Source organism: Pseudomonas chaetocerotis, assembly GCF_015712105.2.
GTDB classification, from domain to species: domain Bacteria; phylum Pseudomonadota; class Gammaproteobacteria; order Pseudomonadales; family Pseudomonadaceae; genus Aquipseudomonas; species Aquipseudomonas chaetocerotis.
This window is the reverse complement of record NZ_JACFYX020000010.1, coordinates 55,640-112,352: the sequence shown is the minus strand read 5'-3', so window position 1 is coordinate 112,352 and position 56,713 is coordinate 55,640. Positions and strand designations below refer to the sequence as shown.

Genomic DNA, 56,713 nt, shown 5'->3' with positions numbered 1-56,713 from the left:
CGGAAGGTCAGCAGGCACATGATGCTCACTGCCGCGTACACCGCGATCAGCATGGTGGTCTCGGACGCCGCGATCACTTCGTTGGTAGCTGCCTCGATACCGGCATTACCGGCAGCCAGCACGACCTGCAGCTCGTCAGTGGTGTGCTGCGCGGCGAACGCTTCGGCAGCAGCCACGGCGCGCGACAGCGTCTCGGCCTTGTGGTCCTCGAGGAACACCAGCACCGGTGCCACCGAGCAGTCGGCGTTGTACAGGCCGTCGGCGCGGGCGATCGAGTTGTTCAGTACGTCCTGGTTGCGCGACAGGGTTTCCCATTTCAGGTTGCCCTCGTTCATGCCCTTGATCACCTGCTTGGACACGGTGACCATGGAAATCGCCGACTGCACACCCTCGGTGTTCTCCATCTTCCACATCAGCTCGTCCATGGCGGCCAGGCTGTCATAGGTAGAGCAGCCTTCAGGGCCGGTCTTGATCATGACTACCAGTACGTCGGAACTGGTCGAGTAGTTACGGATGACGAAGTCGTTGTCCAGGTTGTAGCGCGAATCCGGGTGCAACTCCGGTGCGCCCTGGTCGAGGTCGCCAATCTTCAGATTCTGGCCGTACCAGACACCACCAGCCAACGCCACCACGGCAACGACAACGGAAATCGGTGCCACCATCGGGTGAGCGAAGTTGGAAATGGCGCGCCAGAATGGATGATCCTTGGCAGCCTCCTCGCGACTCTTCTTCACCGCACGATTGCCGATACCGATATAGGAAATCACCACCGGCAGCAGAATCAGGTTGGTGAGAATGATCACCGCCACGCCCATCGAGGCGCCAATGGCCAACTCGCGGATCACGCCGATGTCGATCAGCAGCAAGGTCACGAAACCAACCGCGTCGGACAGCAACGCCACCAGCCCCGGGATGAACAGCTGACGGAAGGCCATGCGCGCGGCAGACAGGGCGTCGGTCGCTTCACCCGATGCCATGGCGATCCCGTTGATCTTCTGCACACCGTGGGAGATACCGATGGCAAACACCAGGAAAGGCACCAGCATCGAGTAGGGGTCGAGACCGAAGCCCAGCGTGTGCAACAAACCGAGCTGCCAGATCACCGCGATCAGCGTGGTGATCACAACCGCCATGGTGCTCTTGAAGCAGTGGGTGAACCACAGCAGCAGCACGAAGGTAATGCCGATGGCCACGGCGAAGAACAGCGCCACACCGATCAGACCATCGATGAGATCACCGACCTTCTTGGCGAAGCCGATGATGTGCACCTTGACCTTGGGATTCTGCGCTTCGTATTTCTCGCGAATTTTCTCTTCCAGCTCGTGAGAGAACTTCTGGTAGTCCAGCTTGATCAGCTTGCTCTGATCATTCGGGTCCGGGTAGGACTCGAGCAGCGGAATATCGACGATGCTGGACTTGAAGTTGTTCGCCACCAGGCGCCCGATCTGACCCGACTTGAGGATGTTGCTGCGCAGATCCTCGAGACTGTCGGTGGAACCGTCGTAGGTCTGCGGGATCACTTCACCGCCGGCGAAACCTTCTTCGGTCACTTCGGTCCAGCGCACGCTCGGACTCCACAGCGACTTCAGACCGGAACGGTCGACGCCTGGAATGTAGAACGCCTCGTCATGGATCTGCCGCAGCGTTTCCATGTATTCCTTGCTGAAGATGTCACCGTCGGTGGCTTCCACCGAGATGCGCACCGTATTGCCCAGGTTGGCCAGGTCGTTACGGTGTTCGAGCATTTTCTGAATATAGGGGTGCCCCAGCGGAATCATCTTCTCGAAGCTGGTCTGCGGGCGTACCTGAGCAGCCTGATAGAACAGGAAGATGCTGATCAGCAGGCAGATCAGGATAACCGCCGGGCGATTGTTGAAAATCAGCCGTTCGAGGAAGGAGGCAGGCTGTTGTTGATGCTTGGTCATGCAAAGGCTCCCGGCTTGTTATTGTTGGCCCAGATCGGCGCCAGTCGAGGCGGCGAGGTGAACGCCGCCCTGCCCCACCAGGATCAGGTTGCCGTTATCCAGTGCAGCTACCCCGGCCAGAGAGAGGCGGTCGGGACGGTTGATCAGGCTGAAGGTCTGGCCGTGATCCTTGCTGCGCAGCACAGTGCCACCGTGCCCGACGACCGCGACGCTGCCATCGTTGAGCAGCGCGCCATCGGCCAGACCGAATTCCAGCGGGCCATTGTTCGGGGTATTGAGCGTGATCTGCTGCCAACTGTCACCGAAATCGGTGGAGCGGAACAGGTGGCCGCGCAGACCGTAGGCCAGCAGTGTGGCTGGCTGATCGGTACCGATCACGCCGAACAGCGAACCCTCGTAGGGTAGATCCTCGATACGCTCCCAGGTCTGCCCCCAGTCTGCGGAGCGGAACATCAGACCCAGCTCACCGACGACGAACAGACCGGAGTCCTTCACGGCGGCAATGGCGTTGAGGTGATAGGCGTCTTCGTTGTCGAGACGGTCGCTGACGTCTTCCCAGTTCTGGCCACCATCGGTGGTCTCCAGAAGCGCGCCATAAGCGCCCACGGCGTAACCGGTCTGAAGATCCTTGAACCAGATATCCAGCAGCGGCGCTTCGAGTTCGAGGTCCTCGTACTGCTTGGTCCAGGTCAGGCCGCCATCGGTGGTGGCGAGAATCTGCGCATCGTGACCGACCACCCAGCCATGCTGGGCATCGACGAAGAACAGCGACGTCATCATCTGGCGGGTCGGCACCTTGGCCTGCTGCCAGCTCTGCCCCTGGTCGTTGGAATAGAGAATGTGGCCACGGTCGCCAACGGCAACCAGGCGCTCACCGGTATTGGCCACATCGAGCAACAGGCTGTGCACGGCCTTCGGAGACTCGATGGCGTAGCCAGCATCAGCCGCAGCCGAGGTCTCGGCCTGCAAGGGTGCGGCAGCGAAAGCCAGAATGGAAAGCACACTGCACAGCGAGAGCGCTTTAGCCAGCGGCGAATGGACACGGAGCGCCGATTTGCGCGCCAGGATGGGCGCCAGACCGGACTGGGTGCGCCGCATGACGGGCTCACTCATATACCTTCCCCCTTTCTTGTTATAGGCGGTGCTGCTGATTAGCAGGCCGCTCATCCTAGCGAGCTTCGGAAAGCCCTGACAATTGGCGCGACGTTATGTTTTGTTAAGGCAAAAACCGCGTGATAGAAGCCTATTCGCCAAGCTGATACGAAAAGGCCGCTACTACTGTAGCGGCCTTCGCATGAGACTACACGACTATTATCGCGTGCCGCGGCGACGCAGGGCGGCCGGTTTGAAATAACCGTCGTCGGGAGTGGCCTGGGTGAAGTCGATGGTATTGCTCTCTTCGTTGTCCAGATTCTGCACGTGGTAACGACGCGCCTGCAGGTCATGGAACACATCGAGCGCGGACCAGGTGGTCGGCAGGTCGTAGTAGTTCTTCAGGTAGGCGATGGAAACGCGCCACAGCTCGCCACGGCCGTCGTACTGATCCACCACCGCAGCCTGCCAGCTGTCCTCGTCGAGGAACAGGGTACGCTTGGAGTAGATATGGCGGGCGCCGGACTTCAGCGTGCCCTCGACGACCCACACACGGTGCAGCTCGTTACGAGTCAGAGCCGGGTTGAGGTGACCGACCTGCAGCAGATCCTTGTACTTAACGTCAGGGCTGGTGACCTTGTAGTTGTTGTACGGGATGTAGATTTCCTTCTTGCCCACCAGTTTCCAGTCATAGCGATCCGGGGCACCGTTGAACATGTCGGTGTCGTCGGCGGTACGCAGACCGTCAGCCGCAGCGATCGGGGTGTCGTAGGCCAGGTTCGGTGCACGACGCACACGGCGCTGACCAGCGTTGTAGCCCCAGGCCTGACGAGGTTCCTTGACCTGATCCAGAGTCTCGTGAACCAGTACTGCACCACCGGCAAGGCGCGCCGGGCTGGTGGTGAAGGACAGGTAGTAGAACATGATGTTGTTCAGGTCGGCGAAGGAGCCGTTCTGCAGGTAGTACTTGAACAGCGCTTCCTGCTGGGAAGTGACCAGCGAGTAGGCGCCATTGCGCTGTACTGCCACTTCCGAGGCACGACGCACGATGTAGGTACCGCGGTAGCGGGCGATGTGGTTCCACAGCGCCTCGACACCATTTTGCGGAATCGGGAACGGGATACCGCCGTAGGCATCGGAGAAGCCGTTGCCGCCATCGACCAGCTTGGCGCTGGTGGCGTTCTTCACGGTGTTGTCATAGACCCACTGCGGCGCGGAGCCGGAGCGGCGGGTCTGGTACACCGGCATCTGATAGGTTTCCGGGTAAGCCTTGAACATGGCGATCTGACCCGGCGTCAGATTGGCCTCGTACTGGCTCAGGTTGGCCGCAGTGATGGTGAACAGCGGTTTGTCTTCCGGGAACGGATTGACGTGGTGCTGGCCCGAGCGCGTGTAGCCAGCCGGCGCCTGAGTGATGCCACCGGTCCAGGCCGGAATGGTGCCGGCAGCGTTACCAGCCTTCTCGGCGCCGAAGGGAGTCAGGGTATCGCCGAGCTTGGCGGCTTCCTGCGGGGAAACGGCAGCCAGCGCGGAACCGGCAGAAAACGCCAGCGCAACGGCTACGGCCATCAGCCTGTGCTTGTTCAGCATGGGTAATTCTCCGTGAAGAGTATTGTCGGGCGCCCGAGGGCGCCCGGCGTGTTTCTGGTTATAGGTATTAGAAGGAGTACTTGACGTTCAGGCCGATGTTGTCGCGATCACGCGCACCGTTGTTCTGACCAGCGCCATAGAACTCGGTGTACTGGATCTCGGCTTCCAGGCTGTTCAGGTAGCTGGCGCGCATACCGAGGGTGTACGCCTTGCGACCTTCGATGAAGTTGCCGGTCTGGTGCGAGTTGCCTTCGAAGTCATGCTTGAACACGGCGAACGGCGACAGGTTCACGCCAGCGTAAACGTCGTTCCAGGTGCCGGAGAGCACCAGGGTGTAGCCGTAGGCGTTCTTGTTGATCTGATCGTCGCGGTCATAGCCAGAGACGTAGGAACCATTCGCACGGCCAGAGTAGTAACGCGTATTACCTTGATAATCGACATACTTCAGGCTGCTGCCATGAATATGTTCCGATGCTAGCTCTGCCACACCAAACAGCGAATCAAAGCTCAGGACATTACCAAAATTATGTATGGCACCCAACGAGGTGTTGAATGCTTCGACACGCTCGTAGTTGTGCAGCGCCCGCTCACTATTGGCGCCCAGACCAACTCGCTTTCCACCAACTACTACTTCTTGGCCCAAAGCGATTTGAGTAGCCTGGCCCAGCACCTGCCCGAGAAGGTCGTTGGTCGTGGCGATACCAATTGGCATGTTCGGACGATAAGCCAACTCACCGAAAACAGACGTCTCGGCAATCGTAGTATTGAAACTCATGCCGTACATGCGAATGTCTTCAACGTATTCACGGCTAGCGTTGATCTGGTTAGCCAAGTCAACAGTCACCAAGGCTCCAGCATTGGTGACCCCCCCGACTCCACCGGCAAGAGCACCAAACTGGGCTGCAGTCAGGCCTGCATAGTCCTCATTGATGTCAGCGTAGATATAAGGCTCTTTGGAGTGGTAATTAATGAAGTAGAAACCGAACTCGGTAGAATTAAGCTCCTCAGCAATATAGCGAAACGCCACCCCAAATTGTCCATCGTTCTTCGCATTCAGGTCAGAGCCGATTCGCGCAACTTTAAAAGCATCGGGGCCTGCGTATTCACTACCCTTCAGCCCGTAGGCAGGGTTGAGCAAGGCAGCTTGGTACAGCGACAACCCACCAAGCCCTGGGTTGGGAGTCAAAGCTCCAGCCAGCGCTCCACTCTGGTTGTAAGCGGTATGGCCACCATCGGCAAACAAATCGGTCTCAGAGAAGTATGTGCCGACCGGATCGATAGCAGTCTCTTTCCAGTTGAACTGGTAGAAGGTTTCCATCGAGAGATTATCGGTCAAGCCGATGTTGAAACTCAGTGCCTCGACCGGCACCAGAACTTCCTTCACTTCCGCGCCGGGGAGGCGGAACTTGGCAGCATCGACCGGGTTGGTGGTGTTGATACCGCCGCGGTAGAACAGACCCTCGCCCCAGTTGAATACCTGCTTACCGAAACGACCAGAGACCGGCATATCGGCCACGTCCCAGTTGCCATAGACATAGGCGTCGAGAATCTGCGCATCGCGGCCGGCCTTGTGGCGGGTTTCACGAGTGAAGGTGTTGTCGCGCGGATAGCTTTGGCTGGGCTGAGCCGGAGTATTTGCGTCGTAGTAGTCGTTGCGCTTGTCCATGATCTGGGTGTCATAGAAAGCGGTGCCACGCACGAAAACACCGTAGTTCTGGTAGGAAGCTTCCAGATCGGTGGTGATCTTGAACACTTCGGAAACCAGGCCGGTATCGAAATTGCGATTGCCGTCGTTGGTGTTGATGTCGTTGTTGGTCTTGTCCTGACCCTGTACGCGCCACAGCTGGCCGTAGGAGACGGTGGTGTCGATGGAACCGGTGATTTCGTTGTCGGCGAAGCTGAACTCCACCGCTTGAGCCTGCGCGGCGACCAGCAAAGGCAGAACGCCAGCGAACGCAAAGCCGGCCTTGGCCGGGGCAAAACGTAGAACGGGCTTGCGGGACTTAATTTCCATCGAGACTCACTCCGTGGACAGATCATTCTTTTGGGCGATCCCGTATCCGGGTCGCGATTGCCGTACTGACGACGGCTTCTGTTTTTATTTGCAGCGACATGTTCCAGCGACCAGCGCGCGCTCGCACGCGGTCAGATCCAGCTCGGTACTGCAACCATGGTGCCAATTCAAACAGGTGTATCAGCGCAAACCGGCTTGGAAGAGCTGTTGACCAGTTTCTTTTCGTGACTGATCAGCCACTGACCAACGCGTCAGAAAAACTGGCGCACTTTGTCCTACGATCCGACGCTTTATGCCACTTACCACGTGCCTTGCGGCGTAGCAGGACGACGAAGATCGCCTCGCTGTCAAGCGACGAACCCCGAACTTAAGTGTGCAAAGGCATAACGAATTGCATGCATATTTCATTGGGTAACAAAAAAGTGTTACCAACCAGAGGTCGGTAACACTTTTTGTAGAGCCAAACCCGTCTTGGACCTATTGCCGCCCAAACCCGAATGTGTGGGAGCGGCGCCCCGCCGCGAACCAGAGCGAGACGTATTGAAAAGCTTCGCCCCGAGGCAGGGCTCCTGCGAAAGATCGCTTCGGGAGCCCTATCCAAGCAGCATCAGTCTTAGGCCAGGCTTTTACTCACCACTTCATAGACATCGCTGGACAGCTCACCCGAGGCGAGGATGCGCTCAAGCTCGGCCTTCATCAGTGCCTGGCGCGCACTGCCGTACTTGCGCCAGCGGGTCAGCGGCGCCAGCAGGCGCGAAGCGATCTGCGGGTTGAGGGTGTTGAGGGTGATCACCTGATCGGCGAGAAAGCGATAACCCGCCCCGTCCGCCTGGTGAAAGTTGATCAGGTTCTGGTTGGCGAAGGCACCGATCAGCGCACGCACCTTGTTCGGATTCTTCAGGGTGAAGGCTTCGTGCTGCATCAGCGCATGCACACGCTCCAGACCACCGGGCAGCGGGCAGCCGGCCTGCACGCTGAACCACTGATCCATCACCAGCGGATTGTCCTTGAAGAAGTCGGCGAACATGGCCAGGGCCTTGCTCTGCTCCTCCTGGAACGGTGAGTTGACCAGCACGGCCAAGGCCGCCAGGCGCTCGGTCATGTTGTCGGCATTCTCGAACTGGTCAACGCAGGCCGCCAGCACTTCAGGCTTCTCGCTGAGCATCAGGTAGGACAATGCGATGTTCTGCAGGCTGCGGCGGGCGAAGTGCGCCGCCTCGGCCACATAAGGCGTGCCCTTGGAGACTTCGCGATTGGCCTGGTAGCGCGCCCACAACGGAGCGAACAGCGCGTCAGCCAGCGCCTTGCGGGCGAACTCACGGGCGGCGTGAATGGCCTCAACATCGGCCACCTCGCTGATCTCGGTGAGATAGGCCTCGCCTGGCAGCGAAAGCATCTCGGCAACCATGGCCTGATCCAGCGACTCGTCCTCGAGCAGGGTGCGCAGCGCGGCGACCAGGCGCTGATCCAGCACCAGGGCTTCGCCACGCTGGTGCTGGCCGATCAGTTCCTGCAGGACCTGCACGGACAGCTGCTGGCCGGCTTCCCAGCGGTTGAAGCCATCCGAATCGTGCTGCATGAGGAACATCAACTGGTCACGGCTGTAGGGGAAGCTGAGCTTGACCGGTGCACTGAAGCCACGCAGCAGCGACGGCAGCGGCTTCTCGGCAATAGCCTCGAAGGTGAAGGTCTGCTCGGCTTCGGTCACCGACAAAACGCGACTGGTGCCCTGCGCCGCGCTTTCGCCCTGCAGGCGCAGCGGCAGCTCGTTGCCTTGGGCATCGAGCAGGCCGAGCGCCACCGGAATCACGAACGGCAGCTTCTCGCTCTGCCCCGGCGTGGCCGGGCAGCTCTGCCGGAAGGTCAGGCTGTAGCGCTGCGCAGCGGAGTCATAGGCCTCGCTGACCTCCAGACGCGGCGTGCCGGCCTGGGTATACCAGCGCTTGAACTGGGTCAGATCGATACCGCTGGCATCCTCCATGGCCTTGACGAAATCGTCGCAGGTCACGGCCTGGCCGTCGTGGCGCTCGAAGTACAGGTCCGAGCCTTTGCGGAACAGCTCCGGCCCGAGCAGGGTGTGAATCATGCGCAGCACTTCCGCACCCTTCTCGTAGATGGTCAGGGTGTAGAAGTTGGAGATTTCCATGTACGCGTCCGGACGCACCGGGTGAGCCATGGGGCCGGCATCCTCGGCGAACTGGTGGGTACGCAGGTAGGCGACGTCCTCGATGCGCTTGACGGTGCGCGAGTGGGTGTCTGCGGAGAACTCGCTGTCGCGGAATACGGTGAAGCCTTCCTTGAGTGACAGCTGGAACCAGTCGCGGCAGGTCACGCGGTTGCCCGACCAGTTGTGGAAGTATTCGTGTGCCACCACGGCTTCGACGCGCTGATGCGCAGCGTCGGTGGCAGTCTCGGCCTTGGCCAGCACACAGCTGGAGTTGAAGATGTTGAGGCCCTTGTTCTCCATGGCGCCCATGTTGAAGTCGTTGACCGCGACGATCATGAAGATGTCCAGGTCGTACTCGCGGCCGTAGACCTCCTCGTCCCACTTCATCGAGCGCTTGAGGCTGTCCATGGCGTGCTGCACCTTGTCGATGTTCTCCGGCTCGACGTAGATACGCAGCGCCACCTCGCGGCTGCTCATGGTGGTGAAGCTGTCTTCCACGCACCAGAGGTCGCCGGCGACCAGGGCGAACAGGTAGGCCGGCTTCTTGAACGGGTCTTCCCAGGTTGCCCAATGACGACCGCCCTCCTCGCTGCCGCTGGCAATCGGGTTGCCGTTGGACAGCAGCACCGGGTAGGCATGCTGCTCGGCGCTGACCGTGGTGGTGAATGTGCTCATCACATCCGGGCGGTCGAGGTAGAAGGTGATCTTGCGAAAGCCCTCGGCCTCGCACTGGGTGCAGAACATCGTGCCGGACTTGTACAGGCCTTCCAGCGCGGTGTTGCTCTCCGGGTGAATGCGCACGCTGCTGTCGACCACGAAACGTTCCTGGGTCGGCTGCAGGGTCAGGTGGCTGTCGGTCAGCGTGTAGTCGCCCTCGCCCAGTTCGCGGTCATCGAGCTTGAGCTCCAGTAGCTCCAGTTGCTGGCCATCCAGCACCAGCTTGGGCAAGCCGGCACCCGCCTCGGGGTTGCGTCGCATGACGAGCTGCGCGTGCACCAGGCTGTGGTCCTCGAACAGCTCGAAGGTCAGGTGGGTTTCATCGATCAGGTAATCGGGAACCTGATAATCCTTGAGATAGATGGTCTTGGATTGTTCGGTGCGCATGGCTCTTGGCCTCTCGTCTGCGGCGCGCCGGGCGCCGGTGGCAATCAGGTATCAGGCGGCGATCTCGTGGACGGCCAGCTGATAGGCGGTGTACTTGCGGATATTGATCACGCCGGTGTCGAACATCAGGTACTGGCCCTTGATGCCGAGCAGAGTACCTTCGGCCAGGGGCTGCTTGTCCAGATTGAAACTGGTGATCTTGGCCGGATAGGCCTCGATGGGATAACGAATCTCCAGCACGTCGGCTGCGCTCAGCGGCTGGATGGCTTGCAGGCCGAAGCGCTGCTGCAGCTCGGTGATGCCCGAACCGCAGCTATCGAACAACTGCTCGCGAATGGCCAGCAGATCGACCGGCACGGCGTCGCCCTTGAGCAGCGCGCGCCAGTTGGTTTTGTCCGCCACCTGGCTACGCAGCAGATCCTCGACGAAACCGGACTGCTGCCGGGTGGCCACGCGCAGGATGGGCAACGCCTGGGTCGCACCCTGGTCGATCCAGCGCGTCGGCACCTGGCTGGCACGGGTGATGCCGACCTTCACGCCACTGGAGTTGGCCAGGTAGACGATGTGATCGGTCATGCAGAACTGCTCGCCCCAGCTCGGTTCGCGGCAGGTACCGGCGTCGTAATGACACTTCTCCGGACTCATGATGCAGACGTCGCATTGCGCCAGTTTCTGCATGCAGGGGTAACAATAACCCTGGCTGAAGCTGGTCTTGGTCTTGCGCCCGCAGTGCGTGCAATGGATGGCACCGAGGTATTCCAGGCGCAGATGCTTGCCCACCAGCGGGTTGACCGGCACCTCTTCGTCGCCAAGACGGAAGGCGTACTGCACCGGCGCATCCAGATGCGCCCTCATCTTGCTCAGCGAGCCACGTCCCAACTCGCTCATCAGTGCAGGGTATCCGAGGATTTGAACAACAGGTTGGGTACCGGCTCGGATTTGCTGCTGCACTCCTGCGGGCCCATGTAACCGGTGCGCTCTTCTTCCGGCAGGTTCTGCATTTCCCAGGCGATCATCGCCTGCAGGCTGAGTTCTTTCTGTTCCTGAGTCAGCTTGCGGCCATCCGGCCACTTGCCGATTTCCACGGCCAGCTTGAGGCTTTCGTAGATTTCCGGGGTGATGTTTTCAATCGCATCGAGAAAGGACAACATACAGGTCTCCAAATAAATCACTGGGCGGGTGAAACCCGCCGAAACGCTGAAGTGGCGGGTTTCACCCGCCCTACAGGCCAAGATAGTCAGTTCAAGCACCTCGTCTGGCCAGCATACCGCCAAGCAGCCCGGTCAGGCAGCCGGTGAGCAAGCCGCCGACATGCGCGGCATTGGCGATGGCGCCGAACTGCAATAACTCGAAGATGCCGGTCATGCAGATCAGCAGCCAGGCCAGCATCATCACCAGCACGCCAGGCGGCAGCCGATAGGCAGCGTTCGGTTCCAGCCGCTGGTAGATCCAGCAATGCCCAAGCAGGCCGTAAAGCACGCCGGACAAGCCACCGAACAACGACGGCCCGGCCCACCAGTATTGGGCGAAGTTCGATGCCAGGCCGAACAGCAGGGTCAGCCCCAGCAGGCCGATGGCGCCCTGGCGAAACTCGATGCGCCGCCCCAGCTCCCAGTACCACAGGCTGTTCATCGCCAGATGCAGCCAGCCGAAGTGGATCAGCATCGGCGTGATCAGACGCCACCATTGACCGCTGCCCAAGGTGGCATCCAGATAGGTCAGGTAGATGTGCTCACCGTCGAGACGAAAATCGACGAAACTCAGCCAGCGAATGGTGGAAAAGTTCTCGCCCGCTAGGGTCACCGCGAAGACGATGAAGGTGGTGAGCAACACCAGCGCCGTGACCGGGCTGCGCCGTAGCTGAGTAGTGAAACTCTCGCGTACAGGGGCGACGTTTGGTGGCAGTTCTCCACTGGCGTCGCCCTGCGGGTGACGCGCGTACAGTTCACGCACCTGCTCCGCAAGCTCCTGCCCCGGCACCCACAGCACCTGCTCGCCGCCCTCTTCCGCCACCCGGTGCGGCACGTTCAAGCGCTGCAGCAGAGCGACGAAACCACTCAAATCGCTATCCAGCGGCACGCGCAACACAACCACTGCCGTCATCGCGGCGCCTCCAGCGGGTCGACATCGACCCAGACGAATTTACCCGCATCCAGACGTGCTTCCTGATCCAGACGATATGCCACCAGGCGGCCACCGACCACCGCGCTGTAATCCAGGCAGGCCAGGTTGGGCCTGATCGGCGCCGGTTTGCCACGCCGCCAGTAATGACCGACGAACAGCAGCGGTTCGTGCGCGCCATACCTGAGCAGCTCATCCTTCTGCAGTTCGGTTAGCGGCGTCTGCGCAGCCATCTCTGGCAATGCATCGGGCTGGAAGACGATATCGCCGTAGGTCTGCGGATCCTCTTCCCAGAATTTGGTGCGAAAGTACGAGCGAGTGAAGCCGTCACCGCTGGTGAGCGTCAAACCATGAGGCAACCGCATGTCGGTCCCGCGCAACAGGCGATCGAGCGACATGTTGGCGAAGCTGCCGGGCACGGCAGAGGCCTGCAGGAAGTGTTCGTCGATGCAGCCATCGGGAAATTGCGCCTTGAGCGGAGTGATCAGCTCGTCATCCCAGCAGGCGTGAACGACGCGAAAGCGTCCGGCATCGATGAACAGAGGCATCTCGTAGAACCAGCGCAGGAATTCACGCCACTCCTGCGAATGATCCTCGAACTGCGCCAATGTCTCGCGCATCAGGCGCTGGTGCCGTGGGTTGTGCTCGCGCACGTACTGACGGCCACTGCCCGGCGGGGCAGGCGTGCTCCAACCCAACGCATTGAACTCGTGGTTGCCCATGATGCACAGCGCCTGGCCGGCGCGAACCATGTCGTGCACCAGATGCAGGGTTTCGCGGATGCCCGGGCCACGGTCGACCAAGTCACCCAGGAAGATCACCATGCGCGTCGGATGGCGCCACACGCCACCCTGGCGGCTGTAACCCAGCCGCTCGAGGAGACGTTCGAGGGTTTGTGCACAACCGTGGATATCACCGATCAGGTCATAGCCACGATGGGGGTCGAGGGACATTCAGTCCTGCCCTCCCAGGCGGCTGCCCCATCCGAGCTTGGTGCGGCAGACCTCATAGTAGTTGTGATCCAGCGGATGGATCAGGCGCAACTTCTGCGCCTTCTTGGCCACATGCAAGGTATCGCCCGGTGCACAGGTGAAGTGGTTCTGGCCGTCACAGGAGACTTGCGGATAAATGGTCATGTCCGAGGACACCACCACCTTCAGCTCACTGTTGCCGTCGACCACGATGGGGCGGCTGGACAGCGTATGCGGGTACATCGGCACCACCACGATGGCATCGAGCTTGGGATGCATGATCGGCCCGCCAGCGGACAGCGCATAGGCGGTCGAGCCCGTGGGCGTGGCGACGATCAGGCCGTCGGCCTTCTGGCTGCAGACGAACTGGCCGTCGATATACAGCTCGAACTCGATCATTCGCGTCGACTTGCCGGGGTGCAGTACCACGTCGTTGAGCGCGTCGCCCTGGCCGATGGCTTCGCCCTGGCGGCGCACCTCGGCTTCGAGCAAAAAGCGATTCTCGGTCAGGTACTGGCCTTCGAGCACCTGCGCCACCTTGAGCTCCAGCTCGTCAGGGCGAATATCGGTGAGAAAGCCCAGGCTGCCACGGTTGATTCCCAGCACCGGCACCTTGTGCCGCGCCAGGGCGCGGGCGGCACCGAGCATGCTGCCGTCGCCACCGACGACGATCACCAGGTCGCAGACCTCGCCAAGCATCTTGCGCGAGGAGGTTTGCAGGCCGTGCCCCGGCAGCACGTCGGCGATGGTGTCCTCGAGGATCACATGCAGGTGGCGGTCTATCAGAAAGCGCTTGAGTCGCCGCACGGTTTCCAGCACCCGCGTACTACCCAGGCGCCCGATGATGCCGACATTGCGAAATTGCTCCATGGGACTCCCGCCAGACAGATAAGAAACGAAGAGGGATTATCGGCCAAAGGCCAGGGCGGCAGCAAACCAGCACTGTTACTGGGCTATGCTCGGGTCATGACTGCTCCCGACTCGCTGCACGATCTGCTGCTGGGCTTGCGTACCCCGGCCGTGCGTGACCTGGCCTGGGCGCTGTTCTCCCCCCCTATGCTGGGTGAGACCACGAAAGTCCAGCGCCATCCGCTGCAGGCCAGTTGCTGGACGCGGCAACCGCAGCGGCTGGCTGACTGGCTCGTTCAGCAGGACAACGACGCCGGCGGCCTGCACGCCTGGCTGGCCGCAAAACCGGTACGCCGCCTCGGCCTCTACTATGAACGCCTGTGGCAGTTCGCCCTGCATGCTGCGCCAGATGTCGAGGTAATCGCCGCCAACCTGCCGATCCGCCAGAACGGCCAGACCCTGGGCGAACTGGATCTGCTGCTGCGTGACGACGAAGGTGAACACCATCTTGAATTGGCGGTGAAGTTCTATCTCGGCACGGACGGCAGCAATGCCGCTGACTGGCTCGGCCCGGGCAGTCATGATCGGCTCGATCTGAAGCTGAGTCATCTCGCACAGCATCAACTACCCCTAGCTTCGCGCCGCGAGGCACGGGGAGCGCTGAACGACCTGCAACTGGGCGAAACCCGATCCGCCTTCTGGCTCGGCGGCTACCTGTTCTATCCCTGGCCCGACGACTCCTCCCCGCCTCGCGGCGCCACGCCCGAACACTGCCGGGGGCGCTGGCTGCATCAGCGCGACTGGAATGACTTCGCCGCGACGAAGCCAGGCGCGCACTGGCAGCCGCTACCGAGATTGGCCTGGCTGGCGCCGGCGCTGGTGAATGCCGATGAGGTCTGGTCCGATGAAATGCTGAAACAGTGGTTGAGCACGTTGCGCCCGGATGCTCAGGCGCAACTGCTGGTGCGACTGGAGGAGGATCATGCCGGAGATTGGCGAGAGGTCGAGCGGATCTTTCTGGTCAACGATCAGTGGCCGAGACAGTCGTAGCCCGGACTTCATCCGGGCTGGGCTTGCCCCAAAGCCTGCGCCGATCAACGGCTGCGTTCGGTACGCCCGCCGGAACGTGCCAGATACCCTGCACCGCTTTCACAGAGCAGCGCATCGCGTTGCACCGCCGGCAGGGCATCCAGACCACCGCGCAAGGCGTAAACGCTGTACCCCAGTTGCGAGAGCAGAAACACCGCGCCGCTACTGCGCTTGCCGCTGTCGCAGTAGCACAGGTAGGTGCGTGACCGGTCCAGCAGGCGTGCCTTCAGACGCAACAGCTGCAGCGGCATATGGAGCGCTTGCGGTGCATGCGCCTTCTCATACTCTTCCAGCAGCCGCACATCCAGCCATTGCGCGCCCTGCGTCAGCAGCCTGGCGCCCTCACCCAGCGATACCTCAGCTACCACCGGTGCCTTGAGCAGGGCAAAGAAATCCTGACGATCCAGACGCAGCACACTGCCGGCCTCGACCATGGTCACCGTGGCATTTCGCGGCCGATCGGCAAGCAGTGCCTCCTCGCCGAAGCAGGCGCCAACCTCCAGCTCCGCCAGTACCTGGTGCTCGCTACCAGCGCCCCGGATCACCTCGGCGCGGCCGCTTTCCAGGAAATAGCAGCAATCGCCAGTGGCACCCTCTTCGATGATCTGGCTGCCAGCCGCCAGTTCGACTTTCTGCAGGCGAGCGAGCATGTTCTGCATGTTGGCCGGCGGCACCTTGGCAAACAGGGGGTTTTCCAACAGCCGCTCAAGCCACTCGACATCGGTGCCACTCTGCTGCAGCGCCAGCAACAGGTCCTGATGTGCAAGACGCCAGGTCAGCAGACGATCGAGCGTGGCACTGTCGATCATCAACACGCTGACATCACTCAAGGCACGGGCGTCATGCAATCTGGGCAGGCCGGGTGACAGGGGATGGCAACTGATCTCGCTGCCGGCCTGCACCGTCTGCGTCCTGTCCTCGGCATCCTGCAGCTGCAACTCGCCGGCCAGCAGATAACAGGTCAGACGCGCCTGATCGCCCTGGCGAAACAGCAGTTGCCCGGCCAGCAGGGGCTGCGGCACCAACTGGCTACGCAACTCGCGCCACTGCTGCTCGGAGAGCGCGTTGAGCGGCGTCAGGCTGCGCAGTTGTTCGGGGGTAAGGGGTTCGCTCATGAGGATTTCCAGGCTCCGCTGGTCAGACCTGAGTGTAGTCGGCGCTGGCGCCCATCAACACCCGCCGCCCTTGCAAGCCGCCAGTATGAATGAATATCAGCCTACTGCCGCGCGCAAGTTGACCACTCTTGCAGAAATCGCGCAGTGCCATGAGCGCCTTGCCGGTATACACAGGATCCAGCGGTACACCGCTGGCCTGCTCGGTTTCCAGAATGAACTTGCGCAGTGGCTCGTCGAGGCGCGCAAAACCGCCGCGCGCGGCGTCGATCAGTTGGTAGCGACGCTCCGGCGCCCCGGCCTCGTTCAGCAATCTGGCGACCTGAGTGGCGACACCATGGTCGCCCGGTACCGCCTGTGCGCCGAATATGCTGCGCCGCACCTCACCGAGCAACAAACCGGCCAGGGTGGTGCCGGTCCCCGTAGCCAGCCACCAGGCATCGAAATCAGACCAGCCGATATCCGCCAGCTGCGCTTCGGCCATCGTCACCAGGCAGCTGCAACCTCTGGCGCCTTGAAGACCCAGACCACCCTCGTCGACCGCCTGAAATCCCGCATAGCGAGCGAGCCAGGGCGCCCAGAAATCTGGCTGATGGCGCGCACGGTAACCGCCATAACCCAGCCAGTGCAGCGCCATGCCCATGCGCTGCAGATCATCGACGGTCGGGGTCTGCTGCGGTTCACCACGCAACAGACCAACCGTGGCGAAGCCGAAACGCCGGCCAGCCGCTGCCAGCGCATGCAGATGATTGGAGTGTGCACCACCCAGGCTGATCACCCCCTGCGCGCCGGCCGCAGCGGCCTGTTCAAGATAGGGCGCGAGCTTGAACCACTTGTTGCCAGACACCTGTGGATCGACAAGATCCAGGCGCAGACAGGCGAGCTCGATGCCAGCGGCCTCGAGCCAGCCCAGTTGCAGAGGTTGTAGTGGCGCCTGAGGGCGCCAAGGGGGAATGCGTATGGGCAAGATCAGCCGACAGTACGCAGACGGCTACTGGCCTTGTGCCGCGCGCAGCAGTTCGAATCACCCAGATTGAAACGGCTGGGCGTATCGACACGGTCGATGGGAATGGCGCAGCGCTCGCCACTGGACAAGGATGCGTCGCAGCTGGGCTGCTGATAATGCGCCAACCAGTGACGATACTGCTCTTCGGAAACGAAGCATTTGCCCGCGGCGTAAGCCATGGGGTTGTCCTGATAGCGGGCGACATCCTGCAGAGGAATGGTCAAGTGCCCGGCGCCGGGGTGGTACACCACGAACACCACGCCAAGCTTGGCCAGACGATCCAGCACCTGGTCAGCGCCCTGACTGGCGAATGCATCGCGCTCTCGCTTGAGGCGTTCGATTTCCGCTTGCAACTGGGCATCCAGCTCGTTGCGATAGGCCAGTTCGACGTCGCGTATGGCGATCTGCTCCTTATACTCCGCCACAGCCGCAACGACCTTGGCGCGCATTTCTCCCTCGAACTGCGCGCGCAGGATATCGCCCTCGGTACGACCGTGACGCTCGAGCGCACGCAGTTGTTGAGTCATGTCCTCACGGCTGCTCTGGAAGCTTTCGGCCTGGGCGGCCAGTTGCGCCTTGAGGTTGGCGTTGAGTTCCTCCTGCTGGCGCAGCGCCTGATGCAACCCATGGATCTGCGCCTGCAGATGCTTGCTCTGCTCCTCGCTGGCCAGTTTGAACTTGGCCAGTTCGTCTTCATGCTGCTGGGCCAGGCTGGTGATACGCAGGCGCTGCTGCTGAATCAGCTGCGCGGTCTTGGCACGATGTTCATGATCCATCTTCTGCGCCAGTTGCTCGGCCACTTCCTTGGCCGGATCGGGCGCATACCATTTGTCTTCGGAAGCTACCTGCAAACGCTCCGCAACCACCGACTGGGCACTGTCGTCTTCGATCAAGAGCCCGAGTTGATTGCGTTTGACTGCATCGCGCAGCAATACCAGATCATTCTGAGCGGGTGCCAGGCTGGGGTCCCACAGATGCATCTGGTGCCAGGAAACCGGACACTGGCTGCGACAGGCCAGGCGAATCGGCCCGGCGCCCAGGTCCGGGCCACGGCCGGCACGTTCGGCCAGGTGTTGCAGGGGAATGTTCCAACCCTTGTCGGGGCGACCGTCCTCGTCGAAATCCAGAAAAAAGAATACCGCCGCCCTGACCAGCAGGCGCGGGTTGATCACCACGAATACCGCGCGCATCTGTTCGTCGGCGAACTCGGGCATGTTCACTACACCATCGAGCAATGCTTCGAACTCAGGGAACATCATCTGTTTGCAGATACCGCGTTCACTGAAGAACATCACGGCTTCCACCATCTGCGGCTTGTTCTGCATGCTCATTGAGGACCCTCTGGACCAACCGGGAATACGCGCGCGCATAGTCGCGTGCCAGAGCAGCGCATACTCTGGCACTGATATCGTCCTTGATATCTGAGGCAAGTCTAGGGGAAAACCCGACCACAGCAATGTGACTGGGTTGGCACTCACTCTGCGATCCAGGCCGAATAGACCACCGCTTAGCGCAAAAATGTGACAAGGCCGAAAAGTACGAAAGCGGCCAGCGACCCGATCCGGCGGGATGAGCCCTCGCCTGCCAAGCACGGCAAGACCGGCGGATTCTTGCTTTTTACCCCCCCACCACATAAGCGGATTTTCGCCTACTGCAGTCAGCATGAGTGGATCCGCCCGCTCTAGACCGGTGGTCCGACAACCTGGCACGTCACCTGCTCTGAGACATGCAAGCCCGCGCGCCTGTCGCGTGGTCGGACTGATAAAAAAGACAAGAGGTCAGCCATGTTCCGTCACTACTTCACTGCCAACCCTCATCCCTCAATCCGCTTCGCGGGTGCCTCTCCCGGCACCAGAAAACTGCCTGCGCACCACTGACGCAGCCTTAGCCAAAAAATAACAATAACGGAGAATCCCCATGCACTTAGCCAAGCGCCTTGGCCTGCTTGCCGCTGCCGCGATTTTGGCCAATAGCCCCAACGCTCACGCCGATCCGACCTCGATCAACATCCTCACCGGCGGCACCAGCGGCGTTTACTACCCACTGGGCATGAGCCTGTCCGACCTTTACAGCGAGCGCATCGCAGACTCGACCACCAGTGTGCGGGCCACCAAGGCATCGGTGGAGAACCTCAACCTGCTGCAGATCGCCCGCGGCCAACTGGCCTTCGCCCTGGGCGACTCCGTTGCCGATGCCTGGAAAGGCGATGAAGAAGCCGGCTTCAGGGCCCCGCGTGACCGCCTGCGCGCCATCGCCGGGATCTACCCGAACTACATCCAGATCGTCGCCAGCAAGGCATCGGGGATCACCAGCCTGGAGGATCTGCGCGGCAAACGTATTTCCGTCGGGGCGCCGCGCTCGGGCACCGAGCTCAACGCCAGGGCCATCTTCAAGGCTGCGGGTCTCAGCTACGCGGATATGGGCCACGTCGAATTCAAGCCCTACGCCGAATCGGTCGAGCTGATCGAGAAAGACCAACTGGACGCCACCCTGCAGTCGGCCGGCCTGGGCATGGCGGCGATTCGCGACCTGGCCGAACGCGTGCCAATCACCTTCGTCGCCATTCCAGAGCAAGTGGTGTCACGTATCGGCAGCAGCGCTTATCAGTCAGGCACCATTCCTGCTGGCACTTACAAGGGCCAGGCCAACGACGTGACGACGGCGACCATCACCAACGTTCTGGTCAGCCAGACCAGCGTTTCCGACGCCGTGGCCTATCAGATGACCCAGTTGCTCTTCGAGAACCTCGACAGACTGGCCGAAGCGCATCCAGCCGCCAGGGACATCAGACTGGAACGGGCGACCAGTGGTCTGCCGATTCCGCTGCATCCTGGCGCGGAGCGCTTCTATCGTGAGGTGGGCGTTCTCAAGTAGAGCGCCCCTCAGCCCTTGGCGGCTGCGAGAAAGGGCGCCAGGCGCTGCGCCATTTCCGCGCCGAGCGCCTGCAGCCCGCTCATCGGGCGCACCATCACCTCGAACTCGACGATTCGTCCCGAGTCGTCGAAGCGAATCATGTCGATGCCCTTCAATTCGCGCCCGCCTACCTTCGCGGAAAACTCCAGCACCACGCTGAGGCCATCGGCAGTAGCCAGTTCGCGGTGATAGGCGAAATCCTCGAACACCTTGAGCACGGTATTGAGGATCAGATTGACCACCTGCGCGCCCGGATACGGCGTGTGCGCCATGGGCGAACGGAACACCGCCTGAGGGTGCAGCAACTCGGGCAAGGCGCTCAGGTCCTTGGCGGCGACGAACTGATGCCAGCGTTCGAGGCTGGCTGCAGCGGCAGGTTGTAGCTGGACATCGAGAGCCATCGGCTTCTCCTTGTTGTTGTCAGGCCAGAAATAAAAAGCCCCGCACTAAGCGGGGCGTTGCATCGATCAGAGTTCGGCCGCCAGGCGCGAACCCTGGTTGATCGCCCGCTTGGCATCGAGCTCGGCGGCGACATCCGCACCGCCGACCAGATGCACACGCTGGCCGGCGCTTTCCAGACCTTCCTGCAGCTCGCGCAGCGGGTCCTGACCTGCGCAGACGATCACGGTATCGACCGGCAGCACCTGCTCTTCACCACCGGCGATGCGGATATGCAGGCCGGCATCGTCGATCTGCACGTACTCGACGCTGTTGAGCATCTGCACGTTCTTGTTCTTCAGACCGGTGCGGTGAATCCAGCCAGTGGTCTTGCCCAGGCCATCGCCGACCTTGGATTTCTTGCGCTGCAACAGGAACACTTCACGCGCTGCCGGGTGCGGATGCGCCTCGACGCCCGCCACACCACCACGCGCCTCAAGCGCGGTATCGATGCCCCACTCCTTCCAGAACTCATCACGGTCGAGGCTGGTGGCCTTGCCCTGGTGCGTGATGAACTCGGACACGTCGAAACCGATACCGCCGGCCCCGATCACTGCGACCTTCTGTCCGACCGGCTTGCGCTCGAGAATCGCATCCAGGTAGCTGATCACCTTGGCATGCTCGATACCCGGAATATCTGGCGTACGCGGGGCAATGCCGGTGGCCAGGATGATTTCGTCGAAGCCGCTCTTGAGTAGATCGCCCACCGACACACGGGTGTTCAGGCGCACGTCGACGCCCGTGGTTTCCAGCTTGCGCTTGAAGTAGCGCAGGGTCTCGAAGAACTCTTCCTTGCCCGGCACGCGCTTGGCCACGTTGAACTGGCCACCGATCTCGCCGGCGGCGTCGAACAGGGTCACGTTGTGGCCGCGCTCGGCGGCGACGGTGGAGGCTGCCAGGCCGGCCGGACCGGCGCCGACCACAGCGATTTTCTTCACCGTGGTGGTGGGGATGTAGTTCAGCTCGGTCTCGTGACAGGCGCGCGGGTTGACCAGGCAACTGGTCAGCTTGCCGCCGAAGGTGTGATCCAGGCAGGCCTGGTTGCAGCCGATGCAGGTGTTGATCTCGTCCGCGCGGCCTTCTGCCGCCTTGTTGACGAAGTCCGGGTCGGCGAGGAATGGGCGCGCCATCGACACCATGTCGGCATCGCCCTCGGCCAGTACCTGCTCGGCGACTTCCGGGGTATTGATGCGGTTGGTGGTGATCAGCGGGATCGACACCTCGCCCTTGAGCTTGGCGGTGACCTTGGTGAAGGCCGCGCGCGGCACCTTGGTGGCGATGGTCGGGATGCGCGCCTCGTGCCAGCCGATACCGGTATTGATCAGGGTGGCGCCCGCCTTTTCGATGGCCTTGGCCAGCAGCACGATCTCGTCCCAGGTGCTGCCACCTTCCACCAGATCGAGCATCGACAGGCGGTAGATGATGATGAAGTTCGGCCCGACCGCCTCGCGCACGCGACGCACGATCTCCACCGGCAGGCGCATGCGGTTCTCGTAGCTGCCGCCCCAGCGGTCGGTACGCTGGTTGGTGTGGGCGACCAGGAACTGATTGATGAAATAGCCTTCCGAACCCATGATCTCGACGCCGTCATAACCAGCCTGCTGGGCAAGCGCGGCGCAGTTGACGAAGTCCTGGATCTGCTTCTCGATGCCCTCCTCGTCCAACTCACGCGGTTTGAACGGGTTGATCGGCGCCTGAATGGCGCTCGGTGCAACGGACTTGGGGCTGTAGGCATAACGCCCGGCGTGCAGGATCTGCATGCAAATCTTGCCGCCGGCCTCGTGCACGGCCTGGGTGACGACCTTGTGCTTCTCGGCCTCTTCCACCGTGCTCAGCTTGGCCGCGCCGGAATACACGCCGCCCTCTTCGTTCGGGCCGATACCGCCGGTGACCATCAGACCGACGCCACCACGGGCGCGCTCGGCGAAATAAGCCGCCATGCGCTCGAAGCCACCCGGCTTCTCTTCCAGGCCAGTGTGCATGGAGCCCATCAGCGTGCGGTTGCTAAGCGTGGTGAAGCCGAGGTCGAGCGGGGCCAGCAGGTGCGGGTAACGAGCAGTCATGGAATTCTCCACATCGCGGTGCAGTTCACGGATTGCCGCGGTCTCATGGTCACGCGGTCGGTTATGGAGCCAGACGATAAAGAGGCTTCCAGCCATGCTCAATGATCAAAACTAACAAGATAATGACCAAAACTAGCAACAGATATTGGCAACGCGGCTCGACCGACCTAACCTGCACCGCAATCAAGCCGAAAAAACCAATGCGCCTACTGATCACCCTCCTACTCGCGCTCGCACTGCTGACCGGTCTCGGCAGCTACGCCCACTGGATCGAGCAGCGCCCCAGCAGCCATTACCTGTCCGACCTGCGCAGCCAGGTCGCGCTGGATATCGGCGAGCCCGGCACACGCGGCAACCTGCTGGGCATCCAGCCAGAACTGTTCGCCGCCGACTACCAGAGCCTCGCGCGCCTGCGCCTGAAGCTGGCTGCCTACCTGGACCACGCCCGTGACCTGGGCATGCTCAACGAACGCACCGTCGTCGTGCTGCCCGAACATATCGGCACCTGGCTACTCGCCGTCGGCGAGAAGCAAGAGCTCTACCGCGCCGCCGAGCGCCGCCAGGCCATGCGCTGGCTGGCGGCGAGCAATCCGCTGGACTTTCTCGGCGCACTGTTCAGTGCCGAGGGCGACGCACGCCTGGACGACGCCATGCTGCGCACCAAGGCCAAGGCCATGGCGCGCGACTATCAGCAGCTGTTTGGCGATCTGGCCCGCGATTACCAGATCACCCTTGTTGCAGGCTCCATCGTCCTGCCCGAGCCTCGCATAGAACGGGGCCACCTCGAAGTCGGTCGGGGGCCGCTTTACAATGTCAGCCTGGTATTCGATCGGGCCGGCAGCCCGCAGGGCCAGCCACAACGCCACGCCTTCAGTGCCGGCGCACTCGCCACCGAAGCACCGGAAGCACTGCAGGTACTGGAAACCCCAGCAGGCCGGCTTGGCGTACTGCTAGACGGCACTCTCGACCAGTTCCAGGCAAAGGCAATCGATGGCAAGGCGGTAGAGCTGCTGGCCATGCCCAGCGACCTGGATGGCCTGAAGGACGACGCCGACTTCACCGAACAACTGCAGGCCCACGGCATTCGCGCGGCAGTGAAAGTCCACCTGCGCGGCCGATTGTGGGAGCGTAGCGGTCAGCCCCAGGCAATGGTGTTCGATGCAGGACGCAGCGAACGAGCCGCTAGCGAGCGCGGCGCGCAATTGATCAATCTATGGCTATAAAAGCATCGCGTGTTCGCCTCGGCGATCTCTCCGTCGGCTTCACTCAAGCGCTGGCCGACGCACTGCGCGAACAGGGACAGCGCCCCGAACCCCTGTTCGAGCAGTTCGGTCTGGATGCCGCACGCCTGAGCGAGCCGCGCGCACGCCTGTCGATTCCACGCTTCATGCGCCTTGGTCATAGCGCCATTGCCCTGTGCAGCAATCCCGCGCTGGGGCTGGAAATGGGGCGGCACAGCCGCCTCAGCCAGGTTGGTCTGGCCGGCATCTGCGCCGCGCAGGCGCCCGATCTACGCGAAGCGGCACGCACCCTGACCCGCTTCGAGCCGCTGTACGCCGCCAACTATCGCGGCCGCTCGGGCTTACGCGAAGATGCCCGCGGCGCCTGGCTGCATTTCTATTCCATCAGCCCGTACAACGCCTACAACCGTTTCGTGGTGGATTCGGTGCTGGCCGGTTGGCAGACCAACCTGAGCCAGGTGGTCGACCGCTCCATCACCCCGGAGAAAGTCGAGATCGAATTTCCCGCACCGGACTATGGCGAACGCTACGAAGCGCTGTTCGACTGCCCCGTGGAGTTCGCCTCCAGCGCCAATCGCCTGCGCCTGAGCAACGACATCCTGGCCTTGCGCAACCCACAGCATTGCCCAGGCACCTGGCAGCACCTGCTGGAGCTGTGCGAACGCGAACTGGAGCAGCTGACCCGCACGCGCAGCCTGCGCGAAAGGGTCATACAACTGCTCGGCCCGCTGCTGCACGGCCACGAGCCGGATCTGCAGGAAGTGGCGCGCAGCCTGCAGCTGCCGAGCTGGACACTGCGGCGCAAGCTGGCCGAGGAAGGCACGCAGTTTCGCACCATCCTCAATGACACCCGCCGCGACCTGGCCATGGCCTATATCCGCGATACCGAACTGGCCTTCGGCGAGATTGCCTACCTGCTCGGCTTCGCCTCGGCCGAAGCCTTCCAGCGTGCCTTCAAGCGCTGGCTCGGGCAAACACCTGGCGACTACCGCCGCGCACAACGCAGAGCGAACTGATTGCACGGCAACCTTGATCGCCAAGCGATCGCAACTTAGAATCCTTTTCATCCGCGTTTGCGGTCGCTTCTTACTCCTTTCATTCCGCGCCGGCCTTGCCGTGCACGCCAACGACCCCGCGAACATGTCCAAGAAATCCCGCTCCAGACTCTGGTTTCTCGTCCACAGCTGGCTGGCCCTACCGGTCTGGTTCTTCCTGCTGATCATCTGTGTCACCGGCACCCTGGCCACGGTCAGCCAGGAGATCGTCTGGCTGGCTAACCCGGACGTGCGCGCCAGCAAGCCGTCCGATGATGCACAGCGCCTCAGCTTCGGCCAGGTACTGGAAGCGATCAATCGTGCCGAGCCGGAGCTGATCGTGCAGTCCATCGGCCGCCCGGACGAAGATCACTTCGCCCTCACCGCGCGCGTCAGTTATCCCGACGGCAGCTCGCCGTTGCTCTACGTCAACCCCTATAGCGGCGCGATCCAGGGCGTCAGCCCGGAGTTTGACTTCCGCCAGTTCACCCGGGCCCTGCATGGCTGGTGGCTGGTGCCATTCACCAACGGCTACAGCTGGGGCTGGTACCTGGTGTCGCTGATGGGGCTGCCGATGCTGCTGTCGTTGATCACCGGCCTGGTGGTCTACAAGAAGTTCTGGAAAGGCTTCTTCAGCCCACGCCTGCGCGTGGGCCAGGGCGCACGCATCTTCTGGGGCGACTTCCATCGCCTTTCCGGCATCTGGTCGATATGGTTCATCGCGGTCATTTCCATCACTGGCATCTGGTTCCTGATCCAGGCAATTCTCGGCGATACCCACGTGTCGATCTCCACCGAAGGCGTACCTCCAGTAGTGGCGCGCGAGGAAGTGCCGCTGGCGCCGAGCGCCGCCGAAGTGCCGCGTATCAGCCTGGACGCCGCCGTGCTCAGGGCCACCGACGTCATCCCGGGCCTGGAGCCAAGTTTCGTCAGCCTGCCGGGCTATGCCTATGGCCATTATTCAGTCTGGGGCCGCGGCTGGTATCCGCTGATGTTCCAGTCTGCCTCGATCAACCCCTACAACGGCGATATCGACTCCACCCGCCTGCTCAGCGACCGCTCAGGTCTGGAGTTCGTCACCGAGTCCATGCGGCCGCTGCACACCGGCGACTTCGGCGGCCTGTGGGTCAAGCTGCTGTGGTTCGTCTTCGGCCTGCTGCTTAGCATGATGGTGCTCAGCGGCCTGCTGATCTGGACCAAGCGCACTGCCCTGGCCACGGTCGCTGCGGTCAAGCGGCCGGCACGCGCCGCCAAGCCGGCCCCGATCCTCGCCACCCGTGAAATCTCGGAGAGCCGCCCATGAGCAAGGCCGCAATCGCCCCCGCCCCATCCGCTCTGGGCCGTTTCTGGTACAGGTGGCGCTTCCACCTGAACGTGCTGCTGGTGCTGATCCCCCTGGGTTTCATGCCCAAGTACTTTCAGGATGTCGCGCTGTTTCGTGGCGCCAGCGGCCTCGGCGAGCGTGAGTTCGGCGAAGTCCAGGTCGGCCCCTGGAGCCTGCGCCTGGCCGAGTTCCGCAATCAGCCGCCGCAACTGGAAGGTCCGGCCGGCTATATGAAGAGTTTCAACGCCGCGCTGTGCCAGGCGTGCATCAGCGAGGTCAAGGTGGTCTACCTGCGCATCGGCAAGCCACGCAGCCTGCGCGCTGCCGGCGGGCTGTTCTTCGGCAGCCCCTATCGCATGGGCACGAGCATTCCCATACCGCCACGCACCAAGCCAGACGCCGAGTTGTGGATCACCGCCGAGGGCTGGGACGGCACAGTACATCAGGCATCCATCCCGCTGGCCGAGGCTTCGCCCGCCACCCTCGCCTGGCTGAAACAACAAGGAGACAAACCATGATCCATAGCGCCCGCATCGGTCTGCTGATGCTCTGTACCGGCCTGTCCCCTCTGGCTCTCGCGCACAACCCGATCTGCGAATGCGAGGAGCACGGCACCGGCGATATCGTCTGCACCGGCGGCTTCTCCGACGGCAGTGGCGCCCCCGGCGTGACCCTCGACGTGATCAGCTACGAAGAAGAGGTGCTGGTGCCCGGCAAACTCGGCGAGGACTCAAGGCTCAGCTTCAAGCGTCCGGATGGCGAGTTCTACGTACTGTTCGACGCCGGCCCCGGACACGTCGTGGAAATCGACCACACGGAAATCGCCAGCCAATGACCACCCAAGTGGTACGCCCGGCCGGCGCCGGGCATGAAAGCCTGTGGGTGGCCGTCCTCAGTCTGTCGATCATCCTGCTGGCCGCAACAGTCATCAGCCTGCGCAGCGAGAGTCACGAGGAAGAAAGCGTCGCCGCGCACCAGATCGATGCCCGCCGCGACCTCAACGCTGCCGAGCAAGGTATCCATACCGAATTGGTCGTGGCCCTCGACGAGATCCTGATGCTGCGGGACGAACTGCAGACCTTGCCCGAGCCGCAGCAACTGGCCGAAGAAGGCATTCCGCCCTTCACCAATGACTCCAGCACCGCCACCCGTGGCCACCACGTCTGGCAGCTGCTGCATATCGGCGATGACTACGCCTACCAGGGTCTGAGCGGCGACAGCGCCGTCGCCGGCTCCTTCCTTTTGCTGGCAAGCCCAGCGGATGCCGACATCTGGCTCAACCGCTCCAGCGATGTCGTTGCCCCACAGAACCTGCATGCCGATGCCCTGATCGCCGCCGGCTGGCGCCAGGTCGCCAGCCAATACGACGCTGGCGTCACCCGCCAGCATCGCCACTGAATATCGGGACCCCCTCCATGCCCTCTCGCTTCGTCTCCCGCCGCCTGCTGGCCAGCCTGCTGCTGAGCCTGGGTGCCGCCCTCGCCCCCGTGCTCGCCAGTGCCGACAACCACCGCCTGCGTATCGGCATTACCTTGCACCCCTACTACAGCTACGTCAGCAATATCGTCGGCGACCGCGCCGACGTGGTGCCGCTGATCCCGGCCGGTTTCAACCCGCACGCCTACGAGCCGCGCGCCGAGGACATCAAGCGCATCGGCGACCTTGACGTGGTGGTGCTCAACGGCGTCGGCCATGACGACTTCGCCGACCGCATGATCGCCGTCAGCGAGAAGCCGGACGTCCCTGTGATCGAGGCCAACGCCCGCGTGCCCCTGCTCGCCGCCACCGGCCAGGCCGCGCGCGGCGCCGGCAAGGTGGTCAACCCGCACACCTTCCTCTCCATCACCGCCTCCATCGCGCAGATCAACAACATCGCTCGCGAACTCGGCAAGCTCGACCCGGACAACGCCAAGTTCTACAGCCAGAACGCCCGTGCCTATGGCAAGCGCCTGCGCGGCCTGCGCGCCGAAGCGCTGGGCAAGCTGACCGACGCCAAGGGCAGCGAGCTGCGCGTAGCCACCATCCATGCCGCCTACGACTACCTGCTGCGCGAGTTCGGCCTGGAAGTCACCGCAGTGGTCGAACCAGCCCACGGCATCGAGCCGAGCCCCAGCCAATTGAAGAAGACCATCGACCAGCTCAAGGAACTGGACGTGCAGGTGATCTTTTCCGAGATGGATTTCCCCTCCAGCTACGTCGACACCATCCATCGTGAGTCCGGGGTGAAGATCTACCCGCTGACGCATATTTCCTATGGCGAGTACACCGCCGGAAAATACGAAGAGGAAATGGCCCGCAATCTCGACACCGTGGTACGCGCCATTCAGGACGAAGGCGTATGACCGCCCTCGAAACAGCGCCGCCGCGCCTGCAGGGCCCCGGCATCGAATTCACGGGCGTCGATCTCAACCTCGGCCGCACGCGGATTCTCGACAAGGTCAGCTTTCAGGTGCGCGCCGGCAGCGTGCACGCCCTGGTCGGCCCCAACGGCGGTGGCAAGAGCTCGCTGATCAAGACCCTGCTCGGGCAGATGCCGCACCAGGGCGAGCTACGCCTGAACTGGCCAGCCAGCCCCGGGACCATCGGCTATGTACCGCAGGCGCTGGAATTCGATCGCGGCCTACCGATGACAGTGGACGATTTCATGGCCGCCATGTGCCAGCGTCGCCCGGCCTTCCTCGGCCTGTCGCGACGCCACGCGCCGGCCATCGAACAGGCGCTGGCACGGGTCGGCATGCTGGACAAGCGCAAGCGGCGCATGGGCGCGCTGTCCGGCGGAGAGCGCCAGCGCGTGCTGCTGGCCCAGGGCCTGGTGCCCGAGGCGCAGCTGCTGGTGCTCGACGAGCCGATGTCGGCGCTGGACGAGCCCGGTGTCCAGGTCTTCGAGCAATTGCTGCGCGACTGGCGCCAGGCCGGCACCACGGTGCTGTGGATCGAGCACGACCTGCAGGCCGTCGGTCGCCTCGCCGACCGCGTCACCGGGCTCAACCGCCGCGTGCTGTTCGACGATACGCCACCGCAGGTGCTGACCCCTGAGCGCCTGCTCGACCTGTTCTCCAGTCATCCGCGCCAGCAAGAGGCCTCGTCATGAGTTTCGAAGACATCCGCCTGGCGATCCAGGCCTGGGCCAGCGCCGGCTATTTGCCCGAGGCTCTGGCCTACGGTTTCGTGGTCAACGCCCTGCTCGCCGGCCTGCTGATCGGCCCGGTGCTCGGCGGCCTCGGCACGCTGGTGGTGGTCAAGCGCTTCGCCTTCTTCTCCGAAGCGGTCGGCCACGCCGCGCTGACCGGCGTGGCCATCGGCATCCTGCTCGGCGAGCCCTACACCGGCCCCTACGGCAGCCTGTTCGGCTACTGCCTGCTGTTCGGTATCCTGCTCAACTACCTGCGCAACCGCACCGGCCTGGCGCCGGATACGCTGATCGGCGTGTTCCTCTCGGTGTCGCTGGCAGTCGGCGCCAGCCTGCTGCTGGTGCTCGCCGGCAAGATCAACATCCATATCCTGGAGAACGTACTGTTCGGCTCGGTGCTGACGGTCAACGCCCAGGACCTGGCAGTGTTGGCGCTGGTCTCGCTGCTGGTGCTGGGCCTGGCACTGCCGCTTTACAACCGCATCATGCTGGCCAGTTTCAACCCGCAACTGGCCAGCGTGCGTGGCGTCGCGGTGAAGCCGCTGGACTACCTGTTCGTGATGTTGGTGTCGCTGGTCACCGTGGCTGCAGTCAAGGTCATCGGCGCCATCCTGGTCGGCGCTCTGCTGGTGATCCCAGCGGCCGCGGCACGACTGCTCAGCCAATCACTGAAGGGCTTCTTCTGGCTATCGGTACTGATCGCCACCTGCAGCACACTGGCCGGTATCTTTCTGCCGATCGCCCTGGAGCTGCCGGTCCCCTCCGGCGCCGCGATCATCATGGTCGCCGGCCTCGCCTTCGCCATCGCCGCCATCGCCCGCGGCACACTGCCTAGCCTGAAAGGGAACCTGGGATGACCCTGCAACGCCTGAGCCTTGCCCTCGCCGCCTGCGCCCTGCTCGCCGGCCCGCTGCACGCCGAAACACAGCCCGTGCGCATTCTCGCCAGCCTGCCGATCACCTACGGTCTCGGCGCCAGCCTGCTCGACGGCAGCGCCGTGCAGTTGCAACGCGCCGCCCCGGCCAACTTGCCGGCCAGCCGCCAACCCTCGTACTTCGCCGGCCGTGGCGCGGGCGCACTGGACAAGGCCGCGCGCGACGCCGACGCCGTGATCGGCCTGCGCTCGCTATGGCCGGACGACCCGCTCTACCCGCTGGCGCGGCGCAGCAATATCCGCATCGTCGAAGTTGACGGCGCACGTCCGGTGGACGGCGCCCTGCCCGGCATCGCCCTGCGCAGCGACGGCGGTGACGCCCTGGCCAGCCAGCCCTGGCTCAACATCAACAACCTGGGACGCATGGCCGATGTGATCGCCGCCGACCTGAACCGCCTGGCACCTGAGGCCAAACCGCAGATCGAGGCCAACCTGGCGACGCTCAAGCAGCGCCTGCTCAAACTCAGCGCCGCCAGCGAAAGCCGCCTGGCAGAGCTGGATAACCTGAGTGTGGCCAGCCTGTCGGATCACTTCGACTACCTGATCGACGGCCTCAACCTTGACCTTGTCGAGCTGAGCGTGGCGAAAGACGCCGAATGGACGACTGAAACCCTGGCGCAACTGAGCGCCGAGTTGCGCGGCAACGACGTCGCTGCCGTGCTTGTCCAGCGCCAGCCGCCAGCCGATCTGGCCAAGGCGATCAGCGACGGCGGCAGCCGCCTGGTACTGATCGAAGACAATCAGCAAGAACCCGTGGCCAGGCTGGAAACGGCCATCAGCCAGGTGCTGGACGCCCTGTCGCCCTGAGCAAAACTCAACGTCTCTGCCCGGAGCCTGAGTAGCCCGGATGAAATCCGGGAATGCCGCGCACCGGATTGCATCCCGGCCATTAGAGCGAGCGGCAGCCGCTTGAGCAGCGCCTCATCCGGATCGGCCCCGCACACGAGCCTGTTTCAACGCAGCAGTGCTGACGCGAGCAGGGCCTGGACAGGCCCTTACAGCTCGGTAGCGTCCTCGACGCCATCCACTGCGCCCTGCTCAAGGGCGCTCAGCTCCAGCAGTTCTTCCTGATAATCATCCACTACTCGACCCTCCTGCATGATCCGTTCAACGACGACACAAGGTGCATGCCCATCAGGCTAGAGCGGCGGTATGAAGGCAATATGACGAAAAGTCGCGGGCAGGAGAAATGGCCATCGACACTGGCCGGGAGCTGTCTGCGTGGGAGCGGCTTTAGCCGATGACAAGCACGCAAAGCTTGCCGCTTGAACGCCTGCCACAGAGAAGCAGCCGCACAAACGGCGGCCAATAAAAAACCCGCTGATCTCGCGATCAGCGGGTTTCGTATATGGCGCAGCGGACGGGACTCGAACCCGCGACCCCCGGCGTGACAGGCCGGTATTCTAACCGACTGAACTACCGCTGCGTGTCGGTTGGACTTTCGTCCAGAGAACTCTTGAAGCTTTATTGCATCTGATGGCGCCCTTGCGGACTCTGCCATCTCAAACCGATGAAGCACCGATCTGGGAAATAATGGCGCAGCGGACGGGACTCGAACCCGCGACCCCCGGCGTGACAGGCCGGTATTCTAACCGACTGAACTACCGCTGCGCGTCGGTGGACTTTCGTCCTTCTCTCTAAGGCTATGGTGGGTGATGACGGGATCGAACCGCCGACCCTCTGCTTGTAAGGCAGATGCTCTCCCGGCTGAGCTAATCACCCATGTGCCTTAGCGAGGCGCGCACTTTATGCAGGCGGCGATGCTAAGTCAACACCCTGCTTGAATTTTTTCTGAAAAAGGCGGGTTCAGTGCCCCCTCATTCCATCTCTCCACACAACTCGGCCGCTCTCAATAGCGCTGCTGCCAGGCTATGGCGCTCCCAATCGGCCAGCGCGGCGAAACGCTGGTTGAATTCTGGCGGCATCAACGACGGCGCCTGCTGGATCAGCTCGCGTCCGGCCGTGCTGATCAGCAGCCACTGCCGGCGACGATCCTGATCATCGCGCTGGCGCTGCAGCAGGCCGTGCTCCTCGAGACGATCGAGCAGGCCGGAAAGCGTCGCGGCGGTCAGGCTGACGCGACTGCTCAGCACGCTGGCCGTCATGCGTGTCTCGCTGGCCAGCACCTGCAGCACCATCAACTGCATGGGCGTCAGCCCGCCGAAGCGAGCCAGACGCTTGGCATGCACCTCACCCGCCTGCTGCAAGCGCCGCAGCGCCTGGAACAGGGGCATCTCGAAGGCCATGACAGATGACAAATCTATTTCAACAGGAACTTTTTTATCGGTCATAAGCACCAATTCATAACAACCAAAACTTTGACATGAAAGCATTTTTTTGTTTTGGTGTAAAAGGCTCGACCACGAGCCACTCCCCAACGGCAACACCGGTAAGGAACTATGTGCGGAATAGCTGGAGAACTACGTTTTGATCGACGCCCCGCGGACCTGGCGGCAGTCGAGCGCATCACCCACCACCTGGCCCCACGCGGCCCCGACGCCCACGGCTTTCATAGCCAGGGCCCCATCGCCTTGGGCCATCGCCGGCTGAAGATCATGGATCTGGCCGAAGCCTCGGGCCAGCCGATGATCGACAGTGATCTGGGCCTGTCCATGGTGTTCAACGGCGCCATCTACAACTACCCCGAGCTGCGCGCCGAACTGGAGACGCTGGGTTATCGCTTCTTCTCTGGCGGTGACACCGAGGTACTGCTCAAGGGCTATCACGCCTGGGGCGAAAAGCTGCTGCCCAAACTCAATGGCATGTTCGCCTTCGCCGTCTGGGAACGTGACAAGCAAAGCCTGTTCATCGCCCGCGACCGTCTCGGCGTCAAACCTCTTTACCTGTCGCGTACTGGCGAGCGCCTGCGCTTCGCCTCGTCACTGCCGGCCCTGCTGCAAGGTGGTGACATCGCCAAGACGCTGGATGCCGTCGCACTCAACCACTATCTGAACTTTCACGCTGTGGTACCGGCGCCGCGCACCATCCTGGCGGGCGTGGAGAAGCTGCCGCCGGCCACCTGGATGCGCATCGACGCCGACGGCAAGGTCGAGCAGAACACCTGGTGGACGCTGCAATTCGGCCCGCAAGGCGATGAGACCGGCTACGGCCTGGAAGAATGGCGCGAGCAGGTACTGGACACCATGCGCGAAGCCGTGGCAATTCGTCAGCGTGCGGCCGTGGACGTCGGCGTGCTGCTGTCCGGCGGCGTCGATTCGAGCCTGCTGGTCGGCCTGCTGCGCGAAGCCGGTGTGGAGAACCTGCTGACCTTCTCCATCGGTTTCCAGGATGCCGGCGGCGAGCGTGGTGACGAATTCCAGTATTCGGATCTGATCGCCCAGCGCTTCGCCACCCGTCACCACCAGTTGCGCATCGGCGAGCACGAGATTCTCGATCAGTTGCCGCAGGCCTTCCGCGCCATGAGCGAGCCGATGGTCAGCCACGACTGCATCGCCTTCTACCTGCTCTCACGTGAAGTGGCCAAACACTGCAAGGTGGTGCAGAGCGGTCAGGGCGCTGACGAGCTGTTCGCCGGCTATCACTGGTACCCGCAGGTCGATGGCGCCCAGGATGCCTTCGCCGCCTACCGCGCCGCCTTCTTCGACCGCGAGCACGCCGAATACGCGGCCTGCGTGCAGCCTGCCTGGCTGACTGGTGACATGGCCGGCGAGTTCGTTCGCGAGCACTTCGCCATGCCCGGTGCCGACGCTGCAGTGGACAAGGCGCTGCGCCTGGACAGCACGGTGATGCTGGTCGATGACCCGGTCAAACGCGTGGACAACATGACCATGGCTTGGGGCCTCGAAGCGCGCACGCCGTTCCTCGACTATCGCGTGGCCGAACTGTCGGCACGCATTCCGGCGCAGTTCAAGTTGCCCGACGGCGGTAAACATGTGCTCAAGGAAGCGGCGCGCAAGGTCATCCCCAGCGAGGTGATCGACCGGCCCAAGGGCTACTTCCCGGTACCGGGTCTCAAGCACCTGGAAGGCGCTACCCTGGGTTGGGTGCGCGACCTGCTGCTCGACCCCAGCCAGGATCGAGGCCTGTTCAATCCGAGCATGCTCGACCAGTTGCTGACCAACCCGCAGAGCCAGTTGACGCCGCTGCGCGGCTCCAAGCTGTGGCAGCTCGCGGCGCTCAACCTGTGGCTGAGCGAACAGGGTCTGTAACTCATGTGGAGCGGCCCTCGGGTCGCTCCTGCAGGATCAATGGTCGTAGCCCGGTCAAGCCGGGATTTGTCGCGACTCAATGGCGATCCGGCTCAGACCGGACGTCGTGAACACGGACAGGGACTATTCCATGCGCTCCACTGCCTTCAACCAACGCCTGCTGCGCGGCCAGACACCTTCCTACGAGCGTTTGCAGGCACGCCTGGCCGAGGATCACACCAGCCAGCCCAGTCAACCGCAATCCATCCATTGCGGCTGGGGCCGCCTGCTGATCGGCCATACCTACCCCGACGCCACGGCGCTGGCCGAATCCCTGCTGGGCGAACAGCCCGGCGAGCGCGATATCGCGCTGTACGTGGCCGCACCACATCAGGTGCTGGCCCATGCGCCGCAGCAACTGTTTCTCGACCCCTCCGACACGTTGCGCCTGTGGTTCACCGACTACCGCCCGGCACGTCGCAGCTTCCGTGGATTTCGTATCCGCCGGGCGCAGAACGACGCCGACTGGCAGGCGATCAACTGCCTGTACCAGACTCGCGGCATGCTGCCGATCGACCCGGCCAAACTCACTCCCTACAACGAGGGCGGCCCGACCTACTGGCTGGCCGAGGATGAAGACAGCGGCGCGGTGATTGGCAGCGTCATGGGCCTCAACCATCAGCGCGCCTTCCGTGACCCGGAAAACGGCAGCAGCCTCTGGTGCCTGGCAGTCGACCCGCAATGCAGCCGTCCAGGCGTCGGCGAGGTGCTGGTCCGGCATCTGATCGAACACGGCATGAGCCGTGGCCTGAGCTACCTCGACCTGTCGGTGCTGCACGATAACAAGCAGGCCAAGAAGCTCTACGCCAAGCTCGGCTTTCGCGAGCTGCAGACCTTCAGCCTCAAGCGCAAGAACGGCATCAACCAGCCGCTGTTCCTCGGTCCCGGACCGCAGGCCGAGCTCAACCCTTATGCGCGCATCATCGTCGACGAAGCGCTGCGCCGTGGCATCGAAGTGCAGGTGGACGACGCCGATGCCGGACTGTTTACCCTCAGCCACGGTGGCCGACGCATCCGCTGCCGCGAATCGCTGTGCGACCTGACCAGTGCAGTGAGCATGACTCTGTGCCAGGACAAGCGCCTGACTCATCGCGCCCTGTCGCGCGCCGACCTCAGCGTGCCGGCCCAACGCCTGGCCGGTAGTGCTGAAGATAACGCCACGTTTCTCGCCGAACATGGTTCGGTTGTGGTCAAGCCCGTCGACGGCGAACAGGGCCAGGGCGTGGCAGTTGATCTGCGCACGCCGGGCGAGGTGCAGGAAGCCATCGAGCGCGCCCGCGTGTTCGACCAGCGCGTGCTGCTGGAGAGCTACCACGAGGGCCACGACCTGCGTGTGCTGGTGATCGGCTACGAAGTGGTGGCCGCGGCCATCCGCCGTCCGGCCGAAATCATTGGCGATGGCCGCCACAGCATCGGCGAGCTGATCGACGCGCAGAGCCGTCGGCGTCAGGCCGCCACCGGCGGCGAAAGCCGCATCCCCAAGGACGCAGAAACCCTGCGCACCCTGCACGGTGCCGGCCTCGACTACGACAGCGTGTTGCCAGCTGGCGAACGCCTGGCCGTGCGCAAGACCGCCAACCTGCACACCGGCGGCACCCTGGAGGATGTCACTGCGATCCTTCACCCGACCCTGCGTGACGCTGCCATCAAGGCCGCGCGCGCCCTGGAAATCCCCGTGGTCGGCCTCGACCTGCTGGTGCCGGCTGCCGACCAGCCGCAGTACGTGTTCATCGAAGCCAACGAACGCGCCGGCCTGGCCAACCACGAACCGCAGCCAACCGCCGAGCGCTTCGTCGACCTGCTGTTCCCGCTCAGCCAGACACCGAGCTGAGCCTTCTCCCCCGGCCCTCTCCCACATTTGGGAGAGGGGAAAACCCAACGCCGAGGAGCTTGCATGCAACAACTACCCGAACCCGATCTCGACTACATGCAGAAGGTACTGCTGGAGATGCTTGCCATCCCCAGCCCTACCGGTTTTACCGACACCATCGTACGCTACGTCGCCGAGCGTCTCGAAGAGCTGGAAATCCCCTTCGAGCTGACCCGCCGCGGCACCATCCGCGCCACCCTGCGCGGGCGCCAGAGCGAGTACGAGCGTTTCGACCGTGCCGTTTCCGTGCACCTCGACACCATTGGCGCCATCGTTCGCGAGATCAAGGACAACGGCCGTCTCGGCCTGGCGCCGGTGGGCTGCTGGTCGAGCCGCTTCGCCGAAGGCAGCCGTGTCAGCCTGTTCACCGACAACGGCGTGATTCGCGGTAGCGTGCTGCCCCTGATGGCCTCGGGGCACGCCTTCAACACCGCCGTAGACACCATGCCGATCAGCTGGGATCACGTCGAACTGCGCCTGGACGCTTACTGCGCCACGCGCGCCGATTGCGACTCACTGGGCGTGTGCGTCGGTGATTTCGTCGCCTTCGACCCGCTGCCGGAATTTTCCGAAAGCGGTCATATCAGCGCCCGTCACCTCGATGACAAGGCCGGCGTCGCCGCATTACTGGCGTCACTCAAGGCGATTCGTGACCATGGCCTGCAACCGATGATCGATTGCCACCCGCTGTTCACCATCACCGAGGAGGTCGGCTCTGGCGCTGCCGCCGCCCTACCCTGGGATGTCAGCGAATTCGTCGGCATCGACATTGCTCCGGTCGCGCCAGGCCAGCAGTCCAGCGAGCATGCCGTCAGCGTGGCCATGCAGGACTCCGGCGGCCCCTATGACTATCACCTATCACGCCAGTTGCTGCGTCTGGCGGCCGAGCAGGACGTACCGGTACGGCGCGACCTGTTCCGCTACTACCACAGCGATGCTCAATCGGCGGTCACCGCTGGCCATGACATTCGTACGGCGCTGCTGGCCTTCGGCTGCGACGCCACCCATGGCTATGAACGGACCCACATCGACAGCCTCAAGGCCTTAAGCCGCCTGCTCACCGCCTACATGATGAGCCCGCCGGTATTCGCCAGCGACGCGCAGCCGGCACAGGGTTCGCTGGAGCGTTTCAGTCATCAACTGGAGCACGATGCACAGATGGAAAGCGATACCCGTGTCCCACCTGTGGACAGCCTGGTCGGGCAACATGATCGGGACGCTTGAAGGGTTCAGCGCATAAAGGCAAAGTGACACGAAAGGACGACAGGGGAGCATCAGCTCCCCTTTTTCTGGCCTGCGTCAGTGGCCAACCTTCGGGCCGTCGCCACGCGACGTTGAACATGACACTCCGGCCATCTCTCATGGCCTTCTGAGGTTCACGGATGCCTCGCGTCTTTCTGGCCTTGTTGCTGTTCTGGCTTGCCTGCCCAAGTTGGGCCCTTACGCCTGCGCCGCTCGATAGCGACGACATGCGTCTATCCCTGGGCCCTTACACCGGCTACTACGAAGACGTGGACGGCACCCTCAGCGTCGAGCAGGTGCGGGCACTGGATGACAATGCCTTTCGTACCCCCGGCGGCGAACACGCCAATCTTGGCAAGAACGCATCCGTATGGTGGTTCAAGGTTCGCCTGGTCAATGCGCTTGAGCATGAGCTGGGCGGCTATCTCGAAGTCAATTATCCGCTGCTCGATCATCTTCAGGTTCACCTGATCAGACCCGACGGCAAGCGTCTGGAACAGGAAAGCGGCGATAGCTTCGCCTTCTCTCAGCGACCGGTACAGGTACGCAACTTCTGGTTTCCCATGCAGCTGGAGCCTGGCGTCAGCACCCTGCTGATCCGCGTGGAAACCAGCAGCACGGTATTCGTGCCGCTGTTCTTCGCCACCTACGGTGCCAGCGCAGCTGCGCAGGAAAACCTGATGGGCTTCAACGGCGCGTTCTACGGCGTACTGTTCGCCATGTTCTGCTACAACCTGTTCCTCTACCTGTCGCTGCGCGAATCGGCCTACCTCTGGTACCTGGCCTATAACCTCAACGTCGGCCTGCTCGCGGCCTGCTTCGACGGCATGCTGTTCAAGCTGCTACCCGAGCACGTGGCCTTGCAGTCGGTCAGCATCTACATACTGATGTACCTGCACTGCCTTACGGCCATCCAGTTCAGCCGCCATTTCCTGCACGCACGCCAGTATTTCCCACGCCTGGATACCGGCCTGCGTCTGTTGATGCTGATCTGCGTCGGCTGCCTGCTGTCGGTGCCACTGATCGGCTTCGCCGCCTGGAACATCCTGGCCAGCGTTACCGTATCCCTGGTATCGCTGATCCTGCTGCTGACCGGCCTCTACGTATGGCGTCGCGGCGTGCGTTATGGCTCCTACTACACCCTGGCCTGGGCCATCCTGCTGTTCGCCTTCATCCAGGCCACCACTGGCTCCCTGGGGCTGGAAGTGTTCGGCGTATTCGGCGCCACGGTGGTGAAAATCGGTGTGACCATCGAACTGATCACCCTGTCCATCGGTCTCGCCGACCGCATCAACCTGCTCAAGGAAGAAGGCTTCCAGTCGCGCCGTGCAGCCGAGCAAGCCGCCTTCGAGAGCCAGGCCAAGAGCCGTTTCCTGGCCAAGATGAGCCACGAGATCCGCACCCCGCTCAACGGCGTGCTGGGCATGCTGCAGCTGCTGCGCGAAACGCCTCTGGATCGTAGCCAGCGCTTCTACGTAGACACTATTTCCAGCTCCGGCAGTTCGCTGATGGCAGTGATCAACGACATCCTCGACTACGCCCGCATCGAATCCGGCAAGCTCAGTCTGGAGCAGATCGAGTTCGATCTCGAAGACATGATTTCCGAGACACTCAGCCTGTTCACCGGCCAGGCCCTGGATAAACGCCTGCGCCTCTACGTCAGCCTGGAGAACGGCGTGCCACGGCGCATTCAGGGTGATCCGACGCGACTCAAACAGATCCTGATGAACCTGCTCAGTAACGCCCTGAAGTTCACTGCCGAAGGCCATGTGGCAGTCAGCGTCAGCCGCCGTAGCGACAGCCATGGCAACCCGCATCTGGTGATCGCCGTCAGCGACAGCGGTATCGGCATCAGTGAGCAGGCACTGGCGCAGTTGTTCGAATCCTTCGCTCAGGGCGATTCCAGTACCACCCGCCGCTATGGCGGCAGCGGTCTCGGGCTGGCCATCAGCAAAGAGCTGGTGGAGATGATGGGCGGCAGAATCGAGGTGCAGAGCACTCTTGGCCAGGGCACTCGCTTCGCTTTCGACATGCCGCTGCTGGCCGAACAGGAAGCACCCGACGAGCTCAGCCGCCTGCTCGCCGGACGCACCGCCCTGCTCGCCTCGCTCGACGGCCTTGGTCTGGATGCCATGAGCCGCCTGCTCGGACGCTGGGGCATGCGTACCGAGCGCTGCCAGACGCCGGAGCGCCTGCAGGACTACCTGGAGGATTTCGCGGCGCCGCCACTGCTGGTGCTGATGGCGCCCTGGCCAGGTGGCGTCAACCACTGGCTTGACTCACTCAGGCCCAAGCTGCAGGCGCAACAGCGCGTGCTGCTGGTCTGCCCGCCCGAGGCCTGCCAGCAACTGCCGGCAAGCCACGAACTACGCCTGCAACACCTGGCCCAGCCAGTGGCGATCAACGCACTGCGCCAGGCCTTGAACGGGCTGTATGAAGAACCCAGAGCACAGGTACATCAGTTGGTCAGAGAAATACGCAGCGACAACAGCGAAGCCCCCTGCATTCTGGTGGCGGAGGACAACTCAGTGAACCAACTGGTGGTTCAGGGCTTTTTGAAAAAACGTGGCTACAGCGTGCGCCTGGTAACCGACGGCCAGGCGGCGGTGGATGAATACAGTCGCGACCCGGCTGCCGTGCACCTGATCCTGATGGATTGCGAAATGCCAGTGATGGACGGCTTCGAAGCCACCCGGCAGATTCGCCGCCTGGAGCGCAGCCAGCATCTCGCTGCCGTGCCCATCATCGCGCTGACCGCGCATATCCTCGAGGAGCACCGCCAGCACGGTCTGGATGCCGGCATGGACGATTTTCTCGGCAAACCGCTGGATAGCGCGCTGCTCTACAGCACGCTGGAGCGCCACCTCAAATGACCCGGCATGGTGCACTGAGAGAACTCGCAGCACGGCGCCTGCGGCTCTATCATGGGCGCCAATAACTGGAGTCACTCGTTGTGCTGATCCCTGCTGACCTGCTGCAAGCCGACACCCTCACCGCCCTGATCGAAGATTTCGTCACCCGCGACGGTACCGATAACGGTGACGAAACCCCACTGGAAACCCGCGTACAACGTGTACGCCGCGCCTTGGACAAGGGCGAGGCAGTGATCGTCTTCGACCCTGAGAGCCAGCAGTGCCAACTGGCGATGAAGCGTGACGTGCCCAGAGAATGGCTGGACGCCCTCAACGACAGCCTCAGTGATTGACCGTGTGCGCCAGCATTACCGATAGCTGACACAGCGGCCGCCCGCTTTCGGCCTGCCACTGGTTGAAGGCAGCCTGCACGGCAGCCAGGTCTTTCAAACTGGTCGGCGCCTTGTCGATCACGCCCTGCGCCTTGAGCGCGGCGACCATGTCATCGGTAGGGACGAAAGTGTCCTTGCCCACCATACGCAGGAAGCGCGGCGCCGACAGACCGCCCAGTTGACTGCCATGCTTGGCCAGGTACTTCCACAACCCGACGATGTCACTGACCGGCCAATCGGCGATCAGCGCGCCAAAAGAGAAATGGGCCGCAGGCCCAGTCTGATGCCCTTCTCCCTCAGGGAGAAGGTGGCGCGCAGCGCCGGATGAGGGACTGCCCAACAAGCGCCCAGCCCGCACATCGAGGATGAACTGAGCGTTGCGCGGTACGCTTTTCAGCTTGCCCAGGTGGCGAATCAGCCGCGTATCCTGCATCAGGTTTTCCAGGCGCTCGGCGCCCATCAGCACCACCTTCTCCGGATCGAAGCCGAAGAACACCTCCTCGAACGCCGGCCACTTGGCATCCACCAGGCTGTGCTTGAGACCGGCGCGGAAAATGCGCAGGCTGATCAGCGACAGATAGCGGTCGTCGCTCAGCGCACGCAGCTCGGCGTCGCTGCGCGGCTGCGGCAACATGGCCTCCAATGCCTTGGCCGAGCCAAAACGGTTGAGGCAGAACTCGTGCAGCCACTTGTAATCACGCATGAATCGAACCCTTCATGAAACGGACGACAGAGCCTGCACGCAGCGCGTAGAACACTCAAGTCCCACAGCGGCGACGCTCACGTAGGGTGGGTGCAACCCGCCAGTCCCGGCTTGGCGGGTTGCACTCGCCCTACCCGCGCAAACGCTCGGCAGCCTGGCGCAATGTTGCTTCGGTAGCGCTCCAGCCCAGGCAGCCATCAGTGATTGACACGCCGTAACGCAGCTCGCCGGAAAGCGCCTGGCAACCGTCGAACAGGTGGCTCTCCAGCATCACTCCGCGCAGGCTGGCATCACCGGCCAGGCGCTGGTCGATCACAGACTCCAATACAGCCGGCTGGCGCAGCGGGTCCTTGCCGCTGTTGGCATGACTGCAGTCGACCATGATGCGCGGTGCTATCCCCTGGCGCTGCAGTGCCTCACGTGCAGCGCCGACGCTGGCAGCGTCATGGTTCGGCGCACCGTGGCCACCGCGCAGCACCAGATGGGTGTCCGGGTTGCCCGCGGTATGCAACAGCGCCGGGTGCCCGAGGTCATCGATGCCGAAGTGCTGATGCGGGTGCGCCGCCGAACGCATGGCATCGCAGGCGATGCCAACGCTGCCGTCGGTGCCGTTCTTGAAGCCCACCGGCAGATCCAGACCGCTGACCATCTCGCGGTGCACCTGCGACTCGCTGGTACGCGCGCCAATCGCCGCCCAACCGAGCAGATCATCGAAGTAACCGGCAGCCATCGGTTGCAGCAACTCGGTGGCCAATGGCAGGCCGCGCGCCAGGATATCCAGCATCAGTTGCCGCGACTGGCGCAAGCCTTCGGCCATGTCGCCACTGCCATCGAGATGCGGGTCGTACAGCAGCCCCTTCCAGCCCACGGTGGTACGTGGCTTTTCCACGTAGGCGCGCATTACCAGCAGCAGTTGGTCGTCGACCTGCGGGGCCAGCTCGGCCAAGCGCTCGGCGTATTCGAGAGCGCTGGTACGGTCATGCAGGGAACAGGGGCCGACCACCATCAGCAGGCGCGAGTCGCGGTCATCGAGCACGGCGCGAATGGCGTCACGGTCGGCGGCAATACGTTCGACAAGTGCGGCGGGCAATGGCAGGCGCTGGCGCAAGACGGCGGGGCTGGGCAGCGGCTGGGCGCTGCGGCGGGCGATGCTGGTGACGGTGGAAGCGAGTTGAGCGGAGCTGTTCATGATCTGGCGGTTCCTTGGCCGGCGCGGTCGATACCGCGGCGGCGCTAACTGAGTGTTCGTTGCAAAGGTGTCAGGGCGGTGGTGACGCTGCTAAATCGCCAGTCGTAGCGGTAGTTGCGGTAATAACGGTTCATCTCTGAGTCCTCGATCTGTGGCCGTTTTTCGGCCGGAAAAAACAAAACCCCCGGTCGGGTTGCCGACCGGGGGTTTTCTGGAAAACGTCTCTGGTGGCGACCCTGGTGTCTCAGGCCGCCTGTGGGGTATCAGGCGCGCCTGTGGCTAAACCAATACCCAAAGAAATAATACGCTGCCGCCACAAGCGCCTGCGCACGAGCCAGCGCGGCGCTCGTGGCACCGGCTTGCAGCATGGACAGGAGGTTGAGGCTGGCGGACATGGAATTCTCCAAAGCGATGGCCGAACCATACTCCAGGCCTTTGCAGCCTGGCAAGGGCGAAAGCCGCGGCTAAAGCCCCTCCCACAAACGACGCGAACCGTGGGAGGGGCGTAGGGTGGATGTCGCTTTTTACATCCACCGATACCCTTCACGGTGGATCGATGAAGCCTGATCCACCCTACAGGATGCCTTACAGGCTCATTACATCGAGAAAACGCGGCGTGGCGCTGTCGTCGATCTTCAGGCTCTTGAAATCGAACAGGTTGCGGTCGGCCAACTGCGAGGGGTGCACGTTCTGCAGGGCGCGGAACATGATCTCGACACGGCCAGGGCTCTTGCGCTCCCAATCCTGCAGCATCTCCTTGACCACCTGGCGCTGCAGATTTTCCTGCGAACCGCACAGGTTGCACGGGATGATGGGGAACTCCTTGAGCTGACTGTAAGCTTCGATATCAGCCTCGGCACAGTAGGCCAGCGGGCGGATCACCACGTTACGGCCATCGTCGGACAGCAGCTTGGGCGGCATGGCCTTGAGCGTGCCGCCGTAGAACATGTTGAGGAAGAAGGTTTCCAGGATATCGTCGCGGTGGTGCCCCAGCGCCATCTTGGTCGCGCCGATCTCGTCGGCGTAGGTGTACAGGGTGCCGCGACGCAAGCGCGAGCACAGCGAGCAGGTGGTCTTGCCCTCGGGAATCTTCTCCTTGACCACCGAGTAGGTGTCCTTCTCGATGATGTGGTACGCCACGCCGACGGATTCCAGATAGGCCGGCAGCACATGCTCGGGGAAGCCGGGCTGCTTCTGGTCCATGTTCACCGCGACGATCTCGAACTGGATCGGCGCCACCTTCTGCAGGTACAGCAGCACGTCGAGCATGGTGTAGCTGTCCTTGCCGCCGGACAGGCAGACCATCACCTTGTCGCCATCCTCGATCATGTTGAAATCGGTGATGGCTTCGCCGGCCAGGCGGCGAATGCGCTTCTGCAGTTTGTTCTGGTTGACCGAAAGGGTGCCCATGGTGCGTCGAAATCCGAGGGAGTGGGAACGAAAGCGCGACATTTTACGCACAATGGCGCCGCGCCCCTACCCCGATAGCAATGAAATGCTAGTCTCGGCCGATGAACGACGACCTCGACCCCAACCTGGACCTCGCCGAGCAGGTCCTGCAATTGCTGCAGGCAGCACCGGACGGCATTGCCGAATACACCCTGATCCAGCAATTGAAAGACCGCCACAGCGGCCACATACCCAATCTGCCCCTGGCCGACAAGCTGGTGCTGTTTCGCACTCATTTCCTGCTGTTCAATGCGCTTTATCGCCTGCGCGAGCGATTGTGGGAGCAGAAGATCAACCAGTTGCAGATCAGCCCGCTGTGTATCCGTCTGCAGCCTTATCAGCCAGGCAACGCAGCGCTCAGTGAGCGCGACGGACTGCGTGACTACTACCTGGACATGAGCAACCTGCAGGGCACCGACGAACGCGACGTCGAGCGTCTGCTCACCAGTTTCTGGACGCGCATGCAGGGCGGTGAGGAAAAGCAGGCTGCACTCGAGCTGTTCGAACTGGCCAATGAACGCACACTTGATCTGCCACGCATCAAGCTGCGCTACCGACAGATGGTCAGCGAGCATCATCCGGACCGAGGCGGCAGCACAGAGCGGTTGCAGTCGATAAACCTGGCCATGGAAATTCTTGAGCGCTATTACCGCTGACTTCTAGAGAGCGATTTGCTCTAAAGCCAGACACCACGCCTGCTCCAGGCCCTGCCTATACTGCGACATAAGGTCGCATAGATTTCGGCCTGACACCCGGTGGCGCTGTACACGCGTCCCGGGCGTTCGCTGGGGGGCGACCGTCATAAGAAAGAGGAGGTGTCTGGCATGATCCACCACGTTTGGGGGCTCTTCACCCATCCCGATCAAGAATGGCAAGAAATCCGTGGCGAGGAAGAATCCATCAGCCACATGTACCTGACCCACGTGCTGATTCTCGCGGCAATTCCCGCCATTTCAGCCTACATCGGCACCACCCAGGTTGGCTGGGCGATTGGTGACCGAGCACCGGTGATGCTCACCGAAGGCAGTGCGATGGTGATGACCATCATGTCCTACCTGGCGATGCTCGCTGGCGTAGCCGTGATGGGCGCCTTCATCCACTGGATGGCACGTACCTACGACGCCAATCCCAGCCTGACCCAGTGCGTCGTATTCGCGGCCTACACCGCCACCCCGCTGTTCATCGGAGGTCTCGCAGCGCTTTACCCGCACCTGTGGCTGGGCATGGTCGTAGGCACGGTCGCGATCTGCTACACCGTTTATCTGCTCTATGTCGGTATACCGACCTTCATGAACATCCCTGAAGACGAAGGCTTCATGTTCTCCAGTTCCGTACTGGCGGTCGGCCTGGTCGTGCTGGTAGCGATGATCGCCAGCTCGGTCATTCTCTGGGGTATGGGCGTCGGCCCGGTCTACACCAGTTGATAGCCACTAGCAGTTAACCTACAGGCCGCCTTCGGGCGGCCTTTTCATTGGCAAGCGGCACAGGCTCCCGGCTTACGGCATAATCGGCGCTCAGCCAGTACCTGCACCCGCTCATGCCCGAACAGATTCACGCCCGCGTCGAAGCCTGCTACCAGCAGGCCGAAACCTTCTTCAAGCAACGCTTTGCCCGCCCCGAAATCAGCTTCAAGCTACGCGGGCAGAAGGCGGGTGTCGCGCACCTGACGGAAAACAAACTGCGCTTCAACTTGCAGCTGTACCGGGCCAACCAGGAAGACTTCCTGCGCCAGACGGTGCCGCACGAAGTCGCCCACATGGTCGCCCACCAGTTGTTCGGCCCGCGCATTCAGCCGCATGGTGAGGAATGGCAGTTGATCATGCGCGGCGTCTACGAGCTGCCACCACATCGTTGCCACAGCTACGAAGTCGAGCGACGCAAGGTCAATCGCTTCATCTATCGTTGTAGCTGCGCGGATAGCGAGTTCCCCTTCTCGGCCCAGCGCCACGCCCTGGTCGCCAAGGGCCGCCGCTACTACTGCCGGCGCTGCAAGGTGACGCTGACTTTCAGCGGTGAGCAGCGCCAGGAGTGATCGAAGCGCCCACACACCGACAGCGGCCTCTAACCCTCGAATGATTTAAGCCATGCACTGCGTGTACGTGCCTGCTCTGAGTGGCACTCCGACTCCCAGAACCCGGTCCAGGGCGAGCCTTGCACACGGCTGCGGGCGTACAGGCTGCAATCCTGTTCGCGCAGTTTGATCCACAGCCGTTGGGCATTGCGCAGGTCTTCGGCAAGCGCCGGGTCATCCACCTTGAGCATGGCTATCACTCGATCGTACGTGCCTTGCAGCTCCTGCTCGGCAGCCTTCCAGGCTGGCCCCTGGCACATGAAAGCTGCCATGGCGCTGCCCTGCTGGCAGGGATCGGCCGGATCATCAGCGGCTTGTACGGGGACCAGGGCGACGGCCACGCCCATTACCAAGATCCATCCCATGGCGCCCGACACCATCCGTGCGATTCCTTTCATGCCTGATGCCCTGTTGGGTAAAGGCGCACATCCTATGCGGGCAGCCATAGCTGCTTCAACCGAATACACGCGCCTCGCGCAGCGCCGTAATTCGCTCGGTGTCGTAGCCCAGCTCCGCCAGCACCTCGGCGGTATGCGCGCCAACCGCCGCCCCGACATGCCGGGGCGGCGCCAAGCCCTCGGAAAACTTCAGTGGGCAAGCCAGTTGAGATTGTGCGGGCAGCCCATCGCGCGGCACCTCGACGACCAATCCACGGGCTTTGATCTGCGGATGCTGCACCGCCTCGGATAGCGGCAACATGGGTTCGACGCAGGCATCCAGCGCGGCGAAGACTTCGCACCATTGCGCGAAATCGCGCTTCTCGAACTCGATCTCGATCTCGCGCTTGAGCGCGCGTTGATCCTCGGGCTTGAGTGACAGGCCGCGTGCTGCCAGTTCGGGGCGGCCAATGGCGGCGCAGAACTGTTGCATGAACTGCGGCTCCAGGCTGCCGACGGAGAACCAGCGGCCATCACGAGTGCGGTAGTAGTCATAGAAGCTGCCACCATTGAGCGCCTGGTTCTCCATGTCAGGCTCGACACCGGCGCCGAGGTAGCCTGCGCCCGCCATGCCATGCAGGCTGAAGGCGCAGTCGGTCATGCTTACGTCGACCTGCTGCCCCTGACCGGTAACCTGGCGCTGCACCACTGCGGCGAGCAGACCGATCACCCCATGCAGCGAGCCGCCAGCCAGATCGGCCAACTGCACACCGAGCGGCAACGGGCCACTGTCGCGGCGCCCGGTGTAGCTGGCAATACCGGCCAACGCCAGGTAGTTGATGTCGTGCCCGGCGCGATCACGATAAGGCCCACTCTGACCGTAACCGGTGATCGACACGTAAATCAGCCGTGGATTGATCGATTTGAGCGTTTCATACCCGACGCCCAGCTTATCCATCACGCCAGGACGAAACTGCTCAAGCACGATGTCGTACTCACTGACCAGCTGCTTGACCACCTCCACCGCCTCGGGTCGCTTGAGATCGAGTGCGATGCTGCGCTTGTTGCGGTTGAGGTAGGCGTGACTGGTGGAGGTTCCGCCATCGTGCGGCGGTAGCACGCGCACCAGGTCCATGCGTGTGGGCGACTCCACCCGCAGTACCTCTGCGCCCATATCGGCCAACAGCAGCGAGGCGAACGGCCCCGGCAGCAGCGTGGAAAAATCGAGAATCTTCAGCGATGACAACGGGCCAGACATGGTGACTCCAGATTGGCTTATTCAAGGTAGCCCCAGATGCAATCCGGGATGGCGCTCAACAGCTTGTATCCAGGCTATGAATCAAGGCTCCCAGACGATGACGACATCGCCGGGCATGGCCGCAATTGCTTCGGCATACCGCACTTCCAGCACATTGCGGCGAATCTTCATGGTCGGCGTCATGCTGCCGTTGTCCACTGTCCAGGCCTCGCTGACCAGATAGAAATGACTGACACGCTCGTGCGCCTCCAGCCGTTGATTGACTGCATGCAGATGGTCGGACAACGACTGTTCAAGCAAGCTACGTGGTTGCTGGTGGGCCGCAGGTGACAGCTCGATCAGCGCCAGCGGTTGATCCAGGTTGCTGCCCATCAGACACACCTGCTCGACCCAATGACTCTTGGCGATCTCGCCTTCGATGGGCGCCGGCGCCACGTACTTGCCCTTGCTGGTCTTGAAGATGTCCTTCACTCGCCCGGTAATGCGCAGGTAGCCGGCATCGTCCAGCTGGCCACGATCACCCGTGTACAACCAACCGTCCTTGAGGGTTTCCTCAGTTTTCTCGGGCTCACGGTAATAACCCTGCATCAGGGTCTCGCTGCTTAGCAGAATCTCGCCGCTGGCGTCGATGCGCACCTGCAGATGCGGCATAGGCCTGCCCACGGTGCCGAAGCGCACCTGCCCGGGGCGATTGAAACAGCCATAGGCAAAATGCTCGGTCATGCCGTAGCCCTCGCAAATGGTCATGCCCAGACGCCGGTACCACTCCAGCAGCCCGGTGGAAATCGCCGCCGCGCCGGATACCAGAATGCGTGCGCGATCCAGCCCCAGCCCCGCGCGCACCTTGCGCGCCACCAGCCGCCCCAGCAGCGGGACACGCAACAGGCGGTCGAGCTTGTGCGCCGGCAACTTCTCCAGCACGCCCAACTGAAAACGCGTCCACAGTCGTGGCACCGAGAAGAACACGGTCGGACGCACCTGACGAAGGTCGCTGGCGAAGGTCTCCAGCGATTCGACGAAAGCCACCGGAGCACCGCAATAGAGGCTGTTGAACTCCACCAGAAAACGCTCGGCGGCGTGCGAAAGCGGCAGGTAGGAGAAGAATTGATCCTGCGGCGTCATACTCAGTTCCGCAGTGGCGTTGGCCGCTGAGAACGCCATGGCGTGGGCCGAGAGCATCACGCCCTTGGGCTGCCCGGTGGTGCCGGACGTATAGAGGATCGACAGCAGATCCTCGCCGCGCTGCAGATGCGCGCCGAGCAGCGGCTCATGCGCGGCCAGCAAGGCATGCCATTGATGCTCGGCGGGCATGGTCGGATAAGGCATGGCGATGCGGGTGATATGCGGCGCGATGCCGGTGGCCAGTTTGTCCGGCTCATCCAGCTTGCCCAGCAGAATCACCTTGCAGCCCGCGTGCTCCAGCACGTAGGCGATCTGTTCAGGCGCCTGCAGCGGATACAGCGGTACGCTGACCAGCCCGGCGTGCTGGATCGCCAGGTCGCTGATGAACCATTCGGCGCAGTTCTTCGCCAGCAGGGCGACGCGTTCGCCTGGCACGCAGCCCAGCGCCAACAGCGCGCTGGCCAAGCGACGCGCCTGCTCGTCGACCTGGCGCCAGGTGAAGTCGTGCCATACGCCATTGACAGGCTGACGCAGCCAGACCGCATCAGGTTGTCGACCCAGCCAGTGGTTGAAGCGTTCGAGAGGCAGTTGCAGGGTCATGGAAGGTTACCTTCTTGTCCTTGGGGTTCACCTGCTCGTTGCAATGCGAGCGTTACTGACGATAGACCACAGCCTCTCGTAGGCGGGTGCAACCCACCACAGAGCGCTCGTGACGGGTTGCACCGTCCCTACACCGTTACAATTTCATCCCGCGACTGATGATTTCCTTCATGATCTCCGACGTGCCGGCGAAGATGCGCTGGATACGCGCGTTCGCGTACATCTTGCAGATCGGGTACTCCCACATGTAGCCCCACCCGCCGTGCAGCTGCACGCCCTCGTCGACCACCTTGCACAGCAGCTCGGTGGTAAACAGTTTGGCCTCTGCGGCGACTTCTGCACTGAGCTTCTTCTGGTTGTGGTCGAGCACGCAGCGGTCGGTGAAAACCTGGGCCACATCGATCTGGGTGCGCATCTCGGCCAGCTTGAAGCGGGTATTCTGGAAATGCGCCACCGGGCGGCCGAAGGCCTGGCGCTCCCTGACGTAATCGATGGTGGTCTGCAGTGCCGCCTCCGCGCCAGCCACCGCCCCGCAAGCATTGGTCAGGCGCTCCTGGGCGAGCATGTTCATCAGGTAGAAGAAGCCGCCCTTGGCATCGCCGAGCAGGTTCTTCTTCGGCACCTTGACGTCATTGAAGAACAGCTCGGCGGTGTCCTGGCTGTGCATGCCGAGTTTCTTCAACTTCTTGCCGCGCTCGAAGCCGGACATGCCGCGTTCCACCAGGAACAAGCCCATGGCGTGCTTGTTGGCCGGATCGGTCTTGGCTGCGACGATCACCACATCGGCCAGATAGCCGTTGGAGATGAATACCTTGGAGCCGTTGAGCAGCCAGTGGTCGCCCTTATCCACCGCCGTGGTGCGCATGCCAGCCAGATCGGAGCCGGCAGACGGCTCGGTCATCGCCACCGCGAGGATGGTTTCACCGCTGATGATGCCCGGCAGCAATCGCGCCTTCTGTTCAGCATTACCGTACTCGGCGATATAGGGGCCGCACAGCGCCGAGTGCAGCGGGATCATGAAACCCGGTTCGTTGATGCGCGCCAGTTCCTCGCACATGATCTGTTCATAACGAAAGTCCTTGAGACCCGCGCCGCCGTATTCCTCATCCGCCCAGGGCAGTAGGAAGCCCATCTCGCCGGCCTTGCGCCACACGCTCCGGTCGACCACCCCGGCGGCCTCCCACTCCTCCTGATGCGGCACCACCTCTTTATCGAGAAATGCCGCGAAGGCGTCGCGGAACAGGTTGTGTTCGGTGTCGAAATGGTTGCGTTGCATGGGGCGGGTCCTCCGCTGTTGTTATGCCCTTGAGGTTAAGGGCCGCTCCGCAGCCCCTCAATGACCCATGCGCTCAGCCTCGGTTGACCCAATCGCTCGGCTGGCTTGCCCTGGTCGGGAGCAACTGCCTACCATCGACCACCCTCGTTATCGGAAGCCCAGCATGCGCGAACGCACCATCGCCAGCCACTTCGTCCGTGCTGCCCTGCGCGGCGCGGATCGCCACGGCCTGGCCTGCGACCTGATCCTGCGTCAGGCTGGCATCCAGCCCGCTGTTCTGGTCGAGCCACGCGCACGCATCGCCCCCGAACAGTTCGCCCGGCTGATGCAGTTGCTGTGGGAAGCGCTGGACGACGAGTACCTGGGTTTCGGCCGCCAGCCGAGCAAACGAGGCACCTTCGCCATGATGGGCCACGCCATCATCCATTGCCGCAGCCTGGAAAAGGCGCTGAGTCGTGGCGCGATGTTCTACGGACTGTTTCCCCACGCACCGAGCATCAGCCTGCAACGCGAAGGCGACTGGGCACGGCTGAGTGTCGACGACAGCCCACTGTGGGACCCGGATCATTTTCTCGTGGAAAGCCTGCTGGTGATCTGGCATCGCCTCGGCAGTTGGCTGATCGGCCAACGCATCCGCCTGGAAGAAGCCACCTTCGCCTACCCGGAGCCCACGCATGCCAACGAATACGAATTGCTGTTCCCCTGCAGCCGCCGCTTTGCCGCCGGGCAAACCAGCCTGCTGTTCCATGCCCGCTACCTGGCGATGCCACTGCTGCAGGACGAACGTACGCTCAAGCAGTTCCTCCAGCACTCCCCCGCCGACCTGCTGGCCCGCCCCGACGGCGGCGACAGCCTGATCAGCCAGATTCGTCGCCTGCTCGGCCGCGACTGTCGCACCTGGCCGGACCTGGAGCAGGTCGCCCAGCAACTGCACACCAGCCCACAAACCTTGCGACGTCACCTGCGCGAGGAAGGCACCAGCTTTCAGGAGCTCAAGGACCACCTGCGCCGTGACCTGGCCATCTACCACCTGGGCCGCGATGAACTGGCGATTCAGGACATCGCCGAACAACTCGGTTTCTCCGAACCCTCGGCCTTTCATCGCGCCTTCAAGAAATGGACGGGGCTGACGCCAGGGGCGTATAGGGCGCAAGAGGCTTGAAACGGCGAATCGACAGCGACGCTCAGCCTGCCACACGCCGTAACCTATGCGTCGACCGCTCGGTCATTTCGCCCTAAATAATTGCACCGCAGTGCCGACACAGCCGTCAGCACCTACTCAGAGATTCCGCCAATGTTCGCGACCCGCCTGAAACAAGAGCTGCAAGCCTTACGCGAAGAACTGTCCTCGGTCGAACAGGTGCGCACCAGCCTCGATCAAGAGATGCTCGCGCTGATTCTCGATCCACAGGGTCGAATCGAGTCGGTGAACGCCAACTTCGAGAAGGAAATGCTCTACCGCGCCGATCAACTGCGCGGCCGCCCGCTGCTGGCGCTGATCCCGGAACATGTGCACAACCTGGACTTCCACCACCGGGTACGCCATGCCCTGGAGCGCGGCGAACATCTGGCCGGGGTCATCCGCCTGAAACGCGGCAACGGCGAAGAAGCCTGGCTGCGCTCGATTCTGCAGCCGCTACGCGACAGCCAGGGCCGGGTGCAGCGCTTCTCGATCTATGCCAGCGACCTGACGCGTACCATCGAGACCTCGCGCGAGCACGAAAACCTGATCAGCGCGCTGCAGCGCTCCACCGCCGTCATCGAATTCAACCTGAACGGTGAGGTGCTAACCGCCAACCAGCGCTTCCTCGATTCGATGGGCTACAGCCTGACGCAGATTCAGGGTAAACATCACAGGATTTTTTGCGACCTCGCCGAAGCCAACTCGCCACAGTACCAGCGGTTCTGGGAGCAACTGCGCCGTGGCGAATTCGCTACAGGTCGTTTCAAGCGTCTGGACAGTCACGGACGCGAAGTCTGGCTGGAAGCCTCCTACAACCCTATCACCGACGCCCACGACAAACTGTATAAAGTGGTCAAGTTCGCCACTGTGATCACCGACCAGGTCAACCGCGAAGCGGCCATCGCCGAGGCCGCCAGCATTGCCTTCGAGACGTCGAAAGGCACGGATGACAGCGCCAAGAACGGTGCGTCGGTGGTGCAGCAGATGCTCGACACCATGCGCGAACTGGCCGCTCGCATGCAGGAGGCCGCGCAGGGCATCGAGGCACTGGACAAGCAATCCCAACTGATCGGAGCCATCGTCAAGAACATCAGCAGCATCGCCGACCAGACCAACCTGCTGGCCCTCAACGCTGCCATCGAAGCGGCGCGTGCCGGCGAGCAGGGCCGTGGTTTCGCCGTGGTGGCCGATGAGGTTCGCCAATTGGCTTCACGTACCAGCTCAGCGACGGAAGAAATCGCCCAAGTGGTAGGTCAGAACCAGCAACTGACCGAACGCGCGGTAGAGCTGATCGACCGAGGCAAGACCCAGGCCGAGTTGGGCCTGGAGCTTTCTGCCCAAGCCGGCCAGGTGATCACCGAAATTCAGGATGGTGCAAAGCTCGTGGTAAACGCGGTGGAGCGCTTCGCGACGCAACTCTAGAGACGTGTGCCCTTCTTAGTCGCCCGAGTATTCTGCCAGTCCTTGGGCAGCAGCGGCTGTATTCAGTCGTACAGGCGTACCCTGAAGCAGGCGCCACCCAGTTCGGAGTCGTCCAGGCTCAGTTCGCCGTCGTAGCTTTCGACGATGTCTTCGACCACCGCCAGGCCGATGCCCTGCCCCGGGTTCTGCGCATCCAGACGCTCGCCGCGCTGTAGTACCCGCGCACGCTGCTGTTGCGGTACACCGGGGCCGTCGTCCTCGATGGTGATCAGGCAACCTCCGGCCAGGGGTTGCAGCCTGACGCGTACACGATTCAGGCAGAGGCGGTAGGCGTTCTCCAGCAGGTTGCCGAGCAGCTCCATCAGCGCACCACGTTCCATGGTGATCTGGCTGTGCTCGGGAACCTCCAGCGTCGCTTCGACGCGCTTGTCGCGATAGACCTTGTCCAGCGAGCGGCACAAGCCGTCGAGCACCGGCCAGACCTGCTCGCGATGGCGTACCAAGCCGCTGCGGCGCAGGCTGGCGCGCTGCAGCTGATAGCCGACCTGCTGACTCATGCGCTCGATCTGCGCCTGCATCAGCTGTGCCTGCTCGCGATTTTCGGAGTGCACGGCAAGGGTTTCGCCGATGCCCTGTAGCACGCTGAGCGGCGTTTTCAGGCTATGGGCGAGGTCTTCCAGCGAGTCGCGATAACGTTCGCGCTGACGCCGCTCGCTGTCGAGCAGACGGTTGAGGGAGTTGGTCAGGCGCAGCAGCTCGCGTGGATGCTCGTCACTCAGGCGCTGGCGAGTGCCCGCCTCCACGCCATCAAGTTCATCGCTGAGGCCGCGCAGGCTGCGAAAGCCCCAGGTCAGACCGAACCAGAGCAGGCCCAGTAACACCAGCAAGGCCATGCCGAGCCACAAACGCAACTGCCAGGCAAAACCGTTGAACAGCCCCTGGTATTCGCGCGTCGGCTGCATGGTCACGATGCTCAGCGCGGTTTGGTCGCCGCGCAGAAAATCCACTTCCACGTCGTATACGAAGTATTCCTGGCCGCTGTCGTCGCGAATGCGGATGAACTCGTGGCCGCGGCCGTCGTAACGCGGCAGGTAGCGCACCAACTCGTCGATGGAGGAGCGTGAGCGCCAGATCAGCTGGCCCTCACGGTCGAAGATGAAACCCAGCAGGTGCGAGTCGAGGTTGTCGAATTCCTCGTCGGGCATCTTGTCCGGCATGTGCAACTGGCCGTCATGGATGCGCGCAGCAGATATCAGTGCAGCCGCGTCAGAGGCTAGACGTTTCTCCACGGTCTGTTCCAGGGCCATGAGAAACACACCCTGTAGCACCGGCATCAGCAGCAGCATGAACAACATCGCCAGCGCAGCGCTGGCCAACATCAGACGCAGTCGTAGCGAACCGAGACGCATGCGCAGCTTGCATAGAACGACGCGCGCTCGACTCACGTGCAGCGCTCGTTGAACATGTAGCCCTGACCACGCACGGTTTCTATCGGCTTGCCGCCCAGCGGGGCCTCCAACTTGCGCCGCAAACGGCCCACCAATACCTCTATGACATTGGGATCGCGCTCGTCGTCGCCTGGATAGAGTTGCTCCATCAGGCGCTCCTTGGCCACTACCTGCTGGTGATGCAACATCAGGTATTCGAGGATGCGATACTCGTAGGCGGTCAGTTGCAATGACTGTTTATCGACTGTGGCTTGCTTGCGATTGAGATCCAACACAAGGGAGCCTGCCTCGATGGTCGACTTGGTGAACCCGGAAGAACGTCGTAGCAGCGCGTTCAGGCGTGCCTCCAGCTCTTCGAACTGGAACGGCTTGACCACATAGTCGTCGGCACCGCAGGAGAGGCCTTCGACCTTGTCCTGCCAGTTGCCGCGTGCGGTAAGGATCAGAATTGGAAAGTTCTTGTCCTGGCTGCGCAGCTCACGGATCAGGTCGATACCGCTCATACCGGGCAGACCGAGGTCGACCAGGGCCAGGTCATGGTTGAAAGACTCAGCTCGGTACAGTGCTTCTTCGGCGGTGCGCACGGCATCCACCACATGCCCGTTTTCACTGAGGCGAGTGAACAGATGGTGACGCAGCAACGCCTCATCCTCCACCACCAGCAATTTCATGAGACTCTCCCTGATTTAAGGTGTAGAAGGGCCGGGCAGATGCCCGGCCTGGTAATGCCAAGTCGCCATCAGAAGGCGAAGTTGGCGCCGAGGTAAAGCTGCGCACTGCTATGTAGATCCAGCGACCCGGCCTTGCCTTCACCATGCGGTTTCATTTCCGTGCTGGCGTTGGTACGCAGGTAACGATAGCCGGCTTCGATCGATGTATTGCTGTTGAGTTCCTGCAGGATACCGGCCTGCATACCTGCAGCAAATCCGATGTCGCTGTCACGGGAGAACCCGCGGCTTTCCTGCTCGAGCTTGACCAGGCCGGCGGTTACACCACCGAACAGCTTGGTGTTGTTACTGCCCAGCGGTACGAACATGTCGTAGCTGCCGAGCAGATTCTGCTGGCGCAGTTTGTAGCCGTTGTGACTGTCGGAGACATTCTCGTAAGCCGCGTAGTAGCGGACATCAGCGGTCTTCTGGCCAGCGCGGATACCCCAGGTGCCCTCACCATTGATCACCTTGTCCAGTTTGGGATTGCCGAGGTTGGCGTTCAACGCGTTGGACTTCTGGATGTTGTTGTCAGTCTGTCCCCAGGTCAGGCCGACGAAATTGTCATTGGCCTGGGCAGCGGTTGCGCCCAAGGCCAGGCAGGTCGCGAATGCGATACGGTTCAGGGTGATTTTCATTGCATCATTCCTCTCGTTGCAGTTTTGATCAACTCGGCAACAAGTCTGCGGGAAGGCTACTGAATCCCTGCTGAACCCTCCTTGAACATGCACTGAACGAGCGGCAAACAGCCTAGATACGCCGTACCAGAGCCCCAGCGGCGACGAATAACGAGGCCAGAACAGCCAACAACGCCAGCCAGCCGGCGTGTTCCCAGACATAACCACCGACGTAGCCCACCAGGCTGGAGCCGAGGTAATAGGCACACAGGTACAACGCCGATGCCTGCGCCTTGGCCCCCTGTGCATGGATACCAACCTGCCCGCTGGCAACCGCATGAGCCGCGAAGAAACCCAGGGTGAACAGCGCCAGCCCGATCACCACAGCACTCAGCCACGGCCCTGCGCACAGGGCCACCCCCAGCAGCATCAGACCGATGCCGCCATGCAGCACCCGGCGTGCGCCGAAGCGTGGGACCAGACGCCCTGCCCATCCGGCGCTGAAGATACCCAGCAGGTAGACGGTGAACAGCAGACCGATCACCGTCGCCGACAGGTTGAATGGCGCTCCGGCCAGACGAAAGCCGACATAGTTGAACAGCGCAACGAA

At 62.5% G+C, this 56,713-nt stretch carries 50 protein-coding genes, 3 tRNA genes and 1 pseudogene (2 of these 54 cut by a window edge); 23 read left to right on the top strand and 31 right to left on the bottom strand.

Annotated elements, in window-relative coordinates:
* From H3221_RS18355 to H3221_RS18310, 10 genes are all read right to left on the bottom strand, one after another.
* Positions 1–1,925, bottom strand: partial view of an efflux RND transporter permease subunit gene (locus tag H3221_RS18355; protein WP_196475253.1) — the 5' portion only. The gene continues 430 nt to the left of window position 1, outside the view; only the first 1,925 of its 2,355 coding nucleotides appear in the window; it begins with the start codon at positions 1,923–1,925; the stop codon falls past the left edge of the window.
* A gap of 18 nt (positions 1,926–1,943) precedes the next feature.
* Positions 1,944–3,038, bottom strand: a complete 1,095-nt coding sequence (locus H3221_RS18350) for a YCF48-related protein (RefSeq protein ID WP_397428087.1) — start codon at positions 3,036–3,038, stop codon at positions 1,944–1,946.
* 198 nt (positions 3,039–3,236) lie between these two features.
* Positions 3,237–4,607: a DUF1329 domain-containing protein gene (locus H3221_RS18345; RefSeq protein ID WP_017679059.1), complete on the bottom strand. Its 1,371-nt coding sequence runs from the start codon at positions 4,605–4,607 to the stop codon at positions 3,237–3,239.
* 67 nt (positions 4,608–4,674) lie between these two features.
* Entirely contained in the window at positions 4,675–6,621 is a 1,947-nt protein-coding gene (locus tag H3221_RS18340) for a DUF1302 domain-containing protein (protein WP_196475254.1), read from the bottom strand.
* A gap of 613 nt (positions 6,622–7,234) precedes the next feature.
* Positions 7,235–9,892 (bottom strand): aminopeptidase N, encoded by a 2,658-nt coding sequence (gene pepN, locus H3221_RS18335; RefSeq protein WP_196475255.1) that lies wholly within the window; start codon positions 9,890–9,892, stop codon positions 7,235–7,237.
* Between the two features lie 51 nt (positions 9,893–9,943).
* The gene (locus H3221_RS18330; protein WP_196475256.1) at positions 9,944–10,780 is read right to left on the bottom strand and encodes a DUF2797 domain-containing protein; all 837 of its coding nucleotides are present in this window, start codon (positions 10,778–10,780) and stop codon (positions 9,944–9,946) included.
* Positions 10,780–11,043 (bottom strand): YeaC family protein, encoded by a 264-nt coding sequence (locus H3221_RS18325; protein ID WP_196475257.1) that lies wholly within the window; start codon positions 11,041–11,043, stop codon positions 10,780–10,782. Before H3221_RS18325 ends, H3221_RS18330 begins: the two co-directional genes overlap by 1 nt.
* A 91-nt stretch (positions 11,044–11,134) precedes the next feature.
* Complete coding sequence (locus H3221_RS18320; protein ID WP_196475258.1) at positions 11,135–11,995, bottom strand: rhomboid family intramembrane serine protease; 861 nt, start codon at positions 11,993–11,995, stop codon at positions 11,135–11,137.
* On the bottom strand, positions 11,992–12,966 hold the full coding sequence (locus H3221_RS18315) for a metallophosphoesterase (RefSeq protein WP_196475259.1): 975 nt from the start codon (positions 12,964–12,966) through the stop codon (positions 11,992–11,994). Before H3221_RS18315 ends, H3221_RS18320 begins: the two co-directional genes overlap by 4 nt.
* Entirely contained in the window at positions 12,967–13,854 is an 888-nt protein-coding gene (locus H3221_RS18310; RefSeq protein WP_160017516.1) for an NAD(+) kinase, read from the bottom strand.
* Between the two features lie 96 nt (positions 13,855–13,950).
* Between H3221_RS18310 and H3221_RS18305 the strand changes: the two genes are divergently transcribed.
* Positions 13,951–14,883, top strand: coding sequence for a DUF1853 family protein (locus H3221_RS18305; protein ID WP_196475260.1), 933 nt, complete (start codon positions 13,951–13,953; stop codon positions 14,881–14,883).
* Between the two features lie 44 nt (positions 14,884–14,927).
* Here the strand turns inward: H3221_RS18305 and H3221_RS18300 are convergent, their stop codons facing one another.
* From H3221_RS18300 to H3221_RS18290, 3 genes are read right to left on the bottom strand one after another with little or no spacing between them, the layout of a single operon-like run.
* The gene (locus H3221_RS18300; RefSeq protein ID WP_196475261.1) at positions 14,928–16,037 is read right to left on the bottom strand and encodes a cyclic nucleotide-binding domain-containing protein; all 1,110 of its coding nucleotides are present in this window, start codon (positions 16,035–16,037) and stop codon (positions 14,928–14,930) included.
* Between the two features lie 22 nt (positions 16,038–16,059).
* A complete protein-coding gene (locus H3221_RS18295) occupies positions 16,060–17,001 on the bottom strand; it encodes a 1-aminocyclopropane-1-carboxylate deaminase/D-cysteine desulfhydrase (RefSeq protein ID WP_196475262.1) in 942 nt (313 codons plus the stop codon).
* 2 nt (positions 17,002–17,003) lie between these two features.
* Positions 17,004–18,371 carry a coiled-coil domain-containing protein gene (locus H3221_RS18290; protein ID WP_196475263.1) on the bottom strand — a complete coding sequence of 456 codons (1,368 nt, stop codon included), beginning with the start codon at positions 18,369–18,371 and terminating at the stop codon, positions 17,004–17,006.
* Between the two features lie 586 nt (positions 18,372–18,957).
* Here H3221_RS18290 and H3221_RS18285 point away from each other — a divergent pair.
* Positions 18,958–19,914 carry a TAXI family TRAP transporter solute-binding subunit gene (locus tag H3221_RS18285; RefSeq protein WP_196475264.1) on the top strand — a complete coding sequence of 319 codons (957 nt, stop codon included), beginning with the start codon at positions 18,958–18,960 and terminating at the stop codon, positions 19,912–19,914.
* Between the two features lie 8 nt (positions 19,915–19,922).
* Here the strand turns inward: H3221_RS18285 and H3221_RS18280 are convergent, their stop codons facing one another.
* Together H3221_RS18280 and H3221_RS18275 are read right to left on the bottom strand one after the other, a co-directional pair.
* Positions 19,923–20,354, bottom strand: coding sequence for a nuclear transport factor 2 family protein (locus tag H3221_RS18280; RefSeq protein WP_196475265.1), 432 nt, complete (start codon positions 20,352–20,354; stop codon positions 19,923–19,925).
* A 66-nt stretch (positions 20,355–20,420) separates the two neighbouring features.
* On the bottom strand, positions 20,421–22,454 hold the full coding sequence (locus tag H3221_RS18275; protein WP_196475266.1) for an NADPH-dependent 2,4-dienoyl-CoA reductase: 2,034 nt from the start codon (positions 22,452–22,454) through the stop codon (positions 20,421–20,423).
* Positions 22,455–22,654: 200 nt separating this feature from the next.
* Here H3221_RS18275 and H3221_RS18270 point away from each other — a divergent pair, with 200 nt between their 5' ends.
* The 10 genes from H3221_RS18270 to H3221_RS18225 all read left to right on the top strand — a co-directional run bounded on the left by H3221_RS18270 (position 22,655) and on the right by H3221_RS18225 (position 30,924).
* Complete coding sequence (locus H3221_RS18270; RefSeq protein WP_196475267.1) at positions 22,655–23,677, top strand: carbon-nitrogen hydrolase family protein; 1,023 nt, start codon at positions 22,655–22,657, stop codon at positions 23,675–23,677.
* Complete coding sequence (locus H3221_RS18265) at positions 23,668–24,711, top strand: AraC family transcriptional regulator (RefSeq protein WP_196475268.1); 1,044 nt, start codon at positions 23,668–23,670, stop codon at positions 24,709–24,711. Before H3221_RS18270 ends, H3221_RS18265 begins: the two co-directional genes overlap by 10 nt.
* A gap of 124 nt (positions 24,712–24,835) precedes the next feature.
* Complete coding sequence (locus tag H3221_RS18260; RefSeq protein WP_196475269.1) at positions 24,836–26,032, top strand: PepSY-associated TM helix domain-containing protein; 1,197 nt, start codon at positions 24,836–24,838, stop codon at positions 26,030–26,032.
* A complete protein-coding gene (locus H3221_RS18255; RefSeq protein ID WP_196475270.1) occupies positions 26,029–26,571 on the top strand; it encodes a thiamine pyrophosphate-binding protein in 543 nt (180 codons plus the stop codon). The genes H3221_RS18260 and H3221_RS18255 overlap by 4 nt, the downstream gene beginning before the upstream one ends.
* On the top strand, positions 26,568–26,888 hold the full coding sequence (locus H3221_RS18250) for a hypothetical protein (RefSeq protein ID WP_196475271.1): 321 nt from the start codon (positions 26,568–26,570) through the stop codon (positions 26,886–26,888). Before H3221_RS18255 ends, H3221_RS18250 begins: the two co-directional genes overlap by 4 nt.
* The gene (locus tag H3221_RS18245) at positions 26,885–27,451 is read left to right on the top strand and encodes a DUF6162 family protein (protein WP_196475272.1); all 567 of its coding nucleotides are present in this window, start codon (positions 26,885–26,887) and stop codon (positions 27,449–27,451) included. The genes H3221_RS18250 and H3221_RS18245 overlap by 4 nt, the downstream gene beginning before the upstream one ends.
* Positions 27,452–27,468: 17 nt before the next feature.
* Complete coding sequence (locus H3221_RS18240) at positions 27,469–28,395, top strand: metal ABC transporter substrate-binding protein (protein ID WP_196475273.1); 927 nt, start codon at positions 27,469–27,471, stop codon at positions 28,393–28,395.
* Positions 28,392–29,144: a metal ABC transporter ATP-binding protein gene (locus H3221_RS18235; protein ID WP_196475274.1), complete on the top strand. Its 753-nt coding sequence runs from the start codon at positions 28,392–28,394 to the stop codon at positions 29,142–29,144. The genes H3221_RS18240 and H3221_RS18235 overlap by 4 nt, the downstream gene beginning before the upstream one ends.
* Complete coding sequence (locus tag H3221_RS18230; protein ID WP_192984912.1) at positions 29,141–30,040, top strand: metal ABC transporter permease; 900 nt, start codon at positions 29,141–29,143, stop codon at positions 30,038–30,040. The genes H3221_RS18235 and H3221_RS18230 overlap by 4 nt, the downstream gene beginning before the upstream one ends.
* Positions 30,037–30,924, top strand: a complete 888-nt coding sequence (locus H3221_RS18225; RefSeq protein ID WP_196475275.1) for a metal ABC transporter solute-binding protein, Zn/Mn family — start codon at positions 30,037–30,039, stop codon at positions 30,922–30,924. The genes H3221_RS18230 and H3221_RS18225 overlap by 4 nt, the downstream gene beginning before the upstream one ends.
* A gap of 542 nt (positions 30,925–31,466) precedes the next feature.
* Here the strand turns inward: H3221_RS18225 and H3221_RS18220 are convergent.
* From H3221_RS18220 to H3221_RS18205, 4 genes are all read right to left on the bottom strand, one after another.
* A tRNA-Asp gene (locus H3221_RS18220) sits at positions 31,467–31,543 on the bottom strand.
* 108 nt (positions 31,544–31,651) lie between these two features.
* Positions 31,652–31,728, bottom strand: a tRNA-Asp gene (locus H3221_RS18215).
* Between the two features lie 35 nt (positions 31,729–31,763).
* A tRNA-Val gene (locus H3221_RS18210) sits at positions 31,764–31,839 on the bottom strand.
* A 95-nt stretch (positions 31,840–31,934) separates the two neighbouring features.
* Positions 31,935–32,408, bottom strand: coding sequence for a MarR family winged helix-turn-helix transcriptional regulator (locus H3221_RS18205; RefSeq protein ID WP_196475276.1), 474 nt, complete (start codon positions 32,406–32,408; stop codon positions 31,935–31,937).
* A gap of 108 nt (positions 32,409–32,516) precedes the next feature.
* Between H3221_RS18205 and H3221_RS18200 the strand changes: the two genes are divergently transcribed.
* The 5 genes from H3221_RS18200 to H3221_RS18180 all read left to right on the top strand — a co-directional run bounded on the left by H3221_RS18200 (position 32,517) and on the right by H3221_RS18180 (position 40,642).
* On the top strand, positions 32,517–34,286 hold the full coding sequence (locus H3221_RS18200) for an N-acetylglutaminylglutamine amidotransferase (protein ID WP_196475277.1): 1,770 nt from the start codon (positions 32,517–32,519) through the stop codon (positions 34,284–34,286).
* A 130-nt stretch (positions 34,287–34,416) separates the two neighbouring features.
* Positions 34,417–36,156: an N-acetylglutaminylglutamine synthetase gene (ngg, locus tag H3221_RS18195; RefSeq protein ID WP_196475278.1), complete on the top strand. Its 1,740-nt coding sequence runs from the start codon at positions 34,417–34,419 to the stop codon at positions 36,154–36,156.
* 63 nt (positions 36,157–36,219) lie between these two features.
* A complete protein-coding gene (locus H3221_RS18190) occupies positions 36,220–37,419 on the top strand; it encodes an osmoprotectant NAGGN system M42 family peptidase (RefSeq protein WP_196475279.1) in 1,200 nt (399 codons plus the stop codon).
* A 158-nt stretch (positions 37,420–37,577) separates the two neighbouring features.
* Positions 37,578–40,310 carry a hybrid sensor histidine kinase/response regulator gene (locus H3221_RS18185; protein WP_196475280.1) on the top strand — a complete coding sequence of 911 codons (2,733 nt, stop codon included), beginning with the start codon at positions 37,578–37,580 and terminating at the stop codon, positions 40,308–40,310.
* Positions 40,311–40,390: 80 nt separating this feature from the next.
* A complete protein-coding gene (locus H3221_RS18180) occupies positions 40,391–40,642 on the top strand; it encodes a YheU family protein (protein WP_192984922.1) in 252 nt (83 codons plus the stop codon).
* Here H3221_RS18180 and H3221_RS18175 read toward each other — a convergent pair.
* The 4 genes from H3221_RS18175 to ttcA all read right to left on the bottom strand — a co-directional run bounded on the left by H3221_RS18175 (position 40,632) and on the right by ttcA (position 43,983).
* The gene (locus tag H3221_RS18175) at positions 40,632–41,384 is read right to left on the bottom strand and encodes a DNA-3-methyladenine glycosylase I (RefSeq protein WP_196475281.1); all 753 of its coding nucleotides are present in this window, start codon (positions 41,382–41,384) and stop codon (positions 40,632–40,634) included. The genes H3221_RS18180 and H3221_RS18175 overlap by 11 nt on opposite strands.
* A 130-nt stretch (positions 41,385–41,514) precedes the next feature.
* On the bottom strand, positions 41,515–42,573 hold the full coding sequence (locus H3221_RS18170; protein WP_196475282.1) for a 3-deoxy-7-phosphoheptulonate synthase: 1,059 nt from the start codon (positions 42,571–42,573) through the stop codon (positions 41,515–41,517).
* Between the two features lie 263 nt (positions 42,574–42,836).
* Entirely contained in the window at positions 42,837–42,968 is a 132-nt protein-coding gene (locus H3221_RS25650; RefSeq protein WP_256667037.1) for a hypothetical protein, read from the bottom strand.
* A gap of 190 nt (positions 42,969–43,158) precedes the next feature.
* Positions 43,159–43,983 carry a tRNA 2-thiocytidine(32) synthetase TtcA gene (gene ttcA, locus H3221_RS18165; RefSeq protein WP_196475283.1) on the bottom strand — a complete coding sequence of 275 codons (825 nt, stop codon included), beginning with the start codon at positions 43,981–43,983 and terminating at the stop codon, positions 43,159–43,161.
* A gap of 101 nt (positions 43,984–44,084) precedes the next feature.
* Here ttcA and H3221_RS18160 point away from each other — a divergent pair, with 101 nt between their 5' ends.
* From H3221_RS18160 to H3221_RS18150, 3 genes are all read left to right on the top strand, one after another.
* Complete coding sequence (locus tag H3221_RS18160) at positions 44,085–44,678, top strand: DNA-J related domain-containing protein (RefSeq protein WP_196475284.1); 594 nt, start codon at positions 44,085–44,087, stop codon at positions 44,676–44,678.
* 168 nt (positions 44,679–44,846) lie between these two features.
* On the top strand, positions 44,847–45,446 hold the full coding sequence (locus H3221_RS18155) for a Yip1 family protein (RefSeq protein WP_143505331.1): 600 nt from the start codon (positions 44,847–44,849) through the stop codon (positions 45,444–45,446).
* Positions 45,447–45,559: 113 nt separating this feature from the next.
* Positions 45,560–46,054, top strand: a complete 495-nt coding sequence (locus H3221_RS18150) for a SprT family zinc-dependent metalloprotease (RefSeq protein WP_196475285.1) — start codon at positions 45,560–45,562, stop codon at positions 46,052–46,054.
* Positions 46,055–46,083: 29 nt separating this feature from the next.
* Here the strand turns inward: H3221_RS18150 and H3221_RS18145 are convergent, their stop codons facing one another.
* From H3221_RS18145 to H3221_RS18130, 4 genes are all read right to left on the bottom strand, one after another.
* Entirely contained in the window at positions 46,084–46,458 is a 375-nt protein-coding gene (locus tag H3221_RS18145; RefSeq protein ID WP_196475286.1) for a lysozyme inhibitor LprI family protein, read from the bottom strand.
* 88 nt (positions 46,459–46,546) lie between these two features.
* Complete coding sequence (locus H3221_RS18140) at positions 46,547–47,728, bottom strand: CaiB/BaiF CoA transferase family protein (protein ID WP_196475287.1); 1,182 nt, start codon at positions 47,726–47,728, stop codon at positions 46,547–46,549.
* Between the two features lie 81 nt (positions 47,729–47,809).
* Positions 47,810–49,450: an AMP-binding protein gene (locus tag H3221_RS18135; protein ID WP_196475288.1), complete on the bottom strand. Its 1,641-nt coding sequence runs from the start codon at positions 49,448–49,450 to the stop codon at positions 47,810–47,812.
* A 136-nt stretch (positions 49,451–49,586) separates the two neighbouring features.
* A complete protein-coding gene (locus tag H3221_RS18130; protein ID WP_196475289.1) occupies positions 49,587–50,726 on the bottom strand; it encodes an acyl-CoA dehydrogenase family protein in 1,140 nt (379 codons plus the stop codon).
* A 163-nt stretch (positions 50,727–50,889) separates the two neighbouring features.
* Between H3221_RS18130 and H3221_RS18125 the strand changes: the two genes are divergently transcribed.
* The 3 genes and pseudogenes from H3221_RS18125 to H3221_RS25900 all read left to right on the top strand — a co-directional run bounded on the left by H3221_RS18125 (position 50,890) and on the right by H3221_RS25900 (position 53,331).
* A complete protein-coding gene (locus H3221_RS18125) occupies positions 50,890–51,888 on the top strand; it encodes an AraC family transcriptional regulator (RefSeq protein WP_196475290.1) in 999 nt (332 codons plus the stop codon).
* Positions 51,889–52,020: 132 nt separating this feature from the next.
* A pseudogene (locus H3221_RS25905) lies at positions 52,021–52,749 on the top strand (PAS domain-containing protein); the annotation flags it as partial.
* 144 nt (positions 52,750–52,893) lie between these two features.
* Positions 52,894–53,331 (top strand): methyl-accepting chemotaxis protein, encoded by a 438-nt coding sequence (locus H3221_RS25900; protein ID WP_372241826.1) that lies wholly within the window; start codon positions 52,894–52,896, stop codon positions 53,329–53,331.
* A gap of 62 nt (positions 53,332–53,393) precedes the next feature.
* On the opposite strand, the gene H3221_RS18110 is transcribed toward H3221_RS25900, so the two are convergent.
* The 4 genes from H3221_RS18110 to H3221_RS18095 all read right to left on the bottom strand — a co-directional run.
* Entirely contained in the window at positions 53,394–54,776 is a 1,383-nt protein-coding gene (locus H3221_RS18110) for an ATP-binding protein (RefSeq protein WP_160017483.1), read from the bottom strand.
* A complete protein-coding gene (locus tag H3221_RS18105; RefSeq protein ID WP_160017482.1) occupies positions 54,773–55,450 on the bottom strand; it encodes a response regulator transcription factor in 678 nt (225 codons plus the stop codon). Before H3221_RS18105 ends, H3221_RS18110 begins: the two co-directional genes overlap by 4 nt.
* 68 nt (positions 55,451–55,518) lie before the next feature.
* Complete coding sequence (locus H3221_RS18100; RefSeq protein WP_196475292.1) at positions 55,519–56,124, bottom strand: outer membrane beta-barrel protein; 606 nt, start codon at positions 56,122–56,124, stop codon at positions 55,519–55,521.
* Between the two features lie 112 nt (positions 56,125–56,236).
* Positions 56,237–56,713, bottom strand: partial view of an MFS transporter gene (locus tag H3221_RS18095; RefSeq protein WP_196475293.1) — the final stretch only. 696 nt of this gene lie beyond the right edge of the window; the window shows 477 of its 1,173 coding nt (coding positions 697–1,173); the start codon falls outside the window, past its right edge — the gene reads right to left on this strand; its stop codon occupies positions 56,237–56,239.

Excerpts from the sequence above, each read along its gene's own strand:
- H3221_RS18125 (WP_196475290.1), top strand. The coding sequence starts at position 50,890 with ATGCGCGAACGCACCATCGCCAGCCACTTCGTCCGTGCTGCCCTGCGC.
- pepN (WP_196475255.1), bottom strand. The coding sequence starts at position 9,892 with ATGCGCACCGAACAATCCAAGACCATCTATCTCAAGGATTATCAGGTT.
- H3221_RS18160 (WP_196475284.1), top strand. The coding sequence starts at position 44,085 with ATGAACGACGACCTCGACCCCAACCTGGACCTCGCCGAGCAGGTCCTG.
- H3221_RS25650 (WP_256667037.1), bottom strand. The coding sequence starts at position 42,968 with ATGTCCGCCAGCCTCAACCTCCTGTCCATGCTGCAAGCCGGTGCCACG.
- H3221_RS18130 (WP_196475289.1), bottom strand. The coding sequence starts at position 50,726 with ATGCAACGCAACCATTTCGACACCGAACACAACCTGTTCCGCGACGCC.
- H3221_RS18340 (WP_196475254.1), bottom strand. The coding sequence starts at position 6,621 with ATGGAAATTAAGTCCCGCAAGCCCGTTCTACGTTTTGCCCCGGCCAAG.
- H3221_RS18245 (WP_196475272.1), top strand. The coding sequence starts at position 26,885 with ATGACCACCCAAGTGGTACGCCCGGCCGGCGCCGGGCATGAAAGCCTG.
- H3221_RS18185 (WP_196475280.1), top strand. The coding sequence starts at position 37,578 with ATGCCTCGCGTCTTTCTGGCCTTGTTGCTGTTCTGGCTTGCCTGCCCA.
- ttcA (WP_196475283.1), bottom strand. The coding sequence starts at position 43,983 with ATGGGCACCCTTTCGGTCAACCAGAACAAACTGCAGAAGCGCATTCGC.
- H3221_RS18150 (WP_196475285.1), top strand. The coding sequence starts at position 45,560 with ATGCCCGAACAGATTCACGCCCGCGTCGAAGCCTGCTACCAGCAGGCC.
- H3221_RS18100 (WP_196475292.1), bottom strand. The coding sequence starts at position 56,124 with ATGAAAATCACCCTGAACCGTATCGCATTCGCGACCTGCCTGGCCTTG.
- H3221_RS18290 (WP_196475263.1), bottom strand. The coding sequence starts at position 18,371 with ATGAGCATGCAGAACAAGCCGCAGATGGTGGAAGCCGTGATGTTCTTC.
- H3221_RS18145 (WP_196475286.1), bottom strand. The coding sequence starts at position 46,458 with ATGGGATGGATCTTGGTAATGGGCGTGGCCGTCGCCCTGGTCCCCGTA.
- H3221_RS18275 (WP_196475266.1), bottom strand. The coding sequence starts at position 22,454 with ATGACTGCTCGTTACCCGCACCTGCTGGCCCCGCTCGACCTCGGCTTC.
- H3221_RS18205 (WP_196475276.1), bottom strand. The coding sequence starts at position 32,408 with ATGACCGATAAAAAAGTTCCTGTTGAAATAGATTTGTCATCTGTCATG.
- H3221_RS25900 (WP_372241826.1), top strand. The coding sequence starts at position 52,894 with ATGCTCGACACCATGCGCGAACTGGCCGCTCGCATGCAGGAGGCCGCG.
- H3221_RS18345 (WP_017679059.1), bottom strand. The coding sequence starts at position 4,607 with ATGCTGAACAAGCACAGGCTGATGGCCGTAGCCGTTGCGCTGGCGTTT.
- H3221_RS18320 (WP_196475258.1), bottom strand. The coding sequence starts at position 11,995 with ATGACGGCAGTGGTTGTGTTGCGCGTGCCGCTGGATAGCGATTTGAGT.
- H3221_RS18325 (WP_196475257.1), bottom strand. The coding sequence starts at position 11,043 with ATGTTGTCCTTTCTCGATGCGATTGAAAACATCACCCCGGAAATCTAC.
- H3221_RS18260 (WP_196475269.1), top strand. The coding sequence starts at position 24,836 with ATGTCCAAGAAATCCCGCTCCAGACTCTGGTTTCTCGTCCACAGCTGG.
- H3221_RS18255 (WP_196475270.1), top strand. The coding sequence starts at position 26,029 with ATGAGCAAGGCCGCAATCGCCCCCGCCCCATCCGCTCTGGGCCGTTTC.
- H3221_RS18300 (WP_196475261.1), bottom strand. The coding sequence starts at position 16,037 with ATGAGCGAACCCCTTACCCCCGAACAACTGCGCAGCCTGACGCCGCTC.
- H3221_RS18105 (WP_160017482.1), bottom strand. The coding sequence starts at position 55,450 with ATGAAATTGCTGGTGGTGGAGGATGAGGCGTTGCTGCGTCACCATCTG.
- H3221_RS18350 (WP_397428087.1), bottom strand. The coding sequence starts at position 3,038 with ATGAGTGAGCCCGTCATGCGGCGCACCCAGTCCGGTCTGGCGCCCATC.
- H3221_RS18200 (WP_196475277.1), top strand. The coding sequence starts at position 32,517 with ATGTGCGGAATAGCTGGAGAACTACGTTTTGATCGACGCCCCGCGGAC.
- H3221_RS18230 (WP_192984912.1), top strand. The coding sequence starts at position 29,141 with ATGAGTTTCGAAGACATCCGCCTGGCGATCCAGGCCTGGGCCAGCGCC.
- H3221_RS18190 (WP_196475279.1), top strand. The coding sequence starts at position 36,220 with ATGCAACAACTACCCGAACCCGATCTCGACTACATGCAGAAGGTACTG.
- H3221_RS18135 (WP_196475288.1), bottom strand. The coding sequence starts at position 49,450 with ATGACCCTGCAACTGCCTCTCGAACGCTTCAACCACTGGCTGGGTCGA.
- H3221_RS18285 (WP_196475264.1), top strand. The coding sequence starts at position 18,958 with ATGCACTTAGCCAAGCGCCTTGGCCTGCTTGCCGCTGCCGCGATTTTG.
- H3221_RS18265 (WP_196475268.1), top strand. The coding sequence starts at position 23,668 with ATGGCTATAAAAGCATCGCGTGTTCGCCTCGGCGATCTCTCCGTCGGC.
- H3221_RS18225 (WP_196475275.1), top strand. The coding sequence starts at position 30,037 with ATGACCCTGCAACGCCTGAGCCTTGCCCTCGCCGCCTGCGCCCTGCTC.
- H3221_RS18315 (WP_196475259.1), bottom strand. The coding sequence starts at position 12,966 with ATGTCCCTCGACCCCCATCGTGGCTATGACCTGATCGGTGATATCCAC.
- H3221_RS18305 (WP_196475260.1), top strand. The coding sequence starts at position 13,951 with ATGACTGCTCCCGACTCGCTGCACGATCTGCTGCTGGGCTTGCGTACC.
- H3221_RS18280 (WP_196475265.1), bottom strand. The coding sequence starts at position 20,354 with ATGGCTCTCGATGTCCAGCTACAACCTGCCGCTGCAGCCAGCCTCGAA.
- H3221_RS18330 (WP_196475256.1), bottom strand. The coding sequence starts at position 10,780 with ATGAGCGAGTTGGGACGTGGCTCGCTGAGCAAGATGAGGGCGCATCTG.
- ngg (WP_196475278.1), top strand. The coding sequence starts at position 34,417 with ATGCGCTCCACTGCCTTCAACCAACGCCTGCTGCGCGGCCAGACACCT.
- H3221_RS18235 (WP_196475274.1), top strand. The coding sequence starts at position 28,392 with ATGACCGCCCTCGAAACAGCGCCGCCGCGCCTGCAGGGCCCCGGCATC.
- H3221_RS18140 (WP_196475287.1), bottom strand. The coding sequence starts at position 47,728 with ATGTCTGGCCCGTTGTCATCGCTGAAGATTCTCGATTTTTCCACGCTG.
- H3221_RS18250 (WP_196475271.1), top strand. The coding sequence starts at position 26,568 with ATGATCCATAGCGCCCGCATCGGTCTGCTGATGCTCTGTACCGGCCTG.
- H3221_RS18310 (WP_160017516.1), bottom strand. The coding sequence starts at position 13,854 with ATGGAGCAATTTCGCAATGTCGGCATCATCGGGCGCCTGGGTAGTACG.
- H3221_RS18240 (WP_196475273.1), top strand. The coding sequence starts at position 27,469 with ATGCCCTCTCGCTTCGTCTCCCGCCGCCTGCTGGCCAGCCTGCTGCTG.
- H3221_RS18175 (WP_196475281.1), bottom strand. The coding sequence starts at position 41,384 with ATGCGTGATTACAAGTGGCTGCACGAGTTCTGCCTCAACCGTTTTGGC.
- H3221_RS18170 (WP_196475282.1), bottom strand. The coding sequence starts at position 42,573 with ATGAACAGCTCCGCTCAACTCGCTTCCACCGTCACCAGCATCGCCCGC.
- H3221_RS18155 (WP_143505331.1), top strand. The coding sequence starts at position 44,847 with ATGATCCACCACGTTTGGGGGCTCTTCACCCATCCCGATCAAGAATGG.
- H3221_RS18270 (WP_196475267.1), top strand. The coding sequence starts at position 22,655 with ATGCGCCTACTGATCACCCTCCTACTCGCGCTCGCACTGCTGACCGGT.